Below are 57671 nucleotides of genomic sequence, written 5' to 3'. Positions count from 1 at the left end.
GTGGTTACGGACATGCTGGCACAGTCGCGCGATGCCCTGGCTGGACGAGAGGTCTTCTGTAAAGGGCGCGCCAGCCTGCTCCAATGACCATAGGAGAGTGTTGATTCCCAGGCGCGCCGCAAGATAGCCTGAAGCCCGGTCCTTGAGCCCGTGCAATGCCTTGCCCCCATACGTCATGTACTGGGGTGCATTGGGAAAAATTGATAGCCGGGCCTCTGCTTCTCCCGCTGGGCCCTTGCCGGCAAGGGCTTCTGAGAGGCAGCGCCATGTCCTCGCTTGTACATCGCAGAGCCAAGTTAGGTGCGCTACTGCCGCCAGCCTGAGGACGGCCTCGAGCAAGCTTGTCCATTGTCGACGAGTCATTGCCTCCTTAGCATCGATGACCGCCCGCAGATCTTTCGCAAATTGCCTCGCAGGTAGGAATGGCACTTCATCAAAATCTGCACTGGCCAACGTCGCGACGTCTGATGCCGCGACAGGGGCAAGCTGCCAGGTCGAGGAAGGTCCATTCCAAGCGAACGTTTCTTGTTCAAGCCATTGGGCAAAGACATCATCCTGCTCGCCGATGCTCAGGGCGAGAAATAGATCCGTCCAGAGACGCAAAGCGGTTTCGTGGTTTTTAGAGCCAAGCCAGACCATGCGTCTTACCAAGCTTCCGGCTGGCCATGAATTACTGCTGAGGCGGGCGGACCCAGAAAAAAGCGCAACCGACGGAACCATCGGTGTTACTTGCAGGAATCGCTTGGATGATTGGTTCGGTAGCTTGGGACTCTCTAGGACGCCGTGGAGTACCGTATTCCAGGTATCAACACGCAAGGTCGTGCCGTTGGGAGGTGGAAGACGTTTGTCACGCAGCCTCTGTAGCTTCCGGTCCAAGTCTCGGCCCGCCTGCGGAACACTTCCCTCGCTAGCTGATGCGAACCCAATCGTCCGATACAGCGACGCGACCAGAACCTCGGAGCTTGCATATTCAGGGGATGGACTTATCGAGAGTGCAGACTCCTTGTATTTGGCATGAGTGTTTTCTCGCTTCCAGGGAGCTTGCTTAAAGGTAGCCAACGTCATGCCTGCTCCTTGATGTCGAGCGCGACAAATCCGTTCCAGGACTTCCCAATCTCGGTGCCGTCGGCGCCAATCCTGATCCTTGCATCCATAAGAATGTCCGAGTCGCGCACGATCGGTCCGGATAGTCTTGCCTTCGTCGTATCGAGCAACGCAACGACTGTCCGAGGCAGCGCGGCGGGAGAGAGTCCGCGCTCCATCTCCTTTAGGGCCTTGAACAAGTCGTAGGTCAACGCAATCGGTTGCGAAGACTGGCCCGCACCGACGTCTAGGAAACAGATGGGGGAACGTGGCCTTCCCTCCGTCGGCAAGTGAAGCATTCGAACTTGCCGGACAGGTACGACCAGAGTTGCCTGGCGTTGCAATGGGGGAAGAGGTTGCCCAAATGTCGTCGTAAGTGAGACCTCGAAGCCTTGGCCCTTGTTCAACAAGTTCTTCACTTGTTTCGCGACCTCGAAGAGGCGCTGCCCCTTGTCGTCTTCCTCTACCACTTGTTGGAAGGATTGCAGAATGGGCGCATCTGCCATGACGGCCGAGCGAGTGCAGATGCTGCGTCTGGTCAGCCGGCATGCAAAGTCGCGCAGGATGCGTTGGATGCGGCTTGCTGCGACCGGTTTCTTCCGGCGCACTGAGGGAGATGACAACATGTTGTCGGCCTTGGCCAACCGTTTCAATAATTCGAGCTCAGTCGCAGACAACACCTGATATTTGCGGATGAAATCGATTCCGCCGGTGAGAGACCGGCTGAACCTAGTGTCCAGTTCGCCCAGCACGACTTTGCTGCGGCTGCTGACTGCGACCTCGGCGTCGGGACTTGCCAGGGCGGGGTCTAGCAAATCAACCAGGCTTTCCAACAGGGAGGCAATTGTTGCTGGCAGATACGGAGTCTTGCGTTCCGCTAAAAAGTGTTGAAGGCCCAACAGGGTGCGTGTTTCGCTAGTTGCCTTGTCAAGGCCAAGATCCTTGATGTCCTGTCGCAATGAGCTGGCAGCGTCCGGATCCCAGCGATGGAATAGCGCGTGCTGGTAGCCAGAAGCTACAAGGTGGAATATGGCTGTCAATTGTTGTCGACGTGGATTCCTAGCCAACTGCCCCGACTTGTCCTGCTCTCCTAGATGCATGGCCCATTTGCAGGGATCGCTTTGATCACCGTCTCCGGCAGGACCGTTGCCAGCTAGCAGGTAGGAAACGAGGGAAAACAAGTCCCGGAAACCCCATCGTTTTCCGCTGGCAAGCTCATACCAGCGAAGTACCTGCAGCAGGGCGGCACGAGGCTCTTCGCGAGAGAGCAGGGCTTGGCTATTGCAAAAGGGGCAATCGCTGCCTGCTGGGCATCCTCCCGGAACTGGCCAATGGTCTGGCTTCGTGGCGTATGACAGCAGGGCGGCACCAGGGGAAGTGGCCCCATCTTCAGGGCTGACAAGTAGCGACTCTGCGTCCATCGGCCATATGGCAATCGATGGGAAGCCTTCGAGGGGCCAACAGCGAGGGGCATTCGACGATAGGCTGACCGAGCGTGTAACAGCCTCGAGTAGGGCCCGCGCCTTGCTGAGATCATTGTCAAGGGCATGTATTAGTGCGTCATCGAGGACGCCGCGGTTGACGCAACAAAGGTAGTGCCGCGATTCGGGTCCTTCGAGCAGCGCGAGGAGTTCTTCGATGAGCAGTTCGGCTGCCGTTCGCCCCTCATGCCCAGCTGTCACTGAGGCGTCCTGCACGATGGAGAGGTCCAATGGCGTTGCGGAAGCGGCGAGGCTGCCAGCGTTCACGCGAACGATTCTTGCCACGGCTTGCCCGGGTGGTGGGTGAAACGCTGCAGAAAGCGTCTGTATCAGCCGTCCTTCGGAACCTAGCCCGCTGTCCATGCAGTTGATCGTGTGCTCAATGGCCTCGGTCTTGCCATTCCCGGGTCCGCCAACGAGCAACAATATCCGTGGAGTGGCCGGCGCACCCGCTGCAACTTGCGCAGCCCAGACCTCGAGCCTAGAGATCAGGTTGGTCCGCAGCAGCTCTTTTCCTGGTCGCCCGCTATGGGAGTCGAAAAGTCGCTTGACCCCTCCGGAATGATGACCAGCCCATTCGACCAGATCCCTCGGGAATCGAGGAATTCCGATAGGCGTATCGTCCATGCGAGCCCTCCTAGGCTATTGCTGCTGTTGCGTCGAGCTGGTCCTGTGTCTCTGCCAGCCTTTTTTTGGAGGCGTCGGCCGCCTCAAGAAGCGTAGCTGCGATGGCAAGGCCAATGGCGCGGGCCAGCAAGGGTGGAACGGCGTTGCCCACCTGGGTATAGCGTGGGCATTCCTTAGTACGCATTTTTCCGCCCGTGGTGAATTTGCCGCGGAATCTGAACCAATCGGGAAAGCTCTGCAGCCGCGCACTCTCTCGCACCGTCAAGATCCTTGGTTCGGCATAGTGCAACACGTCGTCCGGCAGCGTCGTGATCGTAGGCGCGGGATCCCAAGGTGACATAGGGAAGATCCGATGCTTCTTGAGTCCGTATTTTTTGCGGTGGGTTTCGTTCATCCGCACTCCCCTAGGGCATTCATCGAGTATTTTCTGGAAACGCTCTTGGACGTCGGCACGATGCTTTGCCAGCCGCATGCTGTCCATCGAATCGTTGCGGCAATTCTTGTGCATTAGCTTCTGGAAGACAGTACCGGGGCCCAGGTATTCCGCCTCCTCGAATCCAGGGGGCGAGTATTGGTCGATGCACGGTCGGCGAATGGACCGACTAGTCCTCAGGTCAGATATCGCGTCCATAGCCGTTGTGACTTCTAGAAGACCCAGTTCTTCGAGTTGCAAAACCCGGGTTGCTTCCAAGATCTCAAAAGCACGGCCGATGCCGCCTTTAAGCTCCACGGACAGGTGCCGACGAAGACCGATGACTATCAGGCGAGATCGCTTCTGCGGGACGCCAAAGCGGGAGGCGTCGACGATTTGCCCGTGAACATCGTAGCCAATGGCCTCGAGGCTCCTCTTGAGTTTTTCGTAGTACGACTCGGACGCCTGCTCGGGCTCTTCCCCCTCGCTGGGCTTATTCTTGTGCGCGACCTTCATCCCCGGGACGTTTTCGAGTACGAGCGCCGAGGGTTTGACTGCATCCACGACCTGCACGTATTTCTCGAATAGCATGTTTCGCGGATCGGCTTCCTTGCGCTTGCCGGCAAAGCTGAAGCCTTGGCAGGGCGGGCCTCCAGCCAGAACCTGTACCGTCCCCTGCAATTCGAGAAGTTGGTCTCTGTGCTCGGCCAGCAGCTCGTCGATGGCCCAAGCTCTCTGCTTGAGCCAGGATGGCCAGGAGAATTTGGCGACCGGAATCTTCCGGCTCCCAAGGAAGTTTTCGGAGAAGGTATCGAATGCCATCGCATCCTTTTCCACGGCGAACTGCCCTTCCAGGCCGGCCATGGAAAACCCAAGAGATAGACCGCCGCAGCCGGAAAAGAGGTCTATGAATTTGTACTGCATCATGTAGAGGTTCGGGTCGATTCACCTGTCAAGATTTGCTTGAAGGCGCTTGCTTCTTCGGAATAGATGATGCCTGCTACCACAAGGGGACGCCATGGCCTGGAGCCGAGAGCATCCCACGGCATCGCGGCGTCCCGATCATGATTGCGTAGTTATTTTTTGCGCAAGAGGCAAGAACATCATCTGAGGCCGGGGTAATCGAAGGCCGGGGCAGCTTACCGCCTCGGCGAAGAATACGGATTTTTGTTCAAGCCGCTGCAAGTGCGACAGTGGCGTCCCGCAAGCTGAGAAGCGACGGTAGGGGATCAAAAGCGAAAAAGCCCGCTATCTTTTGAATAGCGGGCTTTTAATTTGGTGCCGGAGAGATGAATCGAACACCCGACCTTCTCATTACGAATGAGCTGCTCTACCGACTGAGCTACACCGGCGAAGCCTCGGATTATAGCAACACCGTCAGGCCTTTTCGGTGTGGTACTTGGTCAAACGCTCGACTTCGTTACGCGAACCCAACATCACGCTCACGCGCTCGTGCAGTTTGGTGGGCTTCAGGTCGAGGATGCGCTGCTTGCCGTTGGTGGCGGCGCCGCCGGCCTGCTCGACCAGCCAGCTCATGGGGTTGGCCTCGTACATCAGGCGCAGCTTGCCGGCCTTTTCGGGCTCGCGCTTGTCCCACGGGTACATGAACACGCCGCCGCGCATCAAGATGCGGTGCACGTCGGCCACCATGCTGGCAATCCAGCGCATGTTGAAGTCTTTGCCGCGCGGGCCTTCCTTGCCGGCCAGGCATTCGTCGATGTAGCGCTTCATGGGCTCGTCCCAGTGGCGCATGTTGCTCATGTTGATGGCAAATTCTTTCGTATCCGCCGGAATCTGGATGTCTTCCTGCGTGAGCACAAAGCTGCCTTGCTCGCGGTCTAGCGTGAACATGGCCACGCCGTTGCCCACGGTCAGCACCAGGGTGGTTTGCGGGCCGTAGATGCAGTAGCCTGCGGCCACTTGCTGGGTGCCCGGCTGCAGAAAGTCGGCTTCCTGCACGCCGGGGGTGTCGTCGGGCTTCTTCAGCACGCTGAAGATGGTGCCAATGCTCACGTTCACGTCGATGTTGCTGCTGCCGTCGAGCGGGTCGAACATCAGCAGGTATTCGCCTTGCGGGTAGCGGTTGGGCACCACGTAGATGCTGTCCATTTCTTCGCTGGCCATGGCCGCGAGGTGGCCGCCCCATTCGTTGGCCTCAATCAGCACTTCGTTGGCAATGATGTCCAGCTTCTTCTGGATTTCGCCCTGCACGTTTTCGCTTTCGGCGGTGCCGAGCACTCCGCCCAGCGCACCCTTGTTGACGGCTTGGCTGATGCTTTTGCAGGCGCGGGCGACCACTTCGAGCAGCAGGCGCAGCTGGCCGGGAATGAGTCCGTCGGCGCGCTGTTGTTCAACGAGGTAGCGGGTGAGGGAGATCTTCTGTTGTTGATAAGCCATGTGCTTCCTGTATTGGGTTCGATTCGGTTCGATGTTGTGCCGAGGCGAGGCGTCTGGGCGCTCAGTCGGCGTTGTCTTCGGGCCAAGGGGCGCCAAGGTCGTAGGCAATGCGCATGGCAATGTCGGCCGATGCCTTGTCCAGCCCGTCGTTCAGCAACTTGCCCTGGTCTGCCAGCCAATGCGCGCGGCGGATGCTGCGCTGCGTGTTGGCGTCCTTGCCGCGCAGTTCCTGTTTGAGCGAGGGGCCGACGAGGTCCGACAGGCTGACGGTCGAGCGGTACGAATATTCGTGCCACAGCATGCGCTTGTCGGGGGAGCCGATGCGCACGTTGGCTCGCACCACGGCTTCGTCCTCGTCGTCAGAAACATTGGCCCAGCCTTCGACCACGGTCTGCGCGCTGTCGGGGTTGAGCGGGCTGCCCCTGAACATACTGGAGGCAGGCTCGCGGTAGGTGGCGCCCTGGTAGTTGGGGCTGGTGCGCAATGCCTTTTCGAGGCGCGGGCTGAGCAGGGGCGCCAGTTCGTAGTTGCCCATTACCGCGAGGTAGAGCGCCGAGCGCGACTGGATCTCTTGCTGCAGCGAGTCCTGGTAGCCCTTGTTGGCCGCGCCGGTCGCGCCGCCGAGAGCCATGGCACCGATGATGCCCACGCCGGGAATCGCCGCCATGCCGGCGCCGATGACGCGCATGCGCTTGAAGCTGGCGTCCGGGTCGCTTTCGACCTCGACGCCGATGCTGGGCACGACCACCTGCACGGTCGAGCCGGGCAGGGTGGTCAGTTGCGATTTCTTGATCCACGGCTGGCTCGACCTGCCCCCGGGGCCCGCGCAGCCAGCAAGCGCCGCGCAGAGCAGGAGCACTGTCGCCGTCAGCGCAAGCGCCGGCCGCCGCTTCGGGCAACGCCGCTCAGTTGCCGGCGAGTGCACGCGTCACTACCTCGTGGGTGTCCTTGCTCAGGTCGGGCTTGGCGGCCACGCGGGCAATGGCTTCGCGCGCGGCGCTGCGGTAGGGCTCGGCCAGCTTGCTCCAGCGGTCGAGCGCGCGGGCAAGGCGGGCGGCCACCTGGGGGTTGATGGCGTCCAGCTCTATGACGCGCTCGCTCCAGAACACGTAGCCGGCGGCATCGGGGCGGTGGAACGCGCCGGGGTTGGCGCTGCAGTAGCTGAAGATCACGCTGCGGGCGCGGTTGGGGTTCTTGATGGAGAAGTCCGGGTGCTTCATCAGCTGCTTCACCAGCGGCAAGATGTCGCCGCCGCGGTCTGGCGCGCCGGCCTGCAGCGAGAACCACTTGTCGATGACCAGGGCTTCGTCCTTGAACAGCGCATGAAAGCGCGCCAGCGCCTGCGCGGCCAGGGTGTGGCCCGACGACACCAGCGCGTTGAGCGCGTTGAAGCGGTCGGTCATGTTGCCGGCGTCTTTGAAGCGCTGCAGCGTTTTGCCGGGCCACACGGTGTCGCCCGAAGAGCGCGCCGCCAGGCACAAGAAATTAAGCGCCATGCCGGCCAGCGCGCGGCGGCCTGACGAGGTCGGGTCGGGCGTGTAGGCGCCGGTGTCGTGGTTTTCTTCGTAGACCTGTTGCCAGTCTTGGAAGAGGGCGGTGGCCAGTTGGGCGCGCATGGCTTCGCGCACCAGGTGCACGCGCTGCGGGTCGACCACGTCGAGCTGCTCGGAAATGTAGGTCTCCGAAGGCAGGGTGAGCACCAGCTCTTTAAAGGCGGCGTCGAGCTTGGGGTTGCGCAGCACGCTGCGCATGGCGTCCAGGTAGGCGTCGTTCAGCACCGGGGTGGTGTCGGTTGCCAGTGCGGCAATGCCCTGCAGCGCGGCGCGCAGGCCCAGGCGCTGGCCGGCTTCCCAGCGGTTGAAGGGGTCGGGGTCGTTGGCCAGCAACGTCAGCAGCTGGGCGTCGGTGTATTCAAAGTCCAGAATCACCGGCGCGCTGAAGCCGCGCAAGATGGAAGGCACGGGCTCGGAGTCCAGCCCCACAAAGGTAATTTGCTCGCCGGCGCGCGAGAGCACCACGGTGCGCGTGCACGGGGTGCCAGGCGCGCCGCGGGTAACTTCGCTTTCGCCTTCGAGCTGCAGCGGCAGTTCGCGCCCGCTGGCGTCGAGCAGGCCAATGTTCACCGGAATGACGAACGGCTCCTTGCTCGGCTGGCCCGGCGTGGGCGGGCAGCTTTGCACAATGCTCAGGGTGTAGCTGCGTGCTTGGGCGTCGTACACGCCGTGGGCGGCAAGGCGCGGCGTGCCGGCCTGGCTGTACCAGCGCTTGAACTGCGGCAGCAGGCGGGCCAGTTCCGAATCGGGGTTGGCGTCGGCAATGGCCTGGGCAAAGTCGTCGCAGGTTACGGCCTGGCCGTCGTGGCGCTCAAAGTAAAGGGTCATGCCCTTTTCAAAGCCCTTGCGGCCGACCAGCGTCTGCATCATGCGCACGACCTCGGCACCCTTTTCATAAATGGTGACGGTGTAGAAATTGCTGATCTCGATGTAGCTGTCGGGCCGCACCGGGTGGGCCATGGGGCCGGCGTCTTCGGGAAACTGGGCGGTGCGCAGCACGCGAACGTCTTCGATGCGCTTCACGGCGCGGGCCGAGGCATCGGCGCACAGGTCCTGGCTGAATTCCTGGTCGCGGAAGACGGTCAGACCTTCTTTCAGCGAAAGCTGGAACCAGTCGCGGCAGGTAACGCGGTCGCCGCTCCAGTTGTGAAAGTACTCGTGGCCGACCACGCTTTCGATGTTGCTGTAGTCGGCGTCGGTGGCGGTGGCCTGGTTGGCCAGAACGTACTTCGTGTTGAAGATGTTCAGGCCCTTGTTCTCCATGGCGCCCATGTTGAAGTCGCTGGTGGCCACAATCATGAAGCGGTCCAGGTCCAGCGGCAGGCCAAAGCGGGCTTCGTCCCACAGCACGGAGTTGACCAGCGAGTTCATCGCATGCTCGGTCTTGTCGAGGTCTCCGGCGCGCACGTACACCTGCAGCAAGTGCTCCTTGCCGTTGCGCGCGGTAATGCGCTGCTCGCGCGCCACCAGCTTGCCGGCCACCAGCGCAAACAGGTAGCTGGGCTTCTTGAAGGGGTCGACCCACTTGGCAAAGTGGCGGCCTTCGGGCAGGTCGCCCTGTTCGACCAGGTTGCCGTTCGACAGCAGCACGGGGTAGGCGGCCTTGGCGGCGCGCAGCGTTACCGTGTACATCGCCATCACATCGGGGCGGTCCAAAAAGTACGTAATGCGGCGGAAGCCTTCGGCCTCGCACTGCGTGAAGAAGGTGTCTTCGCTCACGAACAGGCCCATCAGCTTGGTGTTCTTGATGGGGCAGCAGGTGGTGAAGATCTCGAGTTCGAAGGCATCGGGCAAGCCATCGATCACGAGCTGCTCGCCTTCCATGCGGAACGACGCGCCCTGGCCGTTGACCAGCACGCGGGCCAGGTTCAGCTCGTCGCCGTCCAGGCGCAGCGGCTGGGCCGGCACGTCGGGGTTGCGGCGCAGTTGCATGCGGTTGAGCACGCGGGTCTTTGCGGGGTCGAGGTCGAAGGTCAGGTCGACGGTGTCGATCCAGAATGCCGGAGCGGCATAGTCTTCGCGGCGAATGGCAATCGGTTGCCCTTGGGCGTCACGCTGCAGCAGCATCGAGTGTCTCCAGAAAATTCGAATGGGCGAGTTCGTCGTAGTCGCGAACGGCGGCAATCACATGGGGGCCGGCAAGCTCGGCGGCGGTATGGGTGCTGCACACGGCCACGGCACGCATGCCGCCGCGGCGCGCAGCCTCTATGCCGAAGGGCGCATCTTCAAACACGATGCAGCGCTCGGGCGCCACACCAATGCGGCGCGCGGCTTCCAAAAAAATCTCGGGCGTGGGCTTGCCGGCAAAGCCTTCGTCGCCGCCCACAATGGCCAGCGGCAGCGGGTCCATCTTCAGGCGCGACATTGCAAATTCAATGTTGTGCTTGTCGCCCGCCGTGCCCACGGCCACCTTCAGGCCGCGCGCCACGGCGGCCTTTGCAAAGGCGGTAAAGCCGGCAACCTCGGTGAAGTTGTCGCTGAACATGGCGCGGTAGATTTCTTCTTTTTCGTGCACCAGGGTTTGGCACTCGGCGTCTGAAAGCTCGCGTTCGAACAGTTCGCGCATGCACTCGGTGCCGGTGCGGCCCGTGGTGCGCGCAAGAATGTCGGTCACGTCGAGCTTGAGCCCGTGGCGCGCCACAAACTCGACCCACGACCGCGCATGCCACGGCATGGAGTCGATCATGGTGCCGTCCATGTCGAAGATGAAGGCTTCGACCTTGTCGTGGGTCAGGCTCATCGATTACACGCCTTGCTTCAGCGAGGCTTCGATGAACACGTCCAGGTCTCCGTCGAGCACCTTTTGCGTGGCCGAGACTTCAACGTTGGTGCGCAGGTCCTTGATGCGGCTGTTGTCCAGCACGTAGCTGCGGATCTGGTGGCCCCAGCCCACATCGGTCTTGCTGTCCTCGAGCTTTTGCTGCTCTTCCTGGCGCTTGCGCATTTCGTGGTCATACAGGCGCGAGCGCAGGCGCTTCCACGCCACGTCGCGGTTGCTGTGCTGGCTGCGGCCGTCCTGGCACTGCACCACGATGCCCGTGGGGATGTGCGTCAGGCGCACGGCCGAGTCGGTCTTGTTGATGTGCTGGCCGCCCGCGCCCGATGCGCGGAAGGTGTCGGTGCGCACGTCGGACGGGTTGATCTCGATCTCGATGGAGTCGTCGATTTCGGGGTAGACAAAGATCGAGGCAAAGCTGGTGTGGCGCCCGCCCGACGAGTCGAATGGCGACTTGCGCACCAGGCGGTGCACGCCGGTTTCGGTGCGCAAGAGGCCAAAGGCGTAGTCGCCTTCCACCTTGATGGTCGCGCCCTTGATGCCGGCGGTGTCGCCCGGGGTTTCGTCTTCGATCTGCGTCTTGAAGCCCTTGCGCTCGGCGTACTTCAGGTACTGGCGCAGCAGCATGCTGGCCCAGTCGCAAGCCTCGGTGCCGCCCGCGCCGGCCTGAATGTCGACAAAGGCGTTGAGCGGATCGGCCGGGTTGTTGAACATCCGGCGGAATTCAAGCTGCTTGATGTCGGCTTCGAGCGCGGCGGCGTCGTCGGCAATGGACTGCAAGCCGTCCATGTCGCCGTCTTCCTTCGACATTTCATACAGCTCGGTGTTGTCCGAGAGGCCGCTGGTGAGGCGATCGAGCGTGACGACCACGTCGTCGAGCGACTTTTTCTCGCGGCCGAGTTCCTGGGCCTTCTTGGGGTCGTTCCAGACGTTGGGGTCTTCGAGCGATGCGTTGACCGTCCTCAGACGTTCGGCTTTGGCATCGTAGTCAAAGATACCTCCGTAAATCTGCCGTCCGCGCGCTCAGGTCCGCGAGGGTTGCGCCGATTTGGTTGATTTGTTCTGCGTCCATGGGGTGTCCTGACTGTGTTCGGGGGAAACCGGACATTTTCTCATGGACCGAACCGTTGCCGAGGAGAGCCCCTGTATTGCTCCTTCCCCCGCTGGGGGAAGGCTGGGATGGGGGCGGGCCTTCGATCAAGCGCTGTGCTTATTTGGAAGCCGCCGTGCCCCCACCCCGGCCCTCCCCCAGCGGGGGAGGGAGGAAGGCGAGGTCAGAAGGCGGGGACCAGCGAGCCTTTGAACTGGCTCTCGATAAAGCTCTTCACCTCCGCCGACTGGTAAGCCGCCACCAGCCGCTTGGCCCAGGGCTTGTCCTTGTCGGCGCGGCGCACGGCAATCAGGTTGGCGTAGGGGCTTTTCGGGGCTTCCTTGATTACGGCGTCCTTGGCGAGCGAAAGCCCCGCTTTTTCAGCGTAGTCGTTGTTGATGGCGGCAATGGCCAGGTCGTCGAGCGAGCGCGGCAGTTGGGCGGCGTCCAGCGCCACCAGCTTCAGCTTCTTGGGGTTGCTCACCACGTCGAGCGGCGTGGCGTTGTTGTTCTTCACCGCGTCGGGCTTCAGCGTAATGAGGCCGGCGGTCTGCAGCAGCAGCAAGGCGCGGTTGCCGTTCGACGGATCGTTCTGGATGCCGACCGAGGCGCCGTCGGGCAGCTGGTCGATCGACTTGATCTTGCGCGAGTAGAAGCCCAGCGGCGCCGTGATGGTGAGGCCCACGGGCACGATGTCGAAGCCGCGCGCCTTGTTCTGGTTGTCCAGAAAGGGCTGGTGCTGAAAGGCGTTGGCGTCCAGGTCGCCCGAGGCCAGCGCCGCGTTGGGCAACTGGTAGTCGTTGAATACCACCACCTGGATGTTCAGGCCGTCCTTGGCGGCCACTTTCTTGACCACTTCGAAGATCTGCTCGCCGTTGCCGACGGACACGCCCACCTTGATGGCGGTTTTGTTGTTGTCTTGCGCGAAGGTGGCGCTGCCGGTGAAGAAAAGTGCGCCTGCAATGGTTGCAAGGGCGAGGGTGCGGCGGCGAAGGGTGCTGTGCATGTTGTGTTGCGCGAAATCAAAAAAAGTAAGGCCGCGAATGTGGCATTGCCCCGCCGGTTTGGGAACGAACCAATGCGCATATCGATATGGCGTTGCTCGCCGGGCTTCTTCAATGCTTATGCGTTTTCATGCATAAGCAAGCGCCGATTTGTTCGTTCCCTTTTGACGATTTTGTTTTCATACTCGGCCCCTTTTTGCGAACTCCGCGGCCCGCTTCGACGTGGGCCGTGCCTCCTCTCCATGACCAACCATTCGCCTGATGCGGCCCGCGGTAACGCGGCGCCGGTCATCCGACTTCAATCGGTGCAGAAGTCCTTTGCCTTGCCCAGCGGCGAGGTGTTCGACGCCGTGCAGTCGCTCTCGCTCGACATTCACCAGGGCGACGTGTTCGGCCTGATCGGCAAGAGCGGCGCGGGCAAGTCGACCTTGCTGCGCCTCATCAACCTGCTGGAGCGGCCCGATGCGGGCAAGGTCTTCGTCGGCGGGCGCGACCTGACGACGCTCTCGCGCCGCGAGTTGCGCGACATGCGTCAGAACATCGGCATGATCTTTCAGCAGTTCAACCTGCTGCAGAACGCCACGGTGTTCGACAACGTGGCGTTTCCGCTGAAGATCCATGGCCGCCATTCGAAGGCCGAAATCGACGCCCGCGTGCGCGAATGCCTGGCCCTGGTGGGGCTGGCCGAGAAGATCGACACCTATCCGGCCCAGCTTTCGGGCGGGCAGAAGCAGCGCGTGGCCATTGCGCGCGCGCTGGCGCCGCGGCCGCAGGTGCTGCTGTGCGACGAGCCCACCTCGGCGCTCGACACCGAAACCACGCGCGCGCTGCTCGAAACGCTGCGCGACATCAACCAGAAGATCGGCGTGACCATCGTCATCGTCACGCACGAGCTCTCGGTGGTCGAGGTGCTGTGCCGCAATGTCGCCATTCTGGAGAAGGGCCGCCTGGTGGAGCAGTTTGCGGTGCTCGATGCGCCGGCCGAAGAGCGCAAGACGGCGCTGGGCCGCGAAATCGACGAACTGGTGCGCCGCCGCGAGCGCGAGGCGCGCGAACCCATCACGCCGCGCCCCTTGCCGGTGCAGCGCAGCGCGCAGGAGGTGGCCTATGTTTGAAAACATCGCGCCCATCCTCCCCGAGCTGTGGGCGGCCACGGGCCAGACCTTCCTGATGCTGGCCATCGGCCTCTCGGCCGCGGTGCTCATCGGCGGGCCGCTGGGCATTCTGCTGTTCTTGCTGGGGCCAGGCCAGTCGCTCGAAAACAAGCCGGCGTTCCTCATCCTGAACTGGATCGTGAACACCGTGCGCTCGTTTCCTTTCATCATCCTGCTGGTGGCGCTGGTGCCTTTCACGCGGGTGATTGCGGGCACTTCCATCGGGCCGCTGGCGGCCGCGGTGCCGCTGTCGTTCGCGGCCATTCCGTACTTTGCGCGGCTGGTCGACCAGTGCCTGCGCGAAGTGCCGCGCGGCGTGATCGAGGCGGCGCACGCCATGGGCGCCTCGGAGCTGCAGATCGTCTGGCGCGTGCTGGTGGTGGAGGCGCGCTCCGGTTTGGTGCTCGCGCTCACGGTGCTGGCAGTGAGCTTTCTCTCCTACTCGGCCATTGCCGGCGTGGTGGGCGGTGGCGGCATTGGCGACCTGGCGATTCGCTACGGCTACTACCGCTTTCAGACCGATGTGATGGTGCTCACCGTGGCGCTGCTCGTGGTGCTGGTACAGATCCTGCAGTTCGTGGGCAACACCACGGCGCGCAGGCTGGACAAGCGTTGATTTCTCTTTCTCCTCTTTCTTATTTCTCTCCTGCTCATTCCATGAAAACCGCACTGCTGCGCCGTTCCGTTCTCGCCCTGTCCCTGGCCGCCCTCTCGTTCGGCGGCCTTTCGCTGGCTCAGGCGCAAGAGGCCAAGAAGAACCTCGTCATCGGCGGCACCGCCGGATCGAACATCGACCAGCTCAAGGCCGGCATCGTCCCCATCCTCGAGAAGAAGGGCTACAAGGTGAAGCTGGTCGAGTTCAACGACTACGTGCAGCCCAACCTCGCGCTGGCCCAGGGCTCGCTCGACGCCAACTTCTTTCAGCATCAGGTCTACCTGAAGAAGTTCTCGGCCGACCAGAAGCTGGACCTCGCCGAACTGGTGCAGGGCCCCATCGCACCGCTGGGCGTGTATTCGACCAAGCGCAAGACTCTGGCCGAGGTGAAAGAGGGCGACCGTTTCACCCTGCCCAACGACCCGAGCAACCTGGCCCGTGCGCTGGTGCTGCTGGAGCAGAACAAGCTCATCACCATCAAGCCCGGCGTCGATCCGCTGCGCGCGTCTGAAAAAGACGTGGCCGAGAACCCCAAGAAGCTGAAGTTCATTCCGCTCGAAGCCGCACAGTTGCCGCGCTCGCTGGGCGACACCGACTACGCCATCGTCAACGGCAACTTCGCAATCTCGTCGGGCCTGAAGCTCACCGAGGCCGTGGTGCTGGAAAAGACCCCCGACTACTACCTGAACGTGGTGGCCGTGAAGAACGCGGACAAGAACGCGCCCTGGGCCAAGGACATTGCCGACGCCTACCGCTCCAAGGAGTTCAAGGCCGTGGTCGACACCAAGTTCCAGGGCTACGCCAAGCCCAGCTTCCTGCAATAACGCCTCAATCAAAGGACGCCCATGCCCGTGCTCGCTGTTTTCGATGCCGAAGGACGCTGGTGCGACACGCATGTGTGCGACGGCCGCATCAACGAGCACCTGGGCAAGCAGGGCGTGAGCTGGGGCCGCGAAGAAGCGCCCGCGGGCCAGCGGGCGCTCGAGCGTGCGAGCCTGTTCTACGTGCGCACCGAAAACGGCTACCTGGGCCTGCTGTTCGAGGCGGGTGAATGGGTGGCGCTTTCGGCCGGCGCCGAGCACTTTTTCGACGACGGCCAGGCCGCGCCGCTCCGGCCGCTGCCCGCCTTGCTGCCGCACTTCGACGCCTTCGTCGAAGAGGTGCTGATGCTGACGGGCAACGACGCGGACGAAGAAGACTGAGTGCAAAGCCGGGTCTGGCGCACGCTGGGCCCGCAGGCTTGTAGCATGTGCGGATGACCCAGCACATCGGAATCGTCGGATGCTCCGCCGAAGGCGCGGCGCTCTGCTACCAAACCATCTGCGTGGAAGGGGCCCAGCTGCTTGGGCCGCATGCGCATCCTGAAGTCTCGATGCACACGCCGTCGCTTGCCGACTACATGCAGCACATCTACCGGAACGACTGGCGAGGGGTGGGCGAGGTGATGCTGGCTTCGGCCAACAAGCTCGCGAAGATAGGAGCGAGCTTTCTGGTCTGCCCGGACAACACCATTCACCAGGCGCTGCCGTTCATCGAGGCGCGCTCGCCGTTGCCGTGGCTGCACATTGCCGAATGCGTGGCCGAGGAGGCCGCGCAGCGCGGGTTCAAGCGCCTGGCCATCACCGGCACGCGCTGGCTGGTCGAGAGCGAGGTCTACCCCGAGAAGCTCTCTGCCAGGGGGCTCGAGTACGTTCGGCCTACTGCTGACGAGCGCGAAGAGATCAACCGCATCATCATGGAAGAGCTGGTCTGCGGTGTTTTCACGCCCGATGCGGTCACGGCGTTCAGGCGCGTCATCCAGCGCATGAAAGACGAGGACGGCTGCGATGCGGTCGTGCTCGGCTGCACCGAGATTCCGCTGATCATGAACGACGTGAACTCGCCGCTGCCCACGCTCGATTCGACGCGGCTGCTGGCGCGCGCGGCATTGCAGCGCACCGTGCAGGGCCGCGCCGCGGACTGAAGGCGGGGCTCAGCCGGCCAGGAACTGCTCGATCAGCCCGGCCACGCGCTGCGGCTGATCGTGGTGCAGCATGTGGCCCGCATCGGCCACCTGCTCGATGCGCACCGAAGGCACGGACTTCAGGCGCTCGTGAAACTCTTCGAGCGTGTAGCGGTTTTTCCACCAGCCGTGCAGGCTGTCGTCCGCGGCTTCGACCATGAGCGTGGGAGCTGAGATCCGCGCATAAAGGGCGAGCGTTTCATCGACCCGGAAGATGTTGGCGTTTACGATCTTGTGCGCGGCTTCGCCAAGAATCTGCCAGCGTTCGCTGCCGTCGGACTGGGTTTGCGCGGCGGACCAGTGGCCGGCCAGCCAGTTGGCCTTGTCGGGCGTGAGGCGCGGGTTGGTCTTCATGAGCCGGCGCGCCACGCCCTCTACTGACGAGTAGCTGGCAAGCGCCATTTCGCCGCGGTGCAGGCGCTTGAGTTCGTCGATCCATTGCCCGTAGCGAGCGGGCGCTTCCTCGGGCTTGCGCGCGGGCATGCCGAAGCCTTCGCAATTGACCAGGCGGCGAATGCGCCCGGGCCTTGCCCCCGCATAGTGCATGGCGACATTGCCGCCCATGCTGTGGCCGACCAGGTCAACGGGCCGCGCCGCATCGCCTTCGCCCGCGTAGTGGTCGAGCAGCCATTCGAGATCGGCGAGGTAATCGGGCAGCCAGTAGTTGTCGACGCCGCCGCCATCGGTCAGGCCAAAGCCGCGCCAGTCGGGCGCAATGATGAAGCGCTCTTCGGCCAGCGCATCGACCACGAACTGCCACGAAGCTCCCACGTCCATCCAGCCGTGCAGCAGCACCAACGGCGGCCGCGCCGGGGAGGGCTCGCCCCACACGCGCACGTGGTAGAGAAGGTTGCGCACGGGCACGAATTCGGTGCGCGAAGGACGAAGGGCTTGGTACATGGGCGCCGATGATACGGAGCCGGCGGCCGCAGCGCAGTCCGCCACAAGACAGCGCGCGCTCGGGTTTTGGGCGCATGGCCAGCGCATTGCGGAGGAGGACGGTAGCATTCCGCGCATGAAAAAAATCCAACTCGGCCAGAGCAGCCTGCAGGTCACCCCGATCTGCCTTGGCACCATGACATTCGGCGAACAGGTGGACGAGCCCACCTCGCATGCCATTTTGAGCCGCTCGCTCGAGCGCGGCGTCGATTTCATCGACACGGCCGAGATGTACGCGGTGCCCACGCGCAAGGAAACCTACGGCGCCACCGAAACCATCATCGGCAACTGGTTTGCGGCCAATCCCGGTGCGCGCCAAAAAATTACGCTGGCCACCAAGGTGGCCGGCCCGGTGCGCGCGACGCCCTGGGTGCGCGAAGGCACGGGCATGACGGCGGCCGATATCGTGGCGTCGTGCAACGCCAGCCTGAAGCGGCTGAAGACCGACGTCATCGACCTGTACCAGATCCACTGGCCCGAGCGCCACGTGCCGGCCTTCGGCGCCCTTTACTACGACCCGGCCAAGGAAACCTCGCAAACCCCGATCCACGAGCAACTCGAAGTGCTGGGCGGGCTGGTCAAGGCCGGCAAGGTGCGGGAAATCGGTCTTTCGAACGAAACCCCGTACGGCGTGCACGAGTTCGTGCGGCTGGCTGAGCAGCACGGCCTGCCGCGCGTGGCCTCGGTGCAGAACGTCTACAACCTGGTGAGCCGCGGGCTCGAGAACGGGCTCGACGAGACGATGCACCGGCTCGGCGTTTCGCTGCTGGCGTATTCGCCGCTGGCCTTCGGCCTCTTGACCGGCAAGTACGACCAGGGCGGCATCGAGGGGCCGGAGGCTCCGAAGGGCGCGCGAATTTCGAGCTACGAATCGGTGCGCAAGCAGCGCTGGGGCCGGCCCGATGCGTTGAAGGCGGCGCGCCGCTACAACCAGCTGGCGCGCGACAACGGCCTGACGCCGGTGCAGCTGGCGCTGGCCTTCTGCTACACCAAGTGGCAGGTGGCAAGCACCATCATCGGCGTGACCACGGTGGCGCAGCTCGACGAAGACCTTGACGTGTGGGGCACCACGCTTTCGCCGGAAGTCCTGGCCGAGATCGACCAGATCCGCTGGGAGATCCGGGACCCGGCAACGTGAGCGCAGCGCCAGGGGTGCGCCGGTGAGCAAGAAGGCGCACGTTTCCGAAACACCCGCCACCCAGCTGCTGCGCGAGCACAAGATCGCCTTCACGGAGCACCCGTACGAATACCTGGAACACGGCGGCGCCCAGCGCAGCGCCGAGGTGCTGGGCTTCGACCCCTTCACCGTGGTGAAGACGCTGGTGATGCAGGACCAGGACGCCAAGCCGCTCATCGTGCTGATGCACGGCAACCGCACGGTGTCGACCAAGAATCTGGCGCGGCAGATCGGCGCCAAGTCGGTGGAGCCCTGCAAGCCCGATGTTGCGCAGCGCCACAGCGGCTACATGGTGGGCGGCACCTCGCCCTTCGGCACGCGGCGCCAGATGCCGGTGTACATCGAGTCGAGCATCCTGGAGTTGCCGAAGATCGCCATCAACGGCGGGCGGCGCGGCTACCTGGTGGGCATCGACCCGCAGGTGTGCGTGGCGCTGCTCGGCGCCAAGCCGGTGCAGTGCGCGCTGGCAGAATAGCCGGCCCGAATAAGAACATCCATCCTTCGTGGAGCGCCGCCTTGAGCTTTCATTTGCCTTCCCTCCTTGCCATCCTGGCTTCGTACCTGATCGGCTCGCTGTCGTTCGCGGTCATCGTGAGCAAATCGCTCGGCATGGCCGACCCGCGCAGCTACGGCAGCGGCAACCCCGGCGCCACCAACGTGCTGCGCTCGGGCAACAAGGGCGCGGCGCTGGCGACCTTGCTGCTCGATGCGCTGAAGGGCTGGCTGCCGGTGTTTGTGATTCGCCATTTCGGCGCGCAGTGGGGCTTGGGCGAGGGCGTGGCTGCGCTGGCGGGCCTGGCGGCCTTCCTGGGCCATCTGTACCCGGTGTTCTTCGGCTTTCAGGGCGGCAAGGGCGTGGCTACCGCGGCTGGCGTGCTGGTGGGCATTGCGCCCTGGCTGGGGCTGGCCACCGGCGTCACCTGGCTGATCATTGCGGTGTTCTTCCGCTATTCGTCGCTGTCGTCGCTGGTGGCGGCCTTCTTTGCGCCGGCGTACTACCTGATTGGCGGCAACATTGCGTGGCCGCTCGACCGCACGGTGCTGATTGCGATCATCATCATGAGTCTGCTGCTCGTCTGGCGGCACCGCGAAAACATCCGCCGGCTCGCGGCCGGCACGGAGTCGAAGCTCGGCTCCAAGAAAAAGGCTTGAGAAAGAACACCATGGCAACCATTACCCGCTTTCACGTCGGCCCCCGTTTGTCTGAAACGGCGGTGCACAACGGCACCATCTACCTTGCAGGCCAGGTGCCCGACGACACCTCGCAGGACATCCGCGGCCAGACCACGCAGGTGCTGGCCATGGTCGACCGCCTGCTGGCCGAGGCCGGCAGCGACAAGTCGCGCATTCTCATGACGCAGATTTTTCTGGCCGATATCACCGACATCACGGCCATGAACGAGGTGTGGGATGCGTGGATTCCCGCCGGCAACACGCCGCCGCGCGCGACGGTGCAGGCCAAGATGGCCAATGCGGCCTACAAGATCGAGATCGTGGTCACGGCCGCGCAGGCCTGACACTGGCGCGTTTCAGTAGCGCTTTTCCAGGACCATCTGATCCGCGTCGCGCCGCATCGAGAATCGGTTGATGAAGCTGTTGCCCAGCAGCACAAAAGGCATGGGCTGGGGCGACACGATCGCGTCGATGTCGTACACCTCGACATCGCCCACGCGTACCGACTGCAGCCGCAGCTTGTAGCCGCTGGACACGCCGTTGGCGGTGTTCATCTGGACGCGCTGGCCCTTGCTGTAATCAAGGCCGATGCGCTGCGCATCGGCGGCCGACAGGGCGATGGACGTCGCGCCGGTGTCGAGCATGAAGGTGACAGCCCGCCCGTTGATGGCACCCTGCGTCATGAAATGGCCGCGGCTGTCCGCCGGCAGCACAATGCGGCTGCCGCCGCCCGTACCCGTGCCGCCGCCAATGCTCACCGGCGTGTCCATGCGCAGGTTGACGCGCTTGCCTTCGAGCTCGACCACGGCCTGCTCGGCCTGCAGCGACACGAGCTTGACGCCCTGGAAGGTTTCACCCACCGCCACCGTCTTGGGCGGAGCGCCGTTCACGATGAGGATCGCGCGGCTGCCGATGGTGCCGGTCAGCATGACCGAGCTCGCCGCATGCGCCCCTGCAGCGGCAGCCAGCAACTGCGCTGCGACGACGAGCGATTTCATGCGGGGCTCAGTCGCGGAAGTTGTTGAACGAGAGGGGCATGTCGGGCACGTCCTTCTTGATCAACGCCATGGCGGCTTGCAGGTCGTCGCGCTTGGCGCCGGTAATGCGCACCGCGTCGCCCTGGATGGCGGCCTGCACCTTGAGCTTGCTGTCCTTGACGATGCGGGTAATTTTCTTGGCCTGCTCGGATTCGATGCCGCTCTTGACCTTGATGACCTGCTTGACCTTGTCGCCGCCGATTTTCTGCACGTCGCCCTTGTCGAGGAAGCGCACGTCGACGCTGCGCTTGGTGAGCTTGGCGCGAAGAATGTCTTCGACCTGCACGAGCTGGAACTCGGCATCGCCGATCATGGTGATTTCCTTGTCCTTGAGCTCGACGGCGGCAGCCGTGCCCTTGAAATCGAAACGCGTTGCGATTTCCTTGGCGGTGTTTTCGACCGCGTTCTTCACTTCGGGCAGATTGGGTTCGCAGACGGTATCGAAAGACGGCATGGGCTCCTCCTGGATTCACGGTAGCTGGATGCGACAATTCTCCCATGATCGTGGAGAACAACGTTCCGCTGCAGCCGTACAACAGCTTCGGCATCGTCGCGCGTGCGCACAACCTGGCGCGCATCGCCAACGAGGCGGACGTGGCCGAGCTGCGGGCCGATCCGCGCTGGCGCGACGCTCCCCGCTTCGTACTGGGCGGGGGCAGCAACATCGTGATCACGGGCGACGTGAAGCCGCTGGTGCTCAAGGTCGAGATCAAGGGGCTGCGGCTGGTCGACGAGACCCCGCGCGCCTGGATCGTGGAGGCCGGCGCGGGCGAGGTCTGGCACGACGCCATCCAGTGGATGCTGGCAAACGGCTACCCGGGGCTCGAAAACCTGGCGCTCATTCCGGGCACGGTGGGCGGCGCGCCGGTGCAGAACATTGGCGCCTACGGGGTCGAGCTGCAAGACCGCTTCGAATCGCTCGACGCCATCGACCTGGACACCGGGCGCAGCTTTACGCTGGACGCCGCGCAGTGCGCCTTCGGCTACCGCGACTCGGTGTTCAAGCACGTGCGCAGCGGGCCCAACGATTTTGGGCTTTCGGGCCGGGCGCTGATCACCCGGGTGCGCTTTCGGCTGCCCAAGCCCTGGAAAGCGGTGGTGGGCTACCTCGACCTGGAGCGCAAGATGGAAGAAACCGGCAACTTCACGCCCAGCGCCACCGACGTGTTCGACTGGATCTGCGCCATTCGCCGCGCCAAGCTGCCCGATTGGCGGGTGCTCGGCAATGCCGGTAGTTTCTTCAAGAACCCGACGGTCACGCCCGAGCAATGCGCCGACATCATCGCGCGCGACCCGAAGATCGTGCATTACCCAATGGCCGACGGCAGCATCAAGCTGGCGGCCGGCTGGCTCATCGACGCCTGCGGCTGGAAGGGCAAGTCGGTCGGCAACGCCGGCGTCTATGAAAGGCAGGCGCTGGTGCTGGTGAACCGCGGCGGCCTCGAAAACCCGGTGACCGGCGGCGAGGTGATGACGCTTGCCAAGGCCATCCAGACCAGCGTGTACGAGCGCTTCGGTATCCGGCTGGAGCCGGAGCCGGTGGTCGTCTGATGGACCTGGACTTCCTGCACCTGAACTACCGGCGGCGCATTGCCGCGCTGATGTGGGCGCGCCGGGCCGCGGTGGTGGGGGCGCTTGTCGCGGTGTTCTTTGCCTTTCGCAATGGCGGCTGGCTGGTGCTGGTGCCGCTGGTTCTTGGCGCGTGGGCGCTGGCGGCCACGCTGGGCTTCATGGAAACGAGCCTGCGCCGGCAGTTCATCCGCGAAGCCCGCATGCCGCCGTTTCTTATCGGCAAGCTGCGCGCGGCGCACCCGGGGCTCAGCGTGCGCGACGCCGAGCTGGTGCTGCGCGGCCTGCGTCAGTTCTTCATGGCCCATTTGCGCAGCGGCCGCAAGTTCGTGGCCATGCCTTCCAAGGTGGTCGATACCGCCTGGCACGAGTTCATTCTGCACACGCAGGGCTACCAGAACTGGTGCAAGGCGGCCTTCGGCGGCATGCTGCACCACAGCCCCGCCGAGGTGCTGGGCAAGGACCCGAAGCGCAACGACGGCCTGCGCCGCACCTGGTATTGGGCCTGCAAGGAAGAAAGCATCGACCCGCGAAAGCCCTCGCGGCTGCCGCTGCTGTTTGCGCTGGACGTGAAGTTCGGCATTCCGGGCGGCTTCGACTATGTGCCCGACTGCAAGGCCGTCGACCGGCACAACGGCTCCGACGCCCATTGCGGCACCAGCTTTGGCGACTCGTCGTCGGATGGCGGCGGCGCGGGCGATGCTGGCGGCTTCGGCGGCAGCGAATCGAGCGGCAGCGGAGACGGCGGCAGTGGAGGAGGGGATTCCTCCAGCGGCTGCGGTGGTGGTTGCGGTGGGGGCGGCGGCGACTGATCGAGCGGCAGGCGCGCACCGCGCACAAATGAAAACGGGCCCGCGAGGGCCCGTTTTGTCATTGCGCGAAGCGCTTTGGCTTACTTCGTCTCGTCGTCGTTTGTGAGCCGCGGCACCGAGGTGCCCTGGCCCGGCGACAGCAGCCCGGTGCGGGTGTAGATCGCCAGCTTTTCGCGCGTGTCCACGATGTCGAGATTGCGCATCGTGAGCTGGCCGATGCGGTCGAGCGGCGTGAACGCGCCGGCCACCTTTTCCATGCTCAGGCGCTCGGGCTGGTACGTGAGGTTGGGCGACACTGTGTTGAGAATCGAGTAGTCGTTGCCGCGGCGCAGCTCGATGGTCACTTCACCGGTAATGGCGCGCGCCACCCAGCGCTGTGCCGTTTCGCGCAGCATGATGGCCTGCGGGTCGAACCAGCGGCCCTGGTAGAGCAGGCGGCCGAGCTTGCGGCCATGGTCGCGGTACTGCTCGATGGTGTCTTCGTTGTGGATGCCGGTCACCAGGCGCTCGTAGGCGATGAACAGCAGCGCGAGGCCGGGCGCTTCGTAGATGCCGCGGCTCTTGGCCTCGATGATGCGGTTCTCGATCTGGTCGCTCATGCCCAGGCCGTGGCGGCCGCCGATGCGGTTGGCTTCCAGGATCAGATCGACCAGGTTCGCGTGCTCCACGCCGTTCAGGGCCACCGGGCGGCCTTCTTCGAAGCGCACGGTAACGGTTTCGCGCTTGACCTCGACCTCGTCCTTCCAGAACGCCACGCCCATGATCGGCTGCACGATCTGCATGCCGCTGTCGAGGTTTTCCAGGTCCTTGGCCTCGTGCGTGGCGCCGAGCATGTTGGAGTCGGTGCTGTAGGCTTTTTCGGCCGACATCTTGTAGCCGAAGCCGGCCTTGGTCATGAACGCCGACATTTCGGCGCGGCCGCCGAGCTCGTCGATGAACAGCTGGTCGAGCCAGGGCTTGTAGATCTTCAGGTTGGGGTTGGTGAGCAGGCCGTAGCGGTAGAAGCGCTCGATGTCGTTGCCCTTGTAGGTGCTGCCGTCGCCCCAGATATGGACGTCGTCTTCCTTCATGGCCGACACCAGCATGGTGCCGGTGACCGCGCGGCCGAGCGGTGTGGTGTTGAAGTAGGTAACGCCGGCCGTGGTGACGTGGAACGCGCCGGCCTGCAGCGCGGCAATGCCTTCATTCGCCAGCTGTGCGCGGCAGTCGATCAGGCGGGCGTTCTGCGCGCCGTAGAGCATTGCCTTGCGGGGAATCTCGTCGTAGTCGGGCTCATCGGGCTGGCCAAGGTTGGCGGTGTAGGCGTAGGGAATCGCGCCCTTCAGCTTCATCCAGTGCAGCGCGGCGCTCGTGTCCAGGCCGCCCGAAAAGGCAATGCCGACCTTCTGGCCGGCGGGAACGTTTTGGAGAATGGTCGACATGTGGGTGTACGGTTGGCAGGTCAGGGTTCAGCCGAAGTGGCAGATGTAGCTGTAGGGCTCGCCCGCCACGCGGATCTGGAAGCTCGAATTGCCTGGAACGTTGAACTTCTGGCCGGGGCCTGCCGCGACCCATTCGGTGGTGCCTTCGAGCTGGTATTCGCAGCTGCCGGCGGTGCCTTCCATGATTTCAGGCGCACCGGTCTTGAAGGTCAGGGTGGACGGAAGGATCACGCCGACCGATTTTTTCGTGCCGTCGGCCAGGGTGAGGCTGTGGCTCACGCACTTGCCGTCGAAATACACATTGGCCTTGGTCGCCACTGCGGCGCTGTTGAGAGTGTCGGTAGTCGTCGTCATTGGATGGCGCCGGCGCATGCGCGGTCGGCTTGTCGAGGACGCACCACCGCGGCGGCGCACCCCTCGGGGTTGGAAAAGTCCCCGATTTTAGGGCTTGGCCGAACCCGCGCCCGCAGCCTCTGCGCGGGTCGGCCCAAGCACGGCTCAGCGCCAGTGGCGGTGGCCCCACCCGCCGCGGTAGCCGCCCCATCCCCGGGAGTACCCGAAATTCAGCGAGAGGCCGACGGGCGGGTAGACGTAAGGCTGCGGATAGACGTAGGTCGGCTGCACGTACACGGGCGCCGCATAGACCGGGGCGGGCTGTTGTACATAGGTGGGGGCCAGCGGCGCATTGGAGACCACCACGCCCGGCTCAGGCACCACGTTGTCCCACGGCGATCCACCCTGCTGGGACGGTTGGGCGTATTGCGGGCTTTGCTGGTACTGGTACTGCTGCTGGCCGCTGTCGGCTTCGACCGGATAGGGCTGCAGCTGCGGCTGGGGTGCAACCGGCGCGGTGGTCACGCCGTAGGCATTGGCCTGGATCGGGATGCTGGCGCCCGGACGGCTGTTCATGCGCGTGGTGTACTGCCGGCCGTTGTATTCGTAGGTGACGTTGTAGCTGGGGCTGCTGCCGGTCGTTTCGTAGACGGGGGTGGCCGAAATCACCCGCGCCCATGCTTCCTGGGCCTGCACGGTGGCGGCGCCCGCCGCCAGCAAACCGGCCGCCGAAAGGCCCGCGAGGGTGCGAAAGACGTGTCTGTTCATGGTGTTCTCTCCTGCAGATCGGGGTTGGAGGCGGGCCGGCAAGGCAGGGTTCCAGCGTTTACACGGCGTTCACAGCGGCAGCCCAGGCTTGCGCGTCGAACCCTGTCGTAACGCCGGTTTTGCCGCCCCAGTTGACCACCGGCCGCTTGATGAGGTTCGGGTTGGCCAAGAGCACCGCCCGTGCCGAAGCGGCATCGACCACCGCGTTTCGTTCGGCCTCGTCGAGCTTGCGCCAGGTGGTGCCGCGGCGGTTGACCAGTGCTTCCCAGCCCGGCTTTTTCAGCCATTGGTCGAGCTCGGCCTCGGGCACGCCTTGCTTCTTGAAGTCGTGGAAGGTGTAGGCGATGCCGTGTTCGTCGAGCCAGTCTCGGGCGCGCTTGACGGTGTCGCAGTTGGGAATTCCGTAGAGGGTTGTCATGGATGCCAATGATGCCGATAAAACCGGGCGCGGCCCTCGCGTTCCGGGTCGGCGACAATGCCGGGCTCCATGGAAACCCTTAACGACTGGCTCGCACGCGCCGAGCAACTTCATCCGAAGAACATCGAGCTCGGCCTCGAGCGCGCCAAGGAAATGGCGGCCCGCATGGGCCTGCGCTTCGACTGCCCCGTCATCACCGTGGCCGGCACCAACGGCAAGGGCTCGACCTGCGCCATGCTCGAATCGATCCTCACGCACGCGGGCTACCGCACGGCGGTTTTCACGTCGCCGCACCTGGTGCGCTTCGAGGAGCGGCTGCGGCTGGCGGGCGAGGCAGTCGATGCTTCCAAACTGATAGCAAGCTTCGAGGTGGTTGAGGCGGCCCGGGGCGACATGGCCCTGACGTACTTCGAATTCACCACGCTCGGCATCCTGCGCTGCATGATCGAGGAGAAGCCTGACGTGGCCATTCTCGAAGTGGGGCTTGGCGGCCGGCTCGACGCGGTCAACATCATCGACACCGATTGCGCGGTCATCACCAGCATCGACCTCGACCACATGGACTACCTGGGGCCCGACCGCGAAAGCATCGGCTTCGAGAAGGCCGGCATCCTGCGCCCGGGCAAGCCCGCCATCGTGAGCGACCCGATGCCGCCGCAAAGCGTGATCGACCACGCCACTGCCATCGGCGCCGACCTGTGGCGCTTCGGGCACGACTTCAATGTGTCCGGCGACAAGCAGCAGTGGGGTTGGTCGGGCCGCGGCAGGCGCTACAGCGGGCTGGCGTACCCGGCGCTGCGCGGCGCCAACCAGCTGCTCAATGCAGCGGGCGTGCTCGCGGCGCTCGAGGCGTTGCGGCAGCAACTGCCCATCACCGCGCAGGCGGTGCGCACGGGGCTTGCCATGGTCGAGCTGCCCGGCCGCTTCCAGATTGTTCCGGGCGAGCCCGCGCTGGTGCTCGACGTGGCGCACAACGCGCATGCCGTTGCGGCGCTGGCCGAGAACCTCGACGCGATGGGTTTCTATCCCACCACGCATGGGGTGTTCGGTGTCATGGCCGACAAGGACCTGGCCCCCATCCTCGCGCGCATCGGGCCGATGATCGACCGCTGGTATTTCACCGACCTGCCGACGCCGCGCGCCGCCAAGGCAAGCGATCTGCTCGCGAGTTGGCAGGCGCAGAACACGCGCACCGACGTCTCCGGCAGCGTGCACGCAGGGCCGATGGAAGCGCTGCGCGCAGCCATCGAGCACGCAGACCCCGCTGATAGAATCGTGGTCTTCGGATCGTTCTTCACCGTGGGTGGCGTGCTGGAGCACGGCACTCCGCGGCTGCAAGCCAAACACCTGCTGCCCGGCGGCTGATCGCCGAACCGTCCGCACCATCTGGCACCACCTCGCTGCACTCCTCCAGGGATCGAACTTCATGGCGTTTTTCAAGTTCCGCACGCGCGGCCCGCAAGGCAACGAAGGACGCAGCGCACCCGCCGCTGTTCCCGCGGAAAGTGTCGAAACCATGCGCCGCCGCGCGCGGCACCGGCTGGTGGGCGCGGCCGTTCTGGTGCTGCTTGGTGTCATCGGCTTTCCGCTGTTGTTCGACACCCAGCCGCGGCCGGTGTCGGTCGACATTCCCATCGAAATTCCAGACCGCAATAAGGTCAAGCCCCTGCCGGTGCCCGCCACACCGGCGCCTGCCGCCCCCACCGGCGCGGCCGACGGCAGCTCGCGCGTTGCGGCTGCACCATCGCCCTCGTCGTCAGGCGGCATGATCACCGAAACCGCCGACGGCACCGAAATCGACCCGAGCAAGCCGGCGCCAAGCACACCGCCGGCCGCCACTGCCCCTGCCAAGCCAGCGGCCGAACCCAAGCCGGAGCGCAAGCCCGAGCCAAAGCCTGAGCCGAAACCCGAGCCCAAGCCGGATCCCAAGCCCGAGCCGAAGCCAAAGCCAGAACCCAAGCCGGAAGCCAAACCCGAACCCAAGCCCGCGACGCCCAAGTCCGCCTCGGCCGACGACGGCAATCGCGCGCGCGCCCTGCTCGAAGGCAAGCCTTCCAACACCAGCACCAAGCCCGCCGCTTCCGAAGACAGCGGCCGCTTCGTGGTGCAGGTCGGTGCCTTCGCAGATGCCGACAAGGCGCGCGAAGTGCGGCAGAAACTCGAGAAGGCAGGCCTCAAGACCTATGTGCACGTGGCCAAGACGGCCGACGGTGAGCGCACGCGTGTGCGTGTCGGCCCGTTCAGCTCGCGCGCCGAGGCGGACAAGGCCGCGGATAAGGTCAAGGGCTTGTCTTTGTCGGCCGCCATCCTCACGTTGTAGTAGCCATCGCTCGCTGCCGTGGCCCTGCTCGACTGGATCGCCGTCACGCTCATCATCGTGTCGATGCTGTTCGGCCTGTGGCGAGGCCTGGTGTTCGAGGTGATTTCGCTGGCGGGTTGGGTGGCTGCCTTCATTGCCGCCCAATGGCTGGCTTCGGATGTGGCGGCCTGGCTGCCGTTCGGCGACCCGCAGGCCACCTGGCGCTATCCGCTGGCTTTTGTGCTGGTGTTCGTCGGGGTGGCGTTCGGCGTGGGGCTGGTGGCCGCGCTGACGCGAAAGCTGATTGCGGCTGTCGGCCTCCGGCCGGTGGACCGGATATTGGGTGGGGCCTTCGGAGCGGCGCGGGGTGCGATTGCCCTGCTCGTGCTGGCGGTCATTGTTCATTTGCTGGCGTTGAGCGACAGTGCCTGGTGGCACGAATCGCACAGCGCCATTGTTCTCGATGCGGCATTGCAGGGCCTGAAACCCGCGTTGCCTGAAAAGTTGGCAAGCTACCTGCCCTGAGAGGAATCGTTCATGTGTGGAATCGTCGGCGTTGTCAGCAACGCACCCGTCAATCAGCTGCTCTATGACGCCTTGCTGCTGCTGCAGCATCGCGGCCAGGATGCGGCCGGCATCGTGACCCTGCTCGAACGCAAGTTCTTCATGCACAAGGCTAAGGGCATGGTGCGCGACGTGTTCCGCACCCGCAACATGCGCGCGCTGCCCGGCAGCGTGGGCCTGGGCCAGGTGCGCTACCCGACCGCCGGCAACGCCTACAGCGAGGAAGAGGCGCAGCCCTTCTACGTGAACGCGCCTTTCGGCATCGTGCTGGTGCACAACGGCAACCTCACCAACGCGCATGCGCTGCGCGCAGAGCTGTTCTCCACCGACCACCGCCACACCAACACCGAGAGCGACTCCGAAGTGCTGCTCAACGTGCTGGCACACGAGCTCGAGCGCGCATCGCGCGGCGTGCCGCTGAACCCGGCCGAGGTGTTTGCCGCGGTCAAGAACATGCACAAGCGGCTGCGCGGCTCGTATGCCGTGGTGTCGCTCATCGCCGGCCATGGCCTGCTGGCTTTCCGCGATCCGTACGGCATTCGCCCGCTCTGCATGGGCCGCAACGAGAAGGACGGCACCGTGATGGTGGCCAGCGAGTCCGTGGCGCTCGAAGGTTCGGGCCATGTGTTCGAACGCAACATCGAGCCCGGCGAAGCGGTGTTCATCGACTTGCAAGGCAAAGTGCACTCGATGCAGTGCGCCGAAGCGCCCACGCTCAACCCCTGCATCTTCGAATTCGTGTACCTGGCGCGTCCGGACTCGGTGCTTGACGGCATCTCGGTGTACCAGGCACGGCTCAACCTGGGCGAAACGCTGGCCAAGCGCGTGGTGTCGACCGTGCCGCCGAACCAGATCGACGTGATCATTCCGATTCCGGAATCGAGCCGCCCGAGCGCCACGCAACTCGCGCACCTCTTGGGCGTGCCGTACCGCGAAGGCTTCGTGAAGAACCGCTACGTAGGCCGCACTTTCATCATGCCGGGGCAAGGCGTGCGCAAGAAGTCGGTGCGCCAGAAGCTCAACGTGATTGCCAGCGAGTTCAAGGGCCGCAATGTATTGCTGGTCGACGACTCGATCGTGCGCGGCACCACCAGCCGCGAAATCGTGCAGATGGCCCGCGATGCCGGCGCACGCAAGGTCTACCTGGCCAGCGCCGCGCCGCCGGTGCGCTACCCCAACGTCTACGGCATCGACATGCCCACCAAGGACGAGCTGGTGGCGCACGACCGCACGGTGGAGGAAATCCGCGAACTGATCGGCTGCGATGCGCTGATCTACCAGGACGTGGACGCCATGAAGCGTGCCATCGGCTCGCTCAACCCCAAGCTGAGCGGCTTCGATGCCTCCTGCTTCGACGGCGTGTACGTGACCGGCGACATCGACACCGAGGCCATCTCGCGCATGAACGGCAACCGCCCGCGCATCGAAGAGACCGAAGAAGATTCGTCGCGCCTTGCGCTTCCCAATCACAGCGAGTGAGAGCTGAATTGACCGATGAACGAACCCTGCCGCCCGGACTGCACCGCGACACGCTCGCGCTGCGCACCGGGCTGGCGCCCAGCCAGCACGGGGAGCACTCCGAAGCGCTGTTCCTGACCAGCGGCTTCGTGCAGCCCGACGCAGAAACGTCGGCGCGCCGCTTTGCCGGCACCGAAGCGGGCTTTACCTACTCGCGCACGTCCAACCCCACGGTCACCAGCTTCGAGCAGCGCCTTGCGGCCATGGAAGGCACGGAAGCCGCCATCGGCGCGTCCACCGGTATGGGCGCCATCCTCATGATGTGCATGGGCCTGCTGAAGGCGGGCGACCACGTGATCTGCTCGCGCTCGGTGTTCGGCTCCACGCTGAACCTGTTCGGCAAGGAATTCGCCAAGTTCGGCGTCGAGACCACTTTTGTCTCGCAGACCGACGTGGCCGAATGGCGCGCGGCCATGAAGCCCAACACCAAGCTGCTGTTCGCCGAAACGCCCACCAATCCGCTGACCGAGGTGTGCGACATCCGCGCGCTGGCCGACCTGGCGCACGGCGCCGGCGCTCTGCTCGCGGTCGACAACTGCTTTTGCACGCCCGCGCTGCAGCGCCCGACCGAACTGGGCGCCGATCTCGTCATTCATTCGGGCACCAAGTACCTCGACGGCCAGGGCCGCGTGATGGCCGGCGCGATCTGCGGTCCGTCGAAACTCATCGTCGATGTGTTCGGGCCCGTGGTTCGCACCGCGGGCATGGCGCTGTCGCCGTTCAATGCGTGGGTGGTGCTCAAGGGCCTGGAAACGCTCGGCATCCGCATGCAGGCGCAATGCGCCAACGCGCTGGCCGTGGCGCAGTGGCTCGAAACGCAGCCCGGCGTTGCACGGGTCTACTACCCCGGCCTGGCCTCGCATCCCCAGCATGAACTGGCCATGCGCCAGCAGTCGGGGCAGGGCGGGGCGGTGGTGTCGTTCGACGTGGTCGGCAACGACCCCGAAACGGCGCGCGCCAATGCCTTCCACGTGATCAACAGCACGCGCGTTGTGAGCATCGCCACCAACCTGGGCGACACCAAGACCATCATCACGCACCCCGGCACCACGTCGCACGGGCGCCTGACCGAAGTGCAGCGCCAGGCCGCCGGCATCAGTCAGGGGCTCATCCGCGTGGCGGTGGGCCTCGAGTACATCGACGACATCAAGGCCGACTTGCTCCGCGGCCTTGGCACCCTGAAATCCTGATCGACCCCATGACCGGCAAAGTTCGCACCCGCATCGCTCCGTCTCCCACCGGTTTTCTTCACCTGGGCACCGCGCGCACCGCGCTTTATTCGTGGGCCTATGCGCGCCACTACGGCGGCGAGTTTGTGCTGCGCATCGAAGACACCGACGTCGCCCGCTCCACGCAGGATTCGACCGACCAGATCCTGGCTTCGATGCATTGGCTCGGCCTCGACTACGACGAAGGCCCGATCTACCAGATGCAGCGCCTGGAGCGCTACCGCGAAGTCATCGCGCAGATGCTTGCGGCCGGCACGGCCTACCACTGCTACTGCACGCCGGCCGAGCTCGACGAAATGCGCGAAGCGCAACGTGCGCGCGGCGAAAAGACGCTGTACGACCGCCGCTGGCGTCCGGAGCCGGGCAAGGTGCTGCCGCCGGTGCCCGAAGGTGTGCCGCCGGTGGTGCGCTTTTGCAATCCGCCCGAAGGCGATGTGACGTGGAACGACCTCGTCAAGGGCGAGATCACCATCAACAACCGCGAGATCGACGACCTCATCATCTTGCGGCCCGACGGTGTGCCCACCTACAACTTTGCTGTGGTGGTCGACGACTGGGACATGAACATCACGCACGTGTTCCGCGGCGACGAGCACATCAACAACACGCCGTGGCAGATCAACATCTTTCGCGCACTGGGCGCACCGCTGCCGCAGTTCGGCCATGTGCCGGTCATCCTGGGTGACGACGGGCAAAAGCTCTCGAAGCGCCGCGGTGCCGTGAGCGTTACCGCCTATGAAGAGAACGGCTACCTGCCCGAAGCGATGCTCAACTACCTGGCGCGCCTGGGTTGGAGCCATGGTGACGACGAGCTCTTCACGCGCGAGCAGATGGTGAGCTGGTTCGACGGTTCGCACCTGTCCAAAAGCCCCGCGCAATGGGACGCCGCGAAGCTCGCGTGGGTGAATGCACAGTACATCAAGGCCAAGCCCGATGCGGAGCTCGCACTGCTGGTGGCCGCGCAACTGAAGAAGCGCGGCATCGAGGCCGACGATCGCCTTGCTGCCATCTGCGCGCTCTTCAAGGACCGCTGCGAAACCACGGTTGCACTGGCCGACTGGGCCGCCGCGTTCTACACAGACGTGACACCGAGCGAAGCGGATCGCACGCAGCACGTCACCGATGCGGTTAAGCCCGTCATTGCTACGCTTGCCGAGAAGCTCGCGAGCGTGCCCTGGGAAAAAGTTTCGATCGCCGCGGCCATCAAGGAAGTTCTGGCCGCACATTCTGTGAAAATGCCTGTGTTGGCCATGCCGGTTCGCGTCCTTGTGATGGGAACACCGCAGACGCCATCCCTCGATTCGGTGCTCGCAATCTTTTCTCGTGAAAAAGTTGTGGAGCGTCTGAAAAGGGCCTGATTTTTCGGTCTATAATTCGAGGCTCGACACCCACACGGGGGTATAGCTCAGCTGGGAGAGCGCTTGCATGGCATGCAAGAGGTCATCGGTTCGATCCCGTTTACCTCCACCATCAAAGTGTCGAGAAGAAGATAAGTGCTGATCGCAGCACGGTTCCTAAGGTTTTGACCCTATCGTCTAGAGGCCTAGGACACCACCCTTTCACGGTGGCTACCGGGGTTCGAATCCCCGTAGGGTCGCCAGTTTCATGCAAGTGAAGCAGGCACGAGTTGTCAACACTCGGCTCCGCAAGGAGTGAACGTTGTCTACCAGGAGTGGTAGTTCAGTTGGTTAGAATACCGGCCTGTCACGCCGGGGGTCGCGGGTTCGAGTCCCGTCCACTCCGCCACACACAAGCCCCTGTAGCAGCTTTTGCTACAGGGGCTTTTTGTTATCTATAGGGCTTGGCTTCGGATGCGCGCGGCAGTTGCGTCGAGTCGGCAGTAGGTACACCCTCACTCATCAGTGCAAAGCAGGCGCCCCTATGGCCGGGCCGGCTTGGACTACATAAACGATGACTAACCAGAATGAAACGGCGGCTAAGTCCGCCTCCATCCCGGCGGGTTCCGCTGCATCGATGCGTGTGTGCTTTATGCCCCCTCGTGACACTTCACGGAGCGCTCTCGTACGTGGCATGTTGTTCTCGGGGGTGTACAGCATAGCGGCCGTCGTTCTCATGTTTTATACCGTTTTCAGGGTGCAAGGACCGTGGTTCTATGCCGTCTTTCTGGGGCAGCTGGTACTGCATTTCTACATGACGACAGAGATTCTGATCAGCAAAGACGAAATTGAGCGTCTTACTGGCTATGGATTGATACGGCGTGAAGGTGTTCTGCGATTCTGCGGATATGTCCCTCGAAGGCGGCGCTTGCGCACCCTTGGCTTCCCGATCCGGTCGATCGAGGAAGTTGGCTCGGCTGTTCTTGTTCACTTGAACGATGGTAGTCAGGTCAAACTTCCCAAGCTAAGTCTGGAAGGCCAACACTTGTTCAAGAGAGTCTTTGAGTCAATGAGCGCCGGAGCGGATGCCGAAGCGCTGAGGAAACAATACACGGGTCTTGCACCCGGGCTCCTCGTCACCTTGGAATACAAGGAAGCGCCGCAGTTGCCGAAGTGGCAATATTGGACATCAATGATTTTGCTGGTTCCCGGCATCTATCTCGGATGGAAACTGTATGAGCTGCTGCTTCGGTGATGGTCGAGCGCAAACGAGATCGGATGTCCGTTTGGCCGAAGATAATTTCGTGGCGAACTGAGACTGACGTCTTGTTTCCGGACCTTCGTGGCAGTTCAGGCTACTGACTGCATGACGACAGTTCCAATTCAATTTTGTTTTGTTCCCGGCGCTGAATAAGGCCGGGGTGCCTTTGCGGTGCAATTTGGCAGGCCAGTTAAACCAATGCAGCCGCAAAAAGCCTATGCTTTTGCCCCTTCATCTGGACGGGGCACCGATAAAATTGGTCGACCGTTATTGGGCGACGGGTCTTGTAAGTGCTTGCGCCCAAAGGTTCTTTGGCGCTTTCCCGGTTGCTGTTGGGTAGCAATTCTTTTGCAAAGTGGTAGCCCTCCACTCCGCCAAACATAAGCCCCTGTAGCAGTTCTGCTACAGGGGCTTTTTGCTGTGCGCTTCCATTCTCGCGCAGCGCGAATTGTCCGACACGGGGAGCCGACGCGTGCCGACCGGCCGGTGCGCGCGCACCTGTAGCTTGGGCGTTTGCTCACCGACGAAAGGAATTCACATGAACAAGCACCAACTCGAAGGTATGAAGGTCGCCATTCTCGTGACCGACGGCTTCGAACAGTCCGAAATGACCGACCCCCGCAAGGCCCTCGAAGCCGCGGGTGCGGAAACGAAGATCGTTTCGCCCAAGAACGACCGGGTGCGCGGCTCCAGGCACGGCGACCCGGCCGATACTTTCACCGTCGACATCCCGCTTGCTCAGGCGGCCGCGCATGAGTTCGACGCACTGCTGCTGCCCGGCGGCGTGATGAGCCCCGATGCGCTGCGCATCAACGAGCAGGCCGTGGTTTTCGTGCAGGACTTCGTCAAGGCCCACAAGCCGATTGCCGCCATCTGCCACGGCCCCTGGACGCTCATCGAGGCCAAGGGGGTCGAGGCCCGCACCATGACCTCGTGGCCTTCGCTGCGCACCGACCTGAAGAACGCCGGCGCCAAGTGGGTGGACAACGACGTGGTGGTCGACGGCAATCTGGTGACCAGCCGCGGCCCGAGGGACTTGCCGGCATTCGACCGCGAAATGGTCCGGCTCTTTGCCGACGCCCACGCGCACGCCTGACCGGGCCTGCTCTTGTCGCCATGACTGTTCAATGGGACGAGTTGCGCGTCGCGTACGAAGAGTGGCGCAGCCAGCGAGACAAATACGACCGGTGGATGACCGACATCGCCGCCGGCAAGCCGTATGACAAATCGGCGCTGCAGCGCGACCTGGAAGAGCTCGATGCGCTGCACAAGGTCTTCCTGCAGAAGGCTCGGCCGTTCGTCCACCCCAGGTCCTGAACGCATCGCCCTCGGCGCATGGGTGCGCGAGGGCGCTTCCATAAGCCGCCGTTATCACTAAACAACAGGCGCCGGCGTTCCGTGCCCGCGCTTGCATGCCGATACTTCCGTCTCCCTCCAGGAGACGCACCTGTTCACGCCAAAGTACCCGCAAGAAGCACCGCAACGCCGCACCGCAGCGGGTGGCGGCGGCGTGCGTGCCGTCGACAGCCATGCGCATGTCTTCCTGAGCAACCTGCCGCTCGCGCCGCAGCGTCGGCACGCGCCGGACTACGACGCCACGTCTGCTGAATACCTGGGCCTGCTGGATGCGCATGGCATCTCGCATGCGCTGCTGGTCCAGCCCAGCTTCCTGGGCACCGACAACAGCTTCATGCTCGGCGCATTGCGCGCCTGCCCGGATCGCTTGCGCGGCGTTGCCGTGGTCGCACCCGAGACGCCCCTTGCCGAACTGCGCGCGCTTGCCGAGGCAGGCATCTGCGGCATCCGGCTCAACCTCATGGGCCTGCCGTTGCCCGATTTCTCGCAGCCGGTGTGGCAGGCCCTGCTGCAGCATGTGCGAAGCCTCGACTGGCATGTCGAGGTGCACCGGCCTTCGCACGACCTGGCGGTGGCAGGCCAGCCGGTGCTCGATGCCGGCTGCAAGCTCGTCGTCGACCATTTCGGGCGGCCTGGCGGCAGCACCGCTGGCGACGCCGGTTTCGACTGGCTCCTGCGCGCGGCGGCAAAAGGCCGCACCTGGGTCAAGCTGTCGGCCGCCTACCGCAACTGGCCCGACCCTGCCGGCGCCCACGCCCGGCGGGCCGCGCGCTCGCTGCTGGAGGCCGCGGGCCCGGAGCGCCTGCTCTGGGGCAGCGACTGGCCCCATACCGAACACCGGGAACACACGAGCTACCCGCACACGCTGGCGGTGCTGGACGAGTGGATTCCCGACCCCGAAGCGCGGCGCTGCATCCTGGCCGAGACCCCGGCAGCGCTGTTCCGTTTTTCCAAGGAGACATCATGAAAGCACACGGCGCTTTGCGCGCATGGATTCCGGCTGCCTGCGTCGGCACGGCACTTCTTGCCACTGCCTTGAGCGCCGCGGCGCAGGCCTGGCCGGCAAAGCCGGTGAAGATGATCGTGACCTACCCGCCGGGCGGCACGGTCGACGTGGTGGCGCGCGTCATCGCGCCCAAGCTCTCGGCCCGGCTCGGGCAGCCGGTGGTGATCGACAACCGCGCCGGCGCGGGCGGCGCGATTGGCGGCGATCTTGTGGCCAAGAGCCCGGCCGACGGCTACACGATCATGCTCGACGCATCCAACCATTCGCAGAACCCCGCGCTGCGCAGCAAGATGCCGTTCGACACGCTGCGCGACCTGGCCCCGGTCTCGCTGCTGGTGCGCGTGCCCAACGTGCTCGTGGTCAACCCCTCCGCGACGATCACGGGCGTGAAGGACCTCATTGCACAGGCGAAGGCCAAGCCCGAGCACATCAACTACGCGTCTTCCGGCAACGGCTCGGCACAGCACCTCTCGGCGGAACTCTTCAGCGCCATGGCCGGCGTGCGCATGACGCACGTGGCCTACAAGGGCGGCGGTCCCGCGCTCACCGATGTCATGGCCGGCCAGGTGCCGGTGTTCTTCGCAAGCCTTGCGTCGAGCCTGCAGTACATCCAGGGCGGCAAGCTGCGTGCGCTGGCGGTCACGGGCAAGGCGCGCTCGCCGGTCATGCCGCAAATTCCGACGGTGGCCGAATCGGGGCTCGCGGGCTACGAGGTCTATGAGTGGAACGGTGTGTTCGTTCCAGCCGGAACGCCCGCGGCCGTGGTCGACAGGCTGTCGAAGGAACTGGCCGCCGTGGTGCGCGACCCTGAAGTTCGCGCCCGCCTTGAAGGCATGGGCGCCGAAGTGATCGGCTCCAACCCGGTCGAGCTCGACGCGTTCCGGCGCGCCGAAATCGCCAAGTGGACGCAGGTCGCCAAGACCAACAAGATCGAACTGGACTAGGCGGCAAGCATCTCGGCAAAGGCGTCCGCAAACGCCGGGCGCGACCGCGCGAGCCACATCGCGGCAAGCTCGAAAGGCGGAAGCCCCGTGCCGTCGCGCACCTCGGCATAGCGCACGCCTTCATGCCGGAGCGCGCGAACCGAACTCGGCAGCAGCGACCAGCCCAGCCCCGCCGCCACGCAAGACAGCACGGTCAGCGTGCGGTTGGCGTCCTGCACGATGCGCACCTCGTGCCCGGCCGCGCGAAAGGCCGCCAGCACCTGGGTGCGCAAGGCCGACATCTGCAGGCTGGGAAACCACACCAGCCCGTGCGCGGCAATGTCCGCCAGCGAAACGCAGCCATCTGCCCCGATCTGATGCGAGGCGGGCACGGCCGCCACCAGCAGTTCTTCGCCGAGCCGCTTCTCGTGCACGCGCGCATTCACGGCTACAGGAGGATGCAGCAGCGCGATGTCGATGCGGCCGCCCTCGAGCGCCTCGACCTGCTCGGCATTGCTCATCTCGCGCAGAGAAATGTCGAGTTGCGGATAGGCCTCGCGCAGCCGCCGCAGCGCGCGGGGCAGCACTTCATACACCGCGTGGGTCACAAAGCCGATGGTCAGCCGGCCCGCGCGTCCGGCGCCCATGGCGCGAACGCGTTCGGCCGCCGCATCACCGTAGGCGAGGCTGGCCCGCAGGTCGTCGACGATGGCCAGCCCTGCCTCGGTGAGGGCGGCGCCCCGGCGCGTGCGCGTGAAGAGCTTGGTGCCGACTTCGCTTTCCAGCCGGTTCAGCATCTGCGTCAACGCGGGTTGCGCAAGGCCGAGATTTTCGGCGGCGCGGGTAAGGCTGCCGGCCTCCGCGATCGCCACGATACAACGCATCTGCCGGGTTTCCATGCGGCATTCTATGAACCGGCCCGCGCGGAAAGTGCCGCGCGTGTTGAACGGTTGGCACCGTTGGCACCCCGGTTCGCGCCCCACCTTGCCTGCACGATGCCCAGCAACGCAAGGACCGGCAGCGCCAGTTCGAATACCTCCTCGAAGCTGAGCACCAGGTAGCTGTACAGGCCCGCGGGCCTGCCGCCCAATCCGTCCTGGTCCGCAAGTACCGCGGGTACCTGGTCGAGAACGATCGCGGCTCCGATCACTGCGGCAAAGGTCAGCAGTGTGGTGGCTTCCGGTCGCCATTGCCACCATGCGCGCAACGCGTCTCGCGCGGACCAGGCGCGCCTTGCGAGCCATCCGCCGGCCACCGCAATGGGCGCGAAGACCAGGCTGCCGTGGTGTGCCAGGTGCCCGTCCGCTTCGCGCGCGGCAAAGGCAACAAGCACGATGCAGATGGCCGTCTTGTCCAGCCGCGACAGCGACGCCACCCGCACCGCCGCCAGGCATGCCGCCGCGGCAAGGTACAGCAAAGCCGTGCTCTTCTCGACCGGTCCGCTTTCCTCCAGGACCGCCGGTCCGATCGATCCGGGCGTGTTCAATCCGATCCATGCCGCGGCAAAGCCGAACACCAGCACCAGCGAGGGCCCCGCCGTGCCGGCTGTCAATGCGCGCAGCGGCCACGCCGGCGCGGCGGCCGGTGAGCGAGTGAACCTGCGTCCCGCCGCATGAAGCGCGAGCAGTGCCGCGGCGATGCACGCGCCCAGCAGCGCACCGGCCGCAATGTCGAACGGAAAATGAATGCCCGCATAAATGCGCGACCACGCCGTGACCGAGGCCACGGCAAGAACGAGCAGCCCCACGTCACGCAGCCCGCGCTGCAGCAGCAGTATGAAGGCCATGGTGAACATTACCGAGGCGTGGGTGCTGGGCAGGCCCGCGCGCGCGCCGTGCGGCACATGGGCGGGGCTCAGTCCCACCATGAAGGGGCGCGGCATACCGACGGACGCCGCGATCTCGTGCGAGATCAGCGAAGCGGCACCGCCGGCGGCCAGCACGGCCACCATGCAGATGCTCTGCGCGGGACGGCGCCATGCCACCCAGGCAAGAATGGCCGCGCATGCCCACGACGAGCCCAGCGCAATCGCCGATGCAAACCACAGCAGCGTGGGGGAGGGAGAGAAGCCCGCGGCGAGCGTGTCGAAGAGCGCGAGGTTGAGTGAATTCATCCGTCGGTATCAAAAAGAAACGGCGGCCTCGTTGCTGCGAGGACGTGAGTCCAGGCTCAATTTAGCATCCGTCCGGCTCGCCGCGCGGCATGCCCGACCGCGGGAGAAAGGATCAGCCGGTGCGATTGACACCGCACCAGCGCGCCATGAAAACGGCGAGCACGGCTGTGACCTGCATCAGGCTGTCGATGGAAACCCACTCGTCGATGCCGTGGATGCTCGAGCCCGTGGGGCCGTAGCAGACCGCGGGCGTCTGCCCGTAGATGTTGAAGAACTTGGCGTCGGTGGTGCCGGTGAAGGCGCTGGGCTCGAGCGGCTCGCCGGCAATGTCCCGGTGGCACTTCGAAAGCTCGGTGACGATGGGCGATTCGAGGTCGAGATCGAAGCCGTCGGCCTGAAAGCCTTCGTAGATCACGGTGTAGCTCAGGCTCTCATGCGCGGGGTGCGCGGCGTAGGCGGCAGCCAGCACCGCCTCTACCTCGGCCTTGGCGCGGGCCACGTTCATGTCCGGATAGAAGCCGATGCGAATGTCGCTGCGGCAGGCCGAGGGCACCGACGACGCCCACTCGCCGCCCTGGATCTTGCCCAAGTTGAAGTTGATCGGGTGCGCATGATGCGCGTAGTTGCGATAGCGGTTGGTGGGCTCGTTCCAGCTCTGCTCGAGCTTCTTCAGCTCCGAAAAAAGATATAGCGAGAAGTCGATGGCACCGACGCCGGTTTGAGCCACCGACGCATGCACCGGCTTGCCCAGCACCTCGAGCGCGAGCCACAGCACGCCCAGCTGGCAAGTCATGATGCCGCCGAGCGGCTCGGGGATGATCGCCGCGTCGGCCCGATAGCCTTCGACCAGGCAGGCCAGCGCGCCGTTGCCCGTGCACTCTTCTTCCACCACCGACTGAAAGTACACGGGGGCGGCCGGTTCGAGCCTGAGCGACCGCAGCGCCGCATACGCCATCGTGTACGCGGCAATGCCCGCTTTCATGTCGGCAGCGCCGCGCCCGTAGAGCCGGTCTGCGTCGATCACGGGCTTGAACGGCGGATGCGTCCACAGCACCTCTGCGCCTGTCGGCACCACGTCGACGTGGCCGTTGAAGATCAGCGAGCGGCCCCTGGCCGGCCCGCTCGGCTGATGGATGCCGACCACATTCGTGCGCCCCTCGTACGACACGATGGACGGCGAATAGCCCGCGTGCTGGCGAATTTTTTCTTCGTCGATTTCGAACTGGTCGACGCGCAGGCCCAGGCTTGCGAAAGTTTGCGCCATGTAGGCCTGCACGCTCTGCTCGTGCCCCAGCAACGAAGGGTGCGCGACCAGTTCCTCGAGCATTCGAACCGCCCGGCCGCGCAGCGCGTGGGCGGCCTCCACGATGGCGGCTTCGCTGACCGGGGCTTCGCTGGAATCTTCGCGAGGATGTGGCATGGCGTCAGGAGCGCGTGCTCGGCAGTTGGGAGAGAGGGTTTCCATCCTACCGGCCGCCGCCGGGCAGTGCGCCGAGGCAGCCCTAGAAGTCCAGCTTGGCGCTCACGCTGAAGGTGCGCGGGTCGCCAGGCTTGATGTAGTTGTCGTACTGGTATTCCCAGTAGCGCCTGTTGGTGAGGTTGTTCACCGCCACGCGGAAGGTGGTGTCGTGGCCGTTGATGCGCGTGGCATAGCTCGCACCGATGTTGGCAACGGCGTAGCCCGGCAGCTTGAGTTGGTTGGCCGCGTTGAGCATGGTGCTGCCCGTGTACTTGGCGTCCGCCGAAAGCTTCAGGCCTGGCACCTGCGGCACCGCATACGACACCTGCGCCGTGGCCACGAAGTTCGGCGCGCCCGCCACGCGGTTGCCGATGTTGTTGATGCCGCGCTTGTACGAGGTGTCCAGGAACATCAGGTTGCCGCCGATTTGCCACTGCGAGCCCAGGCGCGTGGAGGCCGCGAACTCCAGGCCCTGGTAGATCGAGCGGCCGTCCTGCACAAGTGCGTTGGCGCTGTTGGCGTACTCGGCGCCACGTTCGATGCGGAACAGTGCGGCCGTGGCGCTCCAGCGCTCGCGGTCGGTCTTGATGCCCAGTTCGTACTGCTTGCTCTTCAGCGGCTTGAGCAGCTCGCCGTTGTTGGCGTAAAGGCTGCTGACGGAGCTGCCCTGCTCGAGCGACTCGACATAGCTGGTGTACAGCGTGGTGTCGGGCGCGGGCTTGAACATGAGCGCGAGCGTCGGCGTGATCACGCCTTTCTTCTTGTACTCCGAGGTCCTGACACCGTCGGTGCCGTAGGCGCTTTGTTCGTAATCGGTGCTGCGCACGCCGGCCAGCACCGACCAGCGGTCCGACAGCTTGATGGTGTCGCTCGCGAAGACCGCGCGCTGGGTGATGTCGCTGTTGCGATACATCAGGAGATCGGTCGAGCTGGCATAGGCATTGGTGTTCTGCCCGAAGATGCTGCCGGTACCGATCCACTGGTAGATGCTGTTGCTGCTGTAGTCGTTGGTTTGCTTCTGCCATGACGCACCCAGCGTGACCTGATGCTCGATGGTGCCGGTGCGCAGCTTGCCCTCGGCCATGGCCTGCCATTGGTCGAAGCGATGGCCCTCGCGCGTGTCGGAGCGGTAGTCGTCGTAGTTGCCGCTCGCGTCCTGCAAGTAAAGAATGCCTTCGTTGCGGCTGCGCTTGGAGGTGCTGTGGCTGTAGCTGGTGCTCAGCGTCCAGTCGGGCGTCAGCTTGTACTGCAGCCCGGTCGAATAGAGCTGAAGGTCGGTGGTGAGGTGCTGGCCGGGCCCCACCAGGGTCTGGTCCTTGTCGCGGATCGTTCCGGGCAGGCGGGTGCCGGTGTAGGCGCTGGTGGCAATCGACGGCGTCTGGTCGGTGGACTTGCGCTTCTGGTAAAGCGCATCGAAGTTCCAGGTCAGGTCGCGCGTCAGCCTGGCGTCGAGCGCCAGCGACACCGAATCGCGGCGGATGCCGCCGTCGTTGAAGGTCTTGCCTTCTTCATGCGTGGCATTGAGCCGGTAGCCGAACCGGTCGTCCGCGCCGAAGCGTCCGGCCAGGTCGATGTGCTCGCTCCACACGCTGTTCGACTTGTAGCCGATGCCGATGCTGCGCACCGGCTGCTCGGTCGGCTTCTTGGTCACGTAGTTCACGATGCCGCCCGGCGAGCCGAAGCCGTACATGAAGCCCGAGGAACCCTTCAGCAGCTCGATCTGCTCGAAGTGCTCGTAGGGCAGCGTGATGGCGTAGCTGAGAAAGGGCTTGCCGTCCATGCGGTAGCCGTTCTGCCAGTCCAGCGGCAGGCCGCGCACGGTGATGTAGCTGGCCCAACTGCTGTAGGCGCCGCTGTTGTCCGATACCGAGGCGTCCAGCGCAAACACATCGCCGAGTTTCGACACCTGGCGCTCGGCCAGTTCTTCGCTCTTGACCACGGTGGTGGAAAAGGGCGTTTCAAGCTGCGTGCGTGCGCCGAGGGCACCGCTGCTCACCTTGGCAGCGAGGTGCTGCGGCGTTTCTTCCGCTGCGGTGGCGGTCACGGTCGGCAGCGCGGCGGCCGGCTTGCCGTCGGCGGCCTCCTGCGCATAGGCCCGGCCAGCCGGGGCCGCTGCGCACAGCACCAGCAGGGCGGCACCTGTGCCCAGGCCCAGCGTCGAGTTCTTGAAGGAGGGGAGAGCAGCGGCGGTTCCGGACGCCAGGCGCGCGCTGGCCGCGGCGATTTCCTTGAGTCTTGAGTTCAACAATTGCTATCTCTGGGAGGTAAATAACAATCATTATCATTTAAGAAATGAGAGAAATCTTGGAAAAGTCCTGAAAAAGCATGACGGCGGCTGCCGGCGTGCAGGCGCACGCCTCCTGGATGCAGTCAGTCCGCCGCTGCGCAAGGCGTTGCACGCGCCAGATGGCTGATGTGGTCGAAGTCGAGGCTTTCCAGCGCCTGGCGCACCGCCTTCACCAACGCGTGATGGCGCGGGTCCGCGGCAAGCCGGTCGGCCCATTCGTGCAGGTCGGTCCAGCGGCCGTCGCGGGCCAGCGCTTCGAGCTCCTTTCGTGCGTCCAGGGGGAGCGGTGCAATCTCGGGCACCGGCCGCACCTGCCGCCGCGGTGCATCGACCGAAGGTTGCGGCTCGGACGGCATGTCGCCGGCCATGGGAAGGGGGGCCTCGGCCTCCGAGGCGGCATCGACCACGACTGAAAAACGCAGCCGCGTGCCCAGGTGGCGGCGGCTGTCGAGTTGCAGCTCGCCACCCATGCGCTGAACGATGCGCCGCGCAATCGCCAGCCCGAGCCCGCTCCCGGCCGCGGCCGGGTCTGCCTGCGTGAAGGCACGAAACACGCGCCGCTGGTCCTTGCTGTCGATGCCGATGCCGCTGTCCCAGACCTCCAGGCTCAGCCGCCATTGCTGCTCGGCGGGGTGCGCCTGCACGCGCAGGCCCATCTGTCCGTTGTGCGTGAACTTGGCGGCGTTCGAAAGCAGGTTCAGCAGCAGTTGCTGAAAGCGCTTGCTGTCCAGGCGCACCGCCGGCGGAAGCGTGCCTCTGACTTCGAGCATGAAGCGGTTGTTGCGGCGCTGCGCCAACGCGGACGCGTACTGCGCGATGTCTTCGATCAGCGCGGGCAGGCGGATCGGCTTCGGGTCGAGCGCCAGCGGCAGCAGCTCGCCCTTGGCGTATTCGAGCAGGTCGTCGACGAGCGCAAGCTGGTAGTTGGCGCTGCGTTCGATGGCCTGCAGCTGCGGCGGCGACGCCGCAAGGTCGCCCTGCAGCATGCGGGCATGTCCCACGATGGTGGCCAGCGGTGCGCGAAGGTCATGGCTGATGTAGGCCATGAGCCGCGTCTGCTCGCGCGCGCGCTGTTCGGCTTGCTCCAGCGCGGCGTTGAGCGCGCGTGTCTTGCGTGCCACTTCGTTGTGCAGCCGCTGTTGCTCGTGCGCCTGCCACTGAACCAGCTTGCGCTGCGCGGCGTGCTGCTGGTGCGACAGGTGGTGGGTCCATGCTGCCAGCACCACCAGCCCCACCAGCAAGCCGGGAAAGCCCAGCGCATAGGCATCGAAACCCGGAATTGTGTGCTCCGGCATGGAGAGCTCAGCCAGCCGCAGGCACACGCCCAGGGTGACGACCACCATCACCGGAAAAGCCAGCCGGCCGCCCGGCCCGGCGCGGCGCATGTAGACGAAGCTGCTGATCGTGAGGGCCAGCACCAGTGCCAATGCGCTCACGATGCCGGCCTGCGCGAAAAGCGGATAGCTGCCCAGCAGCGTTCCGAGCGTTACCAGCGCCTGCGCCGCGGTCAACCCCATCAGCACGTACAGGCCGGGCCGGCGCACCGGGCCGCCGCGCGAGAGCGCATGCAGGTACAGCACCATGTTCAGCACGCAGCATCCGGCAATGAAGCCCGCCGCGCGATAGCTCCATTCGGTGCCGTCGGGCCAGAGAAGCAGCCGCGCATAGCCGCGGTAAGTGGCTTCGTAAAGCGCGACGAGGGCAAACCCGAGGCTCTGCGAAGCCATCGCCCCCTTGCGCGAGATGCCCCACACCGCCAGCGAATACGCCGCGAGCACCAGCAGTCCGCCGATCAGAAGGCCGTCGATCAGCGCGTGGTTGCTCTCGTACTCGCGCCAGGTGTCGGAGCTGTGCAGCACCGGCGCCAGCTTGACGCTGCTGTGGCTTTGCACGCGCACCAGCACATTGGCAAATTCGCCTGGCTGCAACTTCAATGCGAGCGTGGGCACACGGTCGGCCTTGCGATGAAGGTTGTCGGACATGGAGATGCCGGCCACCTCATGCCGCCATGTTCTCGAGAGTGCCTTGCCGAGCCGTCCCTGTTGCACATGAAAGTCGACGTACTGGAGCCACGTGGTGTTCAGCACCAGGCGCAACGGGCGCACAGCGTTGCTGTCGTTCGCAATCGATAGCCGCAGCCAGAACACGGAGTTCGAAAAGCCCGGGCGCATGCGCGCCTTGCTGCCCGGCACGAAGCCGCCCGATGAGCCGCCGTTCTGCGCCTGCAGGGCCTCCACGGCTTCCATAGAGAGTTCGGCTTTCCGGTCTTCGAGTATCTCGACCTTGTCGTCCAGCGCGATGGGCAGGTGCGCGGCGTCGCGCAGGTGCAGCGTGGCAGCGTGCGCGGGCTGGATCCACCAGCAGATGAAGAAAGCCGCGCACAACAGCAGAACGTTGCGCACCGCAGTCACGGCCGCCTCAGGCCTCGGAGATAGGCAAAGGCAAAGGCAAGGGCACCGGCAGGGGCAACGGCGCGGCCTTGCCGCCAAGCGTGCTGCGAAAGCCGCTAGGCGTGGTCTGGAAACGTTCGCGGAACGCAGTCGAAAAATTTGCGGCGTTCGAGAACCCCACCGCAAGGCCCACTTCCTCGACGCTGAGCGCGGATTCCGCGAGCAGCCGGCGTGCCTCGGAGAGCCGCGCCTCGCGCACGAACTCGAACACCGTGCGCCCCGTCATTTCGCGAAACACGCGCGAGAGGCGCTTTTCATGCGTGCCCACGCGCGCAGCCAGTTCGGGCAGCGGGGGCACGTTCGCCAGGTCCGAGGTCACGATACGCTGGGCCGCCAATGCGATGACCCGGTCGGGTCCGGCTTCCCTTGGCTCATCGGCCGGTGCTTCCATGCTTGCGGCGTCTGCGTGCGCGTGCTTGCTGCTGGCCAGCACCAGGTGCACCGAAACGCGCGCCAGCACTTCGGCCGGTTCGTACGGCTTGAGGATGTAGTCGACCGCGCCTTCGTGCAGGCCCGTCAATCTTTCCGAAACCGAGCAGCTGGACGTCACGAAGATCACAGGAATGTGCGCCGTGGCGTGGTCGGCCTTCAGCAGCCGGCAAGCGGCAAAGCCGTCGGGGCCGCCCATGCGCACGTCCAGAAGGATCAGGTCGGGCTGCAGGGCTGTCGCCCGCCGATAGCCCTGCATGGCGTCGAAAGCCATGCTGATGCGGTGTCCCTCACCCCGCAAGGCAGCCAGCAGGAGCTGCAGTTCGTCGATGTTGTCGTCCACCAGCAGGATGTGCGCACGCCGCGGTGGAATGGAGGACCAGTAGGACATTCGTTTAGCGTAGGGCGGTCCCCCTTAAAACACGTGTGACGGAATTCACGTTCCTTTGCAATCGTAAACAAATGTCAGTTTTAGAAAACATTCCGTCCGGCGCAGCAAAAGCCTGCTAGGCGCCCCCCTCGAAGAATCGCGCTCTTTCCTGGACACCTGCGCCGCATTCCGCGGCGCCAGAACGCACGGTGCCAGGGCCATCAGAGCCATTACGAGGGACGGGATGCCCAACACCCCAACGATCTTGTCGGGCGCGAAAGCGCCGAGCGATTTCTTCAAGCTTGCGCGGAAGGCCGTGCGCAGGCGCATGGCGCGGATGCCGGCGTTCATCGCCGTTCCGCTCGCGAGCTTGCTGCTTGCCACGGCCGCCCATGCGATACCGCAGGTTTCCAGCCTGGTGCACGTGCCCAACATCGTTCCCGCGGGCGGCACGGTGACCAGCACTGTGACCGTCGCCGAGACCGACAGCCTGCCGATCGGCGCGCCGGGTACCTCGTTCACCTACACCATCCCGGTCAACAGCATCTACATGGGCACGGGCGCCGTGCCGGTCGGCAGCTGCAGCTCGACCGTCAATGTGGGCGAGGCCGGGCCCGGCACGGTCACCTGCTCGGGTATCACGCTCGCGGCCAACCAGACGCGCGATTTCGAACTGCGGCTGCGCACGGTCTCGCAGGGCACGCTGAGCGTTACCGCAACGCCGGCGGGCGGCGGCGCGAGCGAAACCAAGACGATCACCGTCAACCAGGGCGCCGACGTGGCCGTGGTCATCACGGCACCTGCCACCGCCTCCAGCGGCGCGACGGTGCCGATCGCCTTCACGCTCACCAACAACGGGCCTGATGCCAGCTCGGGCTCGACGCTGACCTACAACATTCCAACGGGCCTGTCGGTCTCGGGCAGCGGCCTGCCTTCGGGCTGCTCGATTGCCGGCAGCCAGCTGACCTGCAACGTCGCGGGGCTCTCGCTCAACGGCAGCCGCACGATCACCGTCAACGGCGTGGTCACCGGGGCCGCGGGCTCCACCATCACGCACCAGCCTGCGATTGCACCTGCGGGCTCGATCGACGACGGCGTGCCGGCCAACAACAACGCCACCGCCAACACCACCGTCACCGCGGGCACAGTGCTCTCGATGACCAAGGCCCACGATGGCGGCCAACTGCTCGTGGGCCAGCGCTTCAACTTCACGTTGACGCCGCGCTACAGCGGCAGCGCGCCCACGGGCGTGACGGTGACCGATACGTTGCCGGCCAACTTCCAGATCAACGGTTCGGTCACCGCGGCCAGCGGTTGGACCTGCTCGGTCTCCGGCCAGACAGTGAGCTGCACGCGCACCGACATCGGCGGTGCAGGCGGTGCCAACCAGTCGCTCGGCAACATCGTCGTTCCCGTCATTGCCACGGCCGCCGGCACGGGCGTTGTCAACGAAGCGACCGTGAACGCCGCCGGCCCGGTGGCGACATCGGCCACCGGCAGCGTGCCCGCCAACGTGGCGAATTCCGCCACCGACTTCCGCGCCGACAAACGCCGCGGCTGGCCGCAGAACAACGTGCCGATCAACCAGCCGTTCGACTACCAGGTGGGCGCCACCAACCTGGGCGGCACGCGCCTCCTGGCGGGCAGCACTGTCAACCTGGTCGACGACTTGCCGGCCGGCGTGCGCATCAACAGCGTCGGTGCGGGGAGCTATGCCTGCACGATCACCAAGGGCGGTTCCACCGTTGCGGCGCCGGTCGATGGGCCTGCCACGGTGAACTGCACGCGCACGCTGGTTTCCGACATCCCGGTGGACACCTCGAACGGCGGCAGCGCGCGCAATGCCGGCTTCGTGACGGTGAACGTCACGATCCCCGCGGTGCCGGCGGGCAACGCCCCCATCGTCAACAGCATGTGCGTGAACGTGGCGCTGCCCGCGAGTGCGCCCACTGCAGGTGCGGACCCCGACGCCAACACCGGCAACGACTGCGTGAACCTGGGCACCGGCGTTGACGACAGCGCCAACTATGCCGACGTCAAAGTTCTGAAGCGCGTGGTGGGCATCGGCAACAGCACGGGCAACCGCCAGACCGCGGGGCAGGCGATCACCTGGGAGATCGAGGTCGTCAACAGCGGCCCCTCGGTGGCGCAGAACGTCGCGGTCAGCGATCGCTTCTTGCAGGTGGTGGGCACGCCTACGGTGTCGCAGACCGCCAATGCCGCGACCTTTGCCGGCAGTTGCGCCTTGCCCGCACCATCGGGCGGCGCGGGCGACACATCGCTTGCGAACTGCAACATCACCCAGCTGCCGGTATGCCGTGCGAGCACGGACCCCGTGTCGGCGGTGCCGCTGTGCCCGGTAATCAGCGTGCAGGCTCAGCACTTCGGCGACGGCGCTTCGGCTGCCGACAACACCTTCCAGATCGCCAACAAGGCCAGCGCCATCGCAGCCATGCCGGCTGACCCCGTGCTCGACGACGCGGGCGTGACCAACAGCGGCTCCGCCACCGGCTTCTTCAATGCCGTGGCCGATGTGACGGTGACCAAGACCGCAAGCCCGGGCTCGGTGCCCGTCGGGCAGGTGCTCACCTACACCCTTACCGCGCGCAACCGGTCCGTTCAGGAGGACAGCTTCAGCCGCGCCTACAACGTGCAGGTGACCGACACCCTGCCGTCGGGCCTGATGTTCATCAGGGCCATCGCCTCGAACGGCGGCAGCTGCACGCCCCCGCCCAATGCCACGCAGCCGACGGGCCCTGGCAACAACCAGCTCGTGTGCACCTGGAGTTCGCTCGTGCGCAACGAGCAGCAGACGGTCACGGTGGAGGTGCGCCCGCTCTATGCGATCAACGGCACCACCATTACCAACAACGTCGCCGTCAGCACCACCACGCCGGAAGGCAATGCCACCAACAACCAGGCAGCGGCCGGTGCCAGCGTGGTTGCGCCCGTGTACGACCTGGTGGTGACCAAACGCGACGACGTCGATCCGGTGAACGTGGGCGACGACGTCACCTACACGATCACGGTCTCGAACAACAGCGCCTCGACCGCCGAGGGAGTGCGGCTCATCGACAACCTGCCCACCGCGGGAACCAACGGTGAGCCGGCGCCCACGTTTGTGTCGGCCAGCGCGCCGGCCGGAGTCGGCGTCACGACACCCGCGGTCGGGTCGTCCGGCGGACAGATCGTGTTCACGATCCCGGCGATTGGCGGAACCGGCACAGGGGCCACGGGCGAGCCGAACACGCTGCAACTCCAGGTGGTCCTGCGCGGCGTTTCGCGCGGCACCTTCCAGAACCGCGCGGCGGTCGACTTCGTGGATGCCTCGCGCAATGCCTTCGACACCAGCCAGGGCAATAACACGGTGGCCGAGAACACCACGTTCCGCTTCAAGGCCGACGTGGAGGTGGTCTCCAAGACCGCCGTTTCAACGGGCACCGCAACGCCGCTTGCCACCGTGGCCATCGGCCAGGGCTTCGACTGGCTCGTGCAGCTGCGCAACAACGGTCCCGACAGTGCCGAGACCACGAGCTTTACCGACACGCTGCCCACGGGCCTGGCGCTGACGGGTACGCCGGTCTTCTCGGTAACTGGCGGCACCTTCACGCCCGCGGCTCCCACCTGCACGGGCAGCGCGGGCGGCACCAGCGTGAGCTGCGCCATCACTTCGATGCCGGCCAACGGCACGGCAACAGTGCGCATTCCGGTGCGCACGACCACGGGCAGCACGCCCGCCAACGGCACGCCGTTCACCAACCGCGCGCACCTGGTGACCACCGGCTCGGGCGACACCAACGGCGGTTCCGATCCGAACGCGGGCAACAACTTCAACCAGGGCAGCATCACCGTGCAGAGCAGCGCGCTGAGCGGCCGCGTTTATGAAGACCTGGACGGCGACGGCCAGATCGATAACGGCGAACCCGGCATCGCCGGCGTCACGATGCGCCTGACCGGCACCGACAGCCTGGGCAACGCCGTCTCGCTGACCACCACCACGGCCACCGACGGCAGCTGGAGCTTCACCGTGCCTGCGGGCACCTACAGCGTGGCCGAGGACCAGCCCGCCGCTTACCAGCCGGGCATCACCCGCGCAGGCGGCGTGACGGGCGCGGGCAGCACCGCCGGCACCGTGCCGGCGGGCACCTCGAACGGGCCTAACGGCTCCAATGCCAACCGCATCGACAGCATCGTGCTCGGCGCGGGCGGCACTTCGACCAGCAACAACTTCGGCGAAGTGCGCCCGGCGAGCCTTGCCGGCCGCGTGTACCGCGATGCCGACTACAACAACGCTGCGAGCGCTGGCGATCCCGGTATTGCGGGCGTGACAGTCACGCTCACCGGCACCGACATGTTCGGCAACCCGGTGTCGACCACGGCCACCACGGCCAGCGGTACCGGCAACTACGCCTTCAACAATCTCCTGCCCGGCAGCTATGTGGTGACCGAGACGCAGCCCGCCGCCTTCGCGGATGGCAGCGATGCGGCCGGCACGGCCGGAGGCACCGCGGGCAACGACGTGGTGAGCGCCATCGCATTGCGCTCGAACGTGAACGGCACGGGCTACGACTTCGGCGAACTGCTCACCCGCATTCCGGTGCGCGTGTTCGTCGACGGCAACAACGACGGCGTGCCGCAGGCGGGCGACACGGGCATTCCTACTGTGGAATTGCGCCTCACCGGCACTGACGCCGCAGGCAACCCGGTCAACATCGTCGCCGTGCCCTCGGGCCCGGACGGCAGCTACGAGTTCCGCAACGTACCGCCCTCGGCGCCCGGCGGCTACACCATCACCGAAACGCAGCCCGCCAACTACGCACCGGGCAAGGCCAACGCAAACGGCCAACCCGGCGCGGCGCAGGGCGGCGGCAACAGCATCACGGGCGTGACCGTGGCCGGCACCAATCCGCCGCTCACGCAGGGCGAGTACTACTTCGGCGAGCTGCTGCCCGCGGGCATCTCGGGCCGCGTGTACTACGACCGCGACGGCAGCGGCGTGCAGGGCGCACCGGCCACCGAACCCGGCATTGCGGGCGTGACCATCACGCTCACGGGCACGGACGTCAACGGCCAGCCGGTGACGCGCACCACCACCACCGACGCCAGCGGCGACTACAACTTCGCGAACCTCGCGCCCGGCACCTACACGGTGACGGAGACGCGGCCCGCGGGCTACGAACCCGGCATCACGCGCGCCGGCAATGTGAGCGGGGCCGGCAGCACACCGGGTTCCGTGCCCACGGCCGGCAACGGCGTGCTGAACGGGCCCAACGGCTCCAATGCCAACGTCATCCAGAATATCGTGCTCGCCGCGGCGGGTGCGGGTTCGGCCGCCAACAACTTCTCGGCCGTGCGCCCGGCCAGCGTGTCCGGCTACGTGTATGCCGACGTCGCACCGTCGAACGGCACCCGCGACACCGCGGAGCCCGGCATTGCGGGCACCACGGTGCGAGTGACCGGCACCGACTTCCTCGGCAACGCAGTCACTCAGACGGTGCAAGCCGCCGCCGACGGCCGCTACTTGGTCGACAAGCTGCTGCCCGGCACCTACCAACTGGACGAGACGCAACCCGACGGCGTGGCCGACGGCCCCGAGTCGCTCGGCACCGTGGGCGGCGCGCCGCGCGGCACGTTGAACCCCGGCAACGTGAACGACCGCTTCGGCGCTCTCGTGCTCGCATCGGAAGACGCAGGCATTGACTACAACTTCGGCGAGCGCGGCGGGCAGATCGCGGGCTGGGTCTACGTCGACAGCAACAACGACGGCGTTCGCCAGGCGGGCGAGCCGGGCATTCCCGGCGTCAGCGTCACGCTCACCGGCCGCTCGGCCAGCGGGCTGGCGGTGAACGCCACTGTGGTGACCGACGCGAACGGCCGCTATGTCTTCACCGGCCTGCTGCCGGCCGATGCCACCGGCTACACCCTGCGCGAGACGCAACCCGTCACGTTTGCGGACGGCCTGGACGCGGTCGGCACGCTCGACGGCACGGCCGTCGGCAAGCCCGGCAACGACGTGCTCTCCGGCATCATGTACCGCGGCGGCAACGGCGACGACTACAACTTCGGCGAGCGCGGCGCATCCCTTGCGGGCACCGTCTACAACGACGCGAACCGCAACGGAACGCGCGAACCGCAAGACCTTCCGATTGCCGGCGTGACCATCACGCTCACCGGCACCGACGCCGCGGGCAACCCTGTCACACGCACCGCCGTGACCGGCCCCGACGGCCGCTACGAGTTGGCCGGCCTGCCGTTGCCCGGTACCGGCGGCTACACCGTCACCGAGACGCAGCCCAGCGGCTACGACGAGGGCATTGCCATTCCCGGCACGCTCGGCGGCTCGGCGCAGGGCACCAACCAGATCCGCGTGAACTTCACCACGCTGGCGGCCAACGGCACGGGCTACGACTTCAACGAGCACAACAACCTGCCTGCTTCGCTGACCGGCACCGTGTGGTTCGACCAGAACCACAACCGCGGCCGCGAAAGCGGCGAAGGCCAGGGCGAAGGCTGGACCGTGGAGCTGATGCGCTGCGCCGATGGCGGCAATGCCTGTCCGGAAACCGCGGCCACCGTGCTCTACACCGTGACCACGGGCGCGGACGGCAGCTACCGCTTCGGCGACCTCACGCCGGGCGAATACCGCGTGCGCTTCCGCTCGCCCGACGGCCGCACCGTCGGCGGCGTGTGGCCCACCGATGCGGCGCAGAACGGCGCGGGCGGCCCTTACCCCACGCCGGCCGCGAGCGATCCGCGCTTCTCGATCAAGGTGCGCGTGAACGCCGGCGCCAACGTGCAGCGGCAAGACCTGCCGTACGACCCGGGTGGCGTGGTGTACGACAGCGTGAGCGGCACGCCCGTGCCCGGCGCCGTGGTGCGCCTGGTCGGCCCGCCGGGCTTCGACCCGGCACAGCATCTGCTCGACGGCCGCGACACCTACACCACCGGCCCCAACGGCTACTACGACTTCTTCGTGCTGCCGGGCGCACCGGCGGGCGAGTACCGCCTGGCGGTTACGCCGCCGGGCAGCTACCTGCCGTCGTCCATCTACCCGCCGGCGGCGGGCGGGCTGGGCACGCAGTCGTGTTCCGCACCGGCGAACGGACCCGCACCCGCGCAGAGCAACCCCTGCGTGGTGAGCCCGGGCGCGGGGCTGGTGCCCGGCGCCGGCTACTACCTGGCGTTCCAGATGCCCGGCGGCGGCGGCCAGCACGTGGTGGCCAACAACATTCCGCTCGACCCGTCGGACGCCACGCTCATCGAGTTGCGCAAGACCAGCTCGAAGCTGACGGTGAAGAAGGGCGAACTGCTGCCTTACCGCATCACGGCGCGCAACACCCGTGGCAACCCCGTGCCGGGCGTGGCCGTGGTCGACACGCTGCCGCCGGGCTTCCGCTACGTGCAGGGCTCGCTCACCGTGCGCACCATGCCGGGCGGCGTGGCGCTGCCGGTGGTGCCGCAAATCAACGGCCGCCAGGTCGTGGTGCCCGGCCAGAACTTCGCGCCCAACGAGACCAAGGAATACCTGATGGTCGCGGGCGTGGGAGTCGGCGTGGGCGAGGGCGAGTTCGTCAACCAGGTCATCGCCACGCAGGGCGTGGGCGGCCGCGTGCTGTCGAACCTGGCCACCGCCACCGTGCGCGTGGTGCCCGATGCGCTCTTCGACTGCACCGACGTGATCGGCAAGGTCTACGACGACAAGAACGCCAACGGCTACCAGGACGAAGGCGAGCCCGGCCTGGCCAACGTGCGCATCGCCACCGTGAACGGCGTGCTGGTAACCACCGATGCCGAGGGCCGCTACCACATTGCCTGCGCCGCCATTCCGAAGGAAGGCACCGGCAGCAACCTGGTGGTCAAGCTCGACGACCGCACGCTGCCTTCGGGCTACCGCACCACCAGCGAGAACCCGGCCGCCGAGCGCGCCACACGCGGCAAGGTGCTGAAGGTGAACTTCGGCGCCACGGTGCACCGCGTCGTGCGGCTCGCGCTGCAGGGCGCTGCGTTCGAAGACGGCGCCGCCGCGCTGCGCGCCGGCTTCGTGCCCGAGCTCGACCGCACGGTGAACGTGCTGGCCGAGAAGGCCTCGGTGCTGCGCCTGGCCTACAAGGCCGCGCCCGGCGAAGCCGAATCGCTCGGCCGCCAGCGCACCGACGCGGTCAAGGCCGCCGTGCTCTCGCGCTGGAAGCAGCTGGGCGAGCAGCGCGAAAGCCGCAAGGAGCCGCCGCTCTTCAACCTGGACATCGAAGTCGAGCTGGTGCCCGCCGCCACGCCCGCGGTGAAGCCATGACGCGAGAACGAGTGAACGCCATGAAAAGCCACCTGACACCGAAGAACCCGTTCAAGCGAGCCGATATGAGAAAGCTTCCGAAGCGTATCGCCCTTGCGGGCGCCGTCACCGCAGCCTGCATGGCCATGGGGCTTGCCGCGGCACAGGAAACCGCCGTGCGCGGCCGCATGCTCGACCATGCCGCGGCCGACCCGCGCGCGGTGGACATCGACGGCACGCGCCACCTGCCGCGCAGCGGCGAGCGCGAGCTGCCCAAGGCCACCTTCGTGCTCGGCGATGCACGCGAGCCGGCGGCGACGACCCCGGCCACTGTTGCCGCACCGGCCGCCCCCGCGGCCACGGAGCGCAGCGAAACCGAGACGCCGCAGTTCGCGTCGGGCTCCGATCTACTGGCGTCGGCGGACCGGGCGCAGCTCGACCGCATCGCGGGCCTGGTGAAGGGCCGCGAAAGGCTGCGCTTCGAGATAGTGGGCCATACCGACGCGCAGCCGCTGAGCGCCAGGTCGCGAGAGCGTTTTGCCGACAACCACGCCCTGGGACTGGCACGTGCGCAGCAGGTGGCGCGCTACCTCACAGGGCGCCTTGGCCTGCCTGAATCCGCGGCGGCTGCAAGCTCCCGCGGCCCTGACGAACCCGTTGCGGCGCCTGCGTCCGATCCCCTCAACTGGCCCGCCAACCGGCGCGTCGAAGTGCGCGTGTACTGGACCGATGCGGCGCCCGCTGTGGCGAGTGCGCCCGCCGCGGCGCCGGCCGACCCCGGCGTGTGCCGCACCTTCACCGCCATTGGCACCGACGATGCGCCGCTGCGCCTGAGCGTGGACGGCCAGTTGCTCGACGGCAAGGGCGCCGCTGCGCCCGGCGGCGAGGGCGCCACCAGCGCCGACCGCCAGCGCTGCGTCGACGTGCAGCTCGAACGCAACCAGCTGCGCCTGCAGTACGACAACCTCTCGCAGCCGCGCCGCCTGAGCGCCGCCGCCTGGCCCACCACCGTGGTGGCCGGCGACACCGTGCGCTTTGCGGGCTACAGCAACTACCTGCTGTTCACCGCCAAGGCCGAGCTGCGCATCTTCACGGCCAACGACGTGATGCAGCGCCGCCTGCTCGCCACGCTGCCTCTGGACACCGCGATGCGCGGCGAATGGCAGGCGCCCGCGGGCCTGCTCGACCGCTTGGCCGATGGCGCCGGCGGCAAGCTCTACTACCGCTTGCGCGTGTACGACCGGCAAGGCCGGTTCGACGAGACGGACGATCTTTCGCTCACCGTGGCCGAGCGCCACGCGCCCGAAACGACCACGCCCGATCCGGCGCGCGAACTGCTGCGCGCCTACGGCCAGAACAACATCGCCATTGCCAACATTCCGCTGGCGGCCGGCACCGTCACCGCCAGCGGCGCGGCCATTCGCCCCGGCGAAAAAGTGCGCGCCCTCGGCTTTGCCGTGCCGGTGGACGACAACGGCCGCTTCGTGTTCCAGCAGCTCGTGCCGCGCCGCGTGCAGACCGGCGAAATTGCAGTCACCGATGCGCAGGGCGCCACGCGCTCGTACCGCCGCGACTTCGACCTGCCCGCGAGCGACTGGTTCTTCGTGGGCCAGGCCGACCTGACGGTGGGCAGCAACAGCGTGAGCGGCCCGGCGGCGATCATGACCAACGACAAGAACCGCTACGGCGGTGGCGGCTGGAGCGAAGGCCGCATCGCGGGCTATGCCAAGGGCCAGCTCAACGACCGCTGGACGCTCACGGCCAGCGTCGACACCGAGGAGCGTCCGCTCAAGGACCTGTTCCGCAACCTCGACCGCAAGGATCCGACCTCGCTGTTCCGCCGCTTCGACCCCGAAGATTCGTGGACCACTTTCGGCGACGACTCCACCACCATCGAGGACGCGCCCACGCAGGGCCGCTTCTACCTGCGCGTGGACGACGGCCGGTCGCAGGCGATGTGGGGAAACTTCAAGCTCAACTTCGGCGACACCGAACTCACCCGCGTGAGCCGCGGGCTCTACGGTTTTCATGGCCGCTACCTGGGCGACGAATCGACCTCCTTCGGCGAGGCTCGGCTCAAGATCGATACCTTCGCGGCCGAGCCGGGCACGCTGGCGGCGCGCGAAGAATTCCGCGGCACCGGCGGCTCGCTGTACTACCTGCGCAACCAGGACATCACGCGCGGCGCTGAGCGCGTGAACATCGAAATCCGCGACCGCGACTCCGGCTTCGTGCTCAAGCGCACGCAGCTGGTGCCCAGCTCCGACTACGAGATCGACTACCTGCAGGGCCGCGTGCTGCTCTCCGCGCCGCTGCCCAGCCTGTCGGACGACGGCTCGCTGGTGCGCGCCGGCGGCCTCACGGGCATGCCGACCTTCCTGGTGGTGGACTACGAATACACGCCGATCGCGAGCTCGCTCGACACGCTGGCCATTGGCGGCCGTGTCTCGTGGTGGGCCAACGACCACGTGGGCGTCGGCGTGACAGCGTCGCGGCAAGACCAGATCGGCGCCGACCAGCGGCTGGCGGGTGCGGACATCACGCTGCGCAAGACCGAGAACACCTACCTCAAGGGCGAGTTCGCGCGCAGCAAGGGTCCGGGCACGGCGCAGCTCGACTCGCTCGACGGCGGCTTCAGCTTCAGCGGACGCAGCGGCGCCCTGGGCACGACACTTGGCAACGGCCCCACGGGCAATGCGAACGCATGGCGCCTCGAAGGCCAAGCCGACCTGGCCGACTTCGAGATGAAGGGCGGCGGCCGCGTCAGCGCCTATGCGCAGTCGCGCGATGCAGGCTTCTCCGCACCGGGCCAGTACGCCAGCAACGCCACGCGGCAGGTCGGCCTGTCGGCCGCCGTGCCTTTCGGCGAAAAGGGCGAGGGCGGCGAGCTGCGCCTGAAGGCCGACCGCCGCGACGAACG

At 65.6% G+C, this 57671-nt stretch carries 46 protein-coding genes and 4 tRNA genes (2 of these 50 running past the window's edge); 27 read left to right on the top strand and 23 right to left on the bottom strand.

Annotated features, from left to right (window positions below):
* The 10 genes from V9L21_RS10925 to V9L21_RS10880 form a co-directional block, all read right to left on the bottom strand.
* Nucleotides 1-1065: the 5' portion of a hypothetical protein gene (locus tag V9L21_RS10925; protein ID WP_337311726.1), read on the bottom strand. It extends 468 nt beyond the left edge of the window; only the first 1065 of its 1533 coding nucleotides appear in the window; its start codon is at nt 1063-1065; its stop codon lies beyond the left edge, outside the window.
* Nucleotides 1062-3191, bottom strand: a complete 2130-nt coding sequence (locus tag V9L21_RS10920; protein ID WP_337311724.1) for a hypothetical protein — start codon at nt 3189-3191, stop codon at nt 1062-1064. The genes V9L21_RS10925 and V9L21_RS10920 overlap by 4 nt, the downstream gene beginning before the upstream one ends.
* A 10-nt stretch (nt 3192-3201) precedes the next feature.
* Nucleotides 3202-4530 (bottom strand): DNA cytosine methyltransferase, encoded by a 1329-nt coding sequence (locus tag V9L21_RS10915; RefSeq protein ID WP_337311722.1) that lies wholly within the window; start codon nt 4528-4530, stop codon nt 3202-3204.
* A 349-nt stretch (nt 4531-4879) separates the two neighbouring features.
* Nucleotides 4880-4955, bottom strand: a tRNA-Thr gene (locus V9L21_RS10910).
* Nucleotides 4956-4980: 25 nt separating this feature from the next.
* Nucleotides 4981-6000 (bottom strand): class 1 fructose-bisphosphatase, encoded by a 1020-nt coding sequence (locus tag V9L21_RS10905; RefSeq protein ID WP_281148095.1) that lies wholly within the window; start codon nt 5998-6000, stop codon nt 4981-4983.
* 61 nt (nt 6001-6061) lie between these two features.
* On the bottom strand, nt 6062-6859 hold the full coding sequence (locus V9L21_RS10900; protein ID WP_337311719.1) for a hypothetical protein: 798 nt from the start codon (nt 6857-6859) through the stop codon (nt 6062-6064).
* 46 nt (nt 6860-6905) lie between these two features.
* Nucleotides 6906-9620 (bottom strand): aminopeptidase N, encoded by a 2715-nt coding sequence (pepN, locus tag V9L21_RS10895; protein WP_337311717.1) that lies wholly within the window; start codon nt 9618-9620, stop codon nt 6906-6908.
* Entirely contained in the window at nt 9604-10293 is a 690-nt protein-coding gene (locus tag V9L21_RS10890) for an HAD family hydrolase (RefSeq protein ID WP_337311714.1), read from the bottom strand. Before V9L21_RS10890 ends, pepN begins: the two co-directional genes overlap by 17 nt.
* Nucleotides 10294-10296: 3 nt before the next feature.
* Nucleotides 10297-11401, bottom strand: a protein-coding gene (prfB, locus tag V9L21_RS10885; protein WP_157614994.1) for a peptide chain release factor 2 whose coding sequence is annotated in 2 segments (ribosomal slippage) — nt 10297-11319 and nt 11321-11401 — 1104 coding nt in all. Because the reading frame shifts where the segments join, the coding sequence is not laid out codon by codon here.
* Between the two features lie 202 nt (nt 11402-11603).
* Nucleotides 11604-12425: a MetQ/NlpA family ABC transporter substrate-binding protein gene (locus tag V9L21_RS10880; protein WP_337311711.1), complete on the bottom strand. Its 822-nt coding sequence runs from the start codon at nt 12423-12425 to the stop codon at nt 11604-11606.
* Nucleotides 12426-12665: 240 nt separating this feature from the next.
* Between V9L21_RS10880 and V9L21_RS10875 the strand changes: the two genes are divergently transcribed.
* From V9L21_RS10875 to V9L21_RS10855, 5 genes are read left to right on the top strand one after another with little or no spacing between them, the layout of a single operon-like run.
* Nucleotides 12666-13538 (top strand): methionine ABC transporter ATP-binding protein, encoded by an 873-nt coding sequence (locus V9L21_RS10875; protein WP_337311710.1) that lies wholly within the window; start codon nt 12666-12668, stop codon nt 13536-13538.
* Complete coding sequence (locus V9L21_RS10870; protein WP_337311708.1) at nt 13531-14193, top strand: methionine ABC transporter permease; 663 nt, start codon at nt 13531-13533, stop codon at nt 14191-14193. The genes V9L21_RS10875 and V9L21_RS10870 overlap by 8 nt, the downstream gene beginning before the upstream one ends.
* A gap of 41 nt (nt 14194-14234) precedes the next feature.
* On the top strand, nt 14235-15056 hold the full coding sequence (locus V9L21_RS10865) for a MetQ/NlpA family ABC transporter substrate-binding protein (RefSeq protein ID WP_337311706.1): 822 nt from the start codon (nt 14235-14237) through the stop codon (nt 15054-15056).
* A 21-nt stretch (nt 15057-15077) separates the two neighbouring features.
* The gene (locus tag V9L21_RS10860) at nt 15078-15434 is read left to right on the top strand and encodes a hypothetical protein (RefSeq protein WP_337311704.1); all 357 of its coding nucleotides are present in this window, start codon (nt 15078-15080) and stop codon (nt 15432-15434) included.
* Nucleotides 15435-15487: 53 nt separating this feature from the next.
* The gene (locus V9L21_RS10855; RefSeq protein ID WP_337311702.1) at nt 15488-16195 is read left to right on the top strand and encodes an aspartate/glutamate racemase family protein; all 708 of its coding nucleotides are present in this window, start codon (nt 15488-15490) and stop codon (nt 16193-16195) included.
* 9 nt (nt 16196-16204) lie between these two features.
* Here V9L21_RS10855 and V9L21_RS10850 read toward each other — a convergent pair whose 3' ends face one another.
* A complete protein-coding gene (locus V9L21_RS10850; protein WP_337311700.1) occupies nt 16205-17134 on the bottom strand; it encodes an alpha/beta fold hydrolase in 930 nt (309 codons plus the stop codon).
* Nucleotides 17135-17249: 115 nt separating this feature from the next.
* On the opposite strand from V9L21_RS10850, the gene V9L21_RS10845 reads away from it, so the two are divergent.
* From V9L21_RS10845 to V9L21_RS10830, 4 genes are read left to right on the top strand one after another with little or no spacing between them, the layout of a single operon-like run.
* Nucleotides 17250-18311, top strand: a complete 1062-nt coding sequence (locus V9L21_RS10845) for an aldo/keto reductase (RefSeq protein ID WP_337311699.1) — start codon at nt 17250-17252, stop codon at nt 18309-18311.
* A gap of 22 nt (nt 18312-18333) precedes the next feature.
* The gene (gene ybaK / locus V9L21_RS10840) at nt 18334-18825 is read left to right on the top strand and encodes a Cys-tRNA(Pro) deacylase (RefSeq protein WP_337311697.1); all 492 of its coding nucleotides are present in this window, start codon (nt 18334-18336) and stop codon (nt 18823-18825) included.
* Between the two features lie 41 nt (nt 18826-18866).
* Nucleotides 18867-19502, top strand: coding sequence for a glycerol-3-phosphate 1-O-acyltransferase PlsY (gene plsY / locus V9L21_RS10835; RefSeq protein WP_337311695.1), 636 nt, complete (start codon nt 18867-18869; stop codon nt 19500-19502).
* A gap of 11 nt (nt 19503-19513) precedes the next feature.
* Entirely contained in the window at nt 19514-19867 is a 354-nt protein-coding gene (locus tag V9L21_RS10830) for a RidA family protein (RefSeq protein WP_042582160.1), read from the top strand.
* 12 nt (nt 19868-19879) lie between these two features.
* On the opposite strand, the gene V9L21_RS10825 is transcribed toward V9L21_RS10830, so the two are convergent.
* Nucleotides 19880-20521, bottom strand: coding sequence for a retropepsin-like aspartic protease family protein (locus V9L21_RS10825; protein ID WP_337311693.1), 642 nt, complete (start codon nt 20519-20521; stop codon nt 19880-19882).
* Between the two features lie 7 nt (nt 20522-20528).
* On the bottom strand, nt 20529-21014 hold the full coding sequence (locus V9L21_RS10820) for a YajQ family cyclic di-GMP-binding protein (protein WP_337311691.1): 486 nt from the start codon (nt 21012-21014) through the stop codon (nt 20529-20531).
* A gap of 44 nt (nt 21015-21058) precedes the next feature.
* Here V9L21_RS10820 and murB point away from each other — a divergent pair, with 44 nt between their 5' ends.
* Nucleotides 21059-22111 carry a UDP-N-acetylmuramate dehydrogenase gene (gene murB, locus V9L21_RS10815; RefSeq protein WP_337311689.1) on the top strand — a complete coding sequence of 351 codons (1053 nt, stop codon included), beginning with the start codon at nt 21059-21061 and terminating at the stop codon, nt 22109-22111.
* Nucleotides 22111-22941, top strand: a complete 831-nt coding sequence (locus tag V9L21_RS10810) for a glycine-rich domain-containing protein (protein WP_337311687.1) — start codon at nt 22111-22113, stop codon at nt 22939-22941. The genes murB and V9L21_RS10810 overlap by 1 nt, the downstream gene beginning before the upstream one ends.
* A gap of 80 nt (nt 22942-23021) precedes the next feature.
* Here the strand turns inward: V9L21_RS10810 and argG are convergent, their stop codons facing one another.
* The 4 genes from argG to V9L21_RS10790 form a co-directional block, all read right to left on the bottom strand.
* Nucleotides 23022-24362, bottom strand: coding sequence for an argininosuccinate synthase (gene argG / locus V9L21_RS10805; RefSeq protein ID WP_126746290.1), 1341 nt, complete (start codon nt 24360-24362; stop codon nt 23022-23024).
* A 27-nt stretch (nt 24363-24389) separates the two neighbouring features.
* Nucleotides 24390-24716 carry a pyrimidine/purine nucleoside phosphorylase gene (gene ppnP, locus V9L21_RS10800; protein WP_307699753.1) on the bottom strand — a complete coding sequence of 109 codons (327 nt, stop codon included), beginning with the start codon at nt 24714-24716 and terminating at the stop codon, nt 24390-24392.
* A gap of 144 nt (nt 24717-24860) precedes the next feature.
* Entirely contained in the window at nt 24861-25463 is a 603-nt protein-coding gene (locus V9L21_RS10795; protein ID WP_337311684.1) for a hypothetical protein, read from the bottom strand.
* Between the two features lie 58 nt (nt 25464-25521).
* Nucleotides 25522-25881 (bottom strand): ArsC family reductase, encoded by a 360-nt coding sequence (locus V9L21_RS10790; protein WP_337311682.1) that lies wholly within the window; start codon nt 25879-25881, stop codon nt 25522-25524.
* A 57-nt stretch (nt 25882-25938) separates the two neighbouring features.
* Here V9L21_RS10790 and folC point away from each other — a divergent pair, with 57 nt between their 5' ends.
* The 14 genes from folC to V9L21_RS10720 all read left to right on the top strand — a co-directional run bounded on the left by folC (nt 25939) and on the right by V9L21_RS10720 (nt 37395).
* Nucleotides 25939-27246: a bifunctional tetrahydrofolate synthase/dihydrofolate synthase gene (gene folC, locus V9L21_RS10785; protein ID WP_337311681.1), complete on the top strand. Its 1308-nt coding sequence runs from the start codon at nt 25939-25941 to the stop codon at nt 27244-27246.
* Nucleotides 27247-27307: 61 nt separating this feature from the next.
* Nucleotides 27308-28201 carry an SPOR domain-containing protein gene (locus V9L21_RS10780; protein WP_337311679.1) on the top strand — a complete coding sequence of 298 codons (894 nt, stop codon included), beginning with the start codon at nt 27308-27310 and terminating at the stop codon, nt 28199-28201.
* Between the two features lie 18 nt (nt 28202-28219).
* Nucleotides 28220-28705, top strand: coding sequence for a CvpA family protein (locus V9L21_RS10775; protein ID WP_337311677.1), 486 nt, complete (start codon nt 28220-28222; stop codon nt 28703-28705).
* Between the two features lie 12 nt (nt 28706-28717).
* Nucleotides 28718-30223: an amidophosphoribosyltransferase gene (purF, locus tag V9L21_RS10770; RefSeq protein ID WP_337311675.1), complete on the top strand. Its 1506-nt coding sequence runs from the start codon at nt 28718-28720 to the stop codon at nt 30221-30223.
* Between the two features lie 8 nt (nt 30224-30231).
* Nucleotides 30232-31452, top strand: coding sequence for an O-succinylhomoserine sulfhydrylase (locus V9L21_RS10765; protein WP_337311673.1), 1221 nt, complete (start codon nt 30232-30234; stop codon nt 31450-31452).
* 8 nt (nt 31453-31460) lie between these two features.
* A complete protein-coding gene (gltX, locus tag V9L21_RS10760) occupies nt 31461-32849 on the top strand; it encodes a glutamate--tRNA ligase (protein ID WP_337311671.1) in 1389 nt (462 codons plus the stop codon).
* 36 nt (nt 32850-32885) lie between these two features.
* Nucleotides 32886-32961: transfer RNA gene (locus V9L21_RS10755), tRNA-Ala, on the top strand.
* Nucleotides 32962-33015: 54 nt separating this feature from the next.
* Nucleotides 33016-33091, top strand: a tRNA-Glu gene (locus V9L21_RS10750).
* A gap of 69 nt (nt 33092-33160) precedes the next feature.
* Nucleotides 33161-33237 (top strand) — tRNA-Asp (locus tag V9L21_RS10745).
* Between the two features lie 327 nt (nt 33238-33564).
* Nucleotides 33565-34083, top strand: coding sequence for a hypothetical protein (locus V9L21_RS10740; protein WP_337311669.1), 519 nt, complete (start codon nt 33565-33567; stop codon nt 34081-34083).
* 544 nt (nt 34084-34627) lie between these two features.
* A complete protein-coding gene (locus V9L21_RS10735) occupies nt 34628-35185 on the top strand; it encodes a type 1 glutamine amidotransferase domain-containing protein (RefSeq protein WP_337311667.1) in 558 nt (185 codons plus the stop codon).
* A 20-nt stretch (nt 35186-35205) separates the two neighbouring features.
* Nucleotides 35206-35406 (top strand): hypothetical protein, encoded by a 201-nt coding sequence (locus V9L21_RS10730; protein ID WP_337311665.1) that lies wholly within the window; start codon nt 35206-35208, stop codon nt 35404-35406.
* 91 nt (nt 35407-35497) lie between these two features.
* Nucleotides 35498-36412: an amidohydrolase family protein gene (locus tag V9L21_RS10725; RefSeq protein ID WP_337311663.1), complete on the top strand. Its 915-nt coding sequence runs from the start codon at nt 35498-35500 to the stop codon at nt 36410-36412.
* Nucleotides 36409-37395, top strand: a complete 987-nt coding sequence (locus V9L21_RS10720) for a tripartite tricarboxylate transporter substrate binding protein (protein ID WP_337311662.1) — start codon at nt 36409-36411, stop codon at nt 37393-37395. The genes V9L21_RS10725 and V9L21_RS10720 overlap by 4 nt, the downstream gene beginning before the upstream one ends.
* Here the strand turns inward: V9L21_RS10720 and V9L21_RS10715 are convergent.
* The 6 genes from V9L21_RS10715 to V9L21_RS10690 all read right to left on the bottom strand — a co-directional run bounded on the left by V9L21_RS10715 (nt 37392) and on the right by V9L21_RS10690 (nt 46503).
* The gene (locus V9L21_RS10715; protein WP_337311660.1) at nt 37392-38273 is read right to left on the bottom strand and encodes a LysR family transcriptional regulator; all 882 of its coding nucleotides are present in this window, start codon (nt 38271-38273) and stop codon (nt 37392-37394) included. The genes V9L21_RS10720 and V9L21_RS10715 overlap by 4 nt on opposite strands.
* Nucleotides 38274-38281: 8 nt before the next feature.
* The gene (locus tag V9L21_RS10710) at nt 38282-39487 is read right to left on the bottom strand and encodes a phosphatase PAP2 family protein (protein WP_337311658.1); all 1206 of its coding nucleotides are present in this window, start codon (nt 39485-39487) and stop codon (nt 38282-38284) included.
* A 112-nt stretch (nt 39488-39599) separates the two neighbouring features.
* The gene (locus V9L21_RS10705; RefSeq protein ID WP_337311656.1) at nt 39600-40907 is read right to left on the bottom strand and encodes an ArgE/DapE family deacylase; all 1308 of its coding nucleotides are present in this window, start codon (nt 40905-40907) and stop codon (nt 39600-39602) included.
* A gap of 82 nt (nt 40908-40989) precedes the next feature.
* Nucleotides 40990-43101, bottom strand: coding sequence for a TonB-dependent siderophore receptor (locus V9L21_RS10700; RefSeq protein WP_443304680.1), 2112 nt, complete (start codon nt 43099-43101; stop codon nt 40990-40992).
* 215 nt (nt 43102-43316) lie between these two features.
* Nucleotides 43317-45644: a sensor histidine kinase gene (locus V9L21_RS10695; RefSeq protein WP_337311652.1), complete on the bottom strand. Its 2328-nt coding sequence runs from the start codon at nt 45642-45644 to the stop codon at nt 43317-43319.
* Between the two features lie 7 nt (nt 45645-45651).
* Nucleotides 45652-46503, bottom strand: a complete 852-nt coding sequence (locus tag V9L21_RS10690; protein ID WP_337311651.1) for a helix-turn-helix domain-containing protein — start codon at nt 46501-46503, stop codon at nt 45652-45654.
* Nucleotides 46504-46726: 223 nt separating this feature from the next.
* On the opposite strand from V9L21_RS10690, the gene V9L21_RS10685 reads away from it, so the two are divergent.
* Both V9L21_RS10685 and V9L21_RS10680 read left to right on the top strand, forming a co-directional pair.
* The gene (locus V9L21_RS10685; RefSeq protein ID WP_337311649.1) at nt 46727-54772 is read left to right on the top strand and encodes an SdrD B-like domain-containing protein; all 8046 of its coding nucleotides are present in this window, start codon (nt 46727-46729) and stop codon (nt 54770-54772) included.
* Between the two features lie 65 nt (nt 54773-54837).
* Nucleotides 54838-57671 carry the 5' portion of an OmpA family protein gene (locus tag V9L21_RS10680; RefSeq protein WP_337311647.1) on the top strand. Its footprint extends 1414 nt past the window's final position, so the window shows 2834 of its 4248 coding nt (coding positions 1-2834); it begins with the start codon at nt 54838-54840; its stop codon lies off the right edge, out of view.

Source organism: Variovorax sp. CCNWLW235, assembly GCF_037204085.1.
In the GTDB taxonomy this organism is placed as follows: Bacteria; Pseudomonadota; Gammaproteobacteria; order Burkholderiales; family Burkholderiaceae_C; genus Variovorax.
Note: the sequence above shows the minus strand (reverse complement) of the source record. Positions and strands in the feature narration are given on the sequence as shown.

Coding starts and splice junctions, on each gene's coding strand:
- V9L21_RS10920 (WP_337311724.1), bottom strand. CDS start 3,191: ATGGACGATACGCCTATCGGAATTCCTCGATTCCCGAGGGATCTGGTC.
- V9L21_RS10915 (WP_337311722.1), bottom strand. CDS start 4,530: ATGATGCAGTACAAATTCATAGACCTCTTTTCCGGCTGCGGCGGTCTA.
- V9L21_RS10905 (WP_281148095.1), bottom strand. CDS start 6,000: ATGGCTTATCAACAACAGAAGATCTCCCTCACCCGCTACCTCGTTGAA.
- pepN (WP_337311717.1), bottom strand. CDS start 9,620: ATGCTGCTGCAGCGTGACGCCCAAGGGCAACCGATTGCCATTCGCCGC.
- V9L21_RS10890 (WP_337311714.1), bottom strand. CDS start 10,293: ATGAGCCTGACCCACGACAAGGTCGAAGCCTTCATCTTCGACATGGAC.
- V9L21_RS10880 (WP_337311711.1), bottom strand. CDS start 12,425: ATGCACAGCACCCTTCGCCGCCGCACCCTCGCCCTTGCAACCATTGCA.
- V9L21_RS10875 (WP_337311710.1), top strand. CDS start 12,666: ATGACCAACCATTCGCCTGATGCGGCCCGCGGTAACGCGGCGCCGGTC.
- V9L21_RS10870 (WP_337311708.1), top strand. CDS start 13,531: ATGTTTGAAAACATCGCGCCCATCCTCCCCGAGCTGTGGGCGGCCACG.
- V9L21_RS10865 (WP_337311706.1), top strand. CDS start 14,235: ATGAAAACCGCACTGCTGCGCCGTTCCGTTCTCGCCCTGTCCCTGGCC.
- V9L21_RS10860 (WP_337311704.1), top strand. CDS start 15,078: ATGCCCGTGCTCGCTGTTTTCGATGCCGAAGGACGCTGGTGCGACACG.
- V9L21_RS10855 (WP_337311702.1), top strand. CDS start 15,488: ATGACCCAGCACATCGGAATCGTCGGATGCTCCGCCGAAGGCGCGGCG.
- V9L21_RS10850 (WP_337311700.1), bottom strand. CDS start 17,134: ATGTACCAAGCCCTTCGTCCTTCGCGCACCGAATTCGTGCCCGTGCGC.
- V9L21_RS10845 (WP_337311699.1), top strand. CDS start 17,250: ATGAAAAAAATCCAACTCGGCCAGAGCAGCCTGCAGGTCACCCCGATC.
- V9L21_RS10830 (WP_042582160.1), top strand. CDS start 19,514: ATGGCAACCATTACCCGCTTTCACGTCGGCCCCCGTTTGTCTGAAACG.
- V9L21_RS10825 (WP_337311693.1), bottom strand. CDS start 20,521: ATGAAATCGCTCGTCGTCGCAGCGCAGTTGCTGGCTGCCGCTGCAGGG.
- V9L21_RS10820 (WP_337311691.1), bottom strand. CDS start 21,014: ATGCCGTCTTTCGATACCGTCTGCGAACCCAATCTGCCCGAAGTGAAG.
- murB (WP_337311689.1), top strand. CDS start 21,059: ATGATCGTGGAGAACAACGTTCCGCTGCAGCCGTACAACAGCTTCGGC.
- V9L21_RS10810 (WP_337311687.1), top strand. CDS start 22,111: ATGGACCTGGACTTCCTGCACCTGAACTACCGGCGGCGCATTGCCGCG.
- argG (WP_126746290.1), bottom strand. CDS start 24,362: ATGTCGACCATTCTCCAAAACGTTCCCGCCGGCCAGAAGGTCGGCATT.
- ppnP (WP_307699753.1), bottom strand. CDS start 24,716: ATGACGACGACTACCGACACTCTCAACAGCGCCGCAGTGGCGACCAAG.
- V9L21_RS10795 (WP_337311684.1), bottom strand. CDS start 25,463: ATGAACAGACACGTCTTTCGCACCCTCGCGGGCCTTTCGGCGGCCGGT.
- V9L21_RS10790 (WP_337311682.1), bottom strand. CDS start 25,881: ATGACAACCCTCTACGGAATTCCCAACTGCGACACCGTCAAGCGCGCC.
- folC (WP_337311681.1), top strand. CDS start 25,939: ATGCCGGGCTCCATGGAAACCCTTAACGACTGGCTCGCACGCGCCGAG.
- V9L21_RS10780 (WP_337311679.1), top strand. CDS start 27,308: ATGGCGTTTTTCAAGTTCCGCACGCGCGGCCCGCAAGGCAACGAAGGA.
- purF (WP_337311675.1), top strand. CDS start 28,718: ATGTGTGGAATCGTCGGCGTTGTCAGCAACGCACCCGTCAATCAGCTG.
- gltX (WP_337311671.1), top strand. CDS start 31,461: ATGACCGGCAAAGTTCGCACCCGCATCGCTCCGTCTCCCACCGGTTTT.
- V9L21_RS10740 (WP_337311669.1), top strand. CDS start 33,565: ATGTTTTATACCGTTTTCAGGGTGCAAGGACCGTGGTTCTATGCCGTC.
- V9L21_RS10735 (WP_337311667.1), top strand. CDS start 34,628: ATGAACAAGCACCAACTCGAAGGTATGAAGGTCGCCATTCTCGTGACC.
- V9L21_RS10730 (WP_337311665.1), top strand. CDS start 35,206: ATGACTGTTCAATGGGACGAGTTGCGCGTCGCGTACGAAGAGTGGCGC.
- V9L21_RS10720 (WP_337311662.1), top strand. CDS start 36,409: ATGAAAGCACACGGCGCTTTGCGCGCATGGATTCCGGCTGCCTGCGTC.
- V9L21_RS10715 (WP_337311660.1), bottom strand. CDS start 38,273: ATGGAAACCCGGCAGATGCGTTGTATCGTGGCGATCGCGGAGGCCGGC.
- V9L21_RS10710 (WP_337311658.1), bottom strand. CDS start 39,487: ATGAATTCACTCAACCTCGCGCTCTTCGACACGCTCGCCGCGGGCTTC.
- V9L21_RS10705 (WP_337311656.1), bottom strand. CDS start 40,907: ATGCCACATCCTCGCGAAGATTCCAGCGAAGCCCCGGTCAGCGAAGCC.
- V9L21_RS10690 (WP_337311651.1), bottom strand. CDS start 46,503: ATGTCCTACTGGTCCTCCATTCCACCGCGGCGTGCGCACATCCTGCTG.
- V9L21_RS10685 (WP_337311649.1), top strand. CDS start 46,727: ATGCCCAACACCCCAACGATCTTGTCGGGCGCGAAAGCGCCGAGCGAT.